Consider the following 57671-nt stretch of genomic DNA (forward strand, 5'->3'; position numbering starts at 1 on the left):
AAGGACGACGCGCTCTCCGGCTTTCGCCGCGTAGGTCATCACGAAATGGTCGTCGAACGGATCGGGCATCACCGAAAGACCGGCAGCTCCCTCCAGGCCGGCCACGGCGGTGCTGAACACGCAAGCGTCCGTCACGAAGGTCAGCGGTGAGGCGTAGTCCTCGTTCACCACGTCCACCACCTGGTCGATGCAGATGATGTTGTCCGGGTTCACGAAATGGACACGGAACAAGGGGGTGAACCCGTTGTGCCGTTCGAACAAGCTGTCCACGTACGAGAGGCCGATGACATGGGCGGTGCTGCCGTTGAACGCGGGTACGATGGGGAAGTCCATCGGGTCAGCCAGGTTGTCCACGCCGGTGATGGTGATCCCGCTGAAGCGGAGCTCGTAGCCCACGAGCTTCCGGTTCGGGTTGCGCACATGGACGTCCAGGTGGCCCGCACCGAGGTCGAACGCGCCGATGGTGAAGGTCACCGAATCATAGATGTTCACCATGTCAAGGAGCGGGAAGCTGCAGCGGGTGTCCATCAAGCTGCTGTCGCCGAGCAGGTGGGCCTGATGGCAATGGGCGATCAGGGCGGCATCGGCCACGGTGAGGGTGCCATCGTCGTTCACATCCGTGCAGGGAGCGGCGGCCAGCGAGGCGTCCAGGATGCCGGCCACATAACCGGACGCATCGATGCTGTCGTTGTCGGCATCCACGTCCAGGTCGCCGATGAGCCGGGTCCCGGCGCACACGCCCTCACAATCGATCTGCGCGTTCCCGTAGATCTGCCCGAGACAGTCCACGTAGGACGGGCAGTTCTGCTGCACCGATACGAGGAGGTTGGGGTTGCGCGTGATCTCGATGCAGGCCTGCCCCCAGTTGTTGTTGATGTCCATCTCGAAGCGGCCAAGGGCGTCGGGGCTGTTGTCCCAGTTGGTCCGCACCACGAGCGTGTATCGTCCGTCCGCCACGTCGGTGATGTCGATCCACTGGCAGGAAAGACCGCTGCTGTAGATGTCACCGCAGCCCATGCTGATGCCCATGTTGCTGCAGCCGTACTGGGCCGATCCGCCACCGCTGCATTCAAGGTCCATCACGCAGAAACCGTTCTTGAATCCCTGGGCCATCTGCTGGCCGGCGCTGTCGTACAGCAGGTATTCGGCGTACCCCTCGTAGTGCCAGTGGTTGTGGCAGGCGCCGTAGACGAACTGATCGGGGTTGGCGCCGGGGTTGCCGATGTAGTAGTCCGTGAAGCCGATGTTCTGGATATGGGTGGTGAAGCGCACCAATTCGCGCGTGCCGAACCCGGCCAGGCAGCCCTCCTGGATGTAGCAGTCGTTCGCGTTCACCACCATCGTCTGGGCGTAGATGGAGTTCTGTAACACGTCGCTGCGCACGATCAGGTCCGGACCCAGCGGGCAGTTCGGGTCGCCCCATGGGATGCAGCTCCCGTCGTCCACCGCGGCGAGCGGGTTGAAATTGCATGAGGCGGGATCCGTGCAGCCGGCGATGGGGCCCGCGTATTCCAGGATCCAATCGATGCCGGTGCCCGCACAGCTGGTGTCCGTATCACCGATCCGGACGTAGTAGGTCACCCCCGCCTGCAACAGGGCGTTCACCTGGGCCTGAGTACCGCAACCGCCCTGGTCGTTGTCGTAGTAGATGGTGCCGATGTTGGTGTCGTCCCAGATCAGGCCGATGCAGTGGTCGTAAACCCAGACGCGGGTGTCGCAGGTGTTCGTCCCGCAGGTGGTGATGGTGTAGACCCCGTTGCTGTCCGGAACGAAGATGTACCAAGTGTCATTCCCGGGGGTGCTGTGCTGACCCTGGACCACCGTGTCGGGCGACAGGCAGCCGAAGCCCGGCGGGCAGTTCCATTCCACGCGGTCGATGAAGTCGAAGTTGCCACCCTGGGCGATCAATGCGCCATCCACATAGAGCCAGTAACCGCCCGGCGCGAAGATCCCGTCGCCATAGGTGTCATGCATTGTGAACACCAGGCAGTCCGTGGTATCCACGCACAAGGCCGCACCAGTGGATGTGCCTGAGGCCAGCACCACGCCGTTGCCGTTGCGCAGGTCCCAGCTCATCTCGTTGGGATAGGCGTCGGGCACGATGTTCACCTGTACGGCCACCTCACCGGCCGCGCAGCTCGGCGGCGGCGGCGGGATGTTCGCGCTCAGGCTCCACACCACCGTGTCCGTCGCACAGGCGTTCTGATAGTCGCCCACACGGATGAAGATCTCCTGGCCTCCGGTGAGGTTGAGCACCAGGCTGCTCTGAAGGCTGCAGGCATCATCGTTGTAACCAAGGGCGTTCAAGCCCTGCTCGTTGGTCACCAGGCCGGTGCAGTACGTGTACGCCCAAAGCTTGGTATCACAGCTGCTCAGCCCGCAGGTGCTCAGCGTGAACTGCCCGGTGGCCGGCGCCGTGTACACGTACCAGGCATTGTCGAACGGAGCGATGTGGGTGCCGGGCGCGACGGGGATGGCAGTGGCACAGCTGCCGCCAGGCTGGGCCTGGAGCGTCCATGTGGCGAGGGTGAGCAGAAGGATCAGCGGGATGCGCATCGGAGCCTGGTGTAAGGCCCGAAGGTACGAGGATCCCTCAGGCGTTCATCGTGCGCTTGTAATGACGCGGGAAGCGCACGCGTCGCCGCACCAGATCGTAATATTTCCGCCACAACGGCGTGTTCAACAGCTCAAGAAGGCTTCGGTCCACCGGCGCTGTTCGAACGGTTTTTGTCTTCATGCCCCAAGGCTTCCTGTGCAGGACAGGACAGCGCCCGGCGTTCGTTGCCTGCGAGGCCTCTGGTCTTGGATATTGATATACAGGTCCGACCGGTGCTAGCGCATCAAGGTGATGTGGCCAAAGCCCTCCTTGACATCACCCGCGATGGCCTTCACCCGGTAGCGGTACACGTACACGCCGGTGGGCAGCACCGATCCGTTGACGGTCCCATCCCAGGCCAGGCCCACCTCGTTCGCCTCGAACAGGGTGGCGCCCCAGCGGTCGTGCACACGGATCCAGAACTCCTTGACCCCTGTGCCCATCGCCTGAAAGGTCTCGTTGTACCCATCACCGTTCGGGGTGAAACTGTTGGGGATGTACAGGTGGAACTCCGGGTCAACCAGGAGCGTTCGCGACGTGCTGTCCCTGCAGCCCAGGGTGTCGGCGATCACCAGCTGCACCTCATACAGCCCCGGCTCAGGGTAGATGACCTCGGGGTTCTTGTCCTGGCTTTCCAGTCCGGCGGCGCCGAAGTCCCACCACCACTGCGTGGCCCCCAGCGATAGGTCCATGAAAAAGATGGGGGCGTTGTTCACCCAATAGGTGCCGTCCACGGCGAACGAGGCCATGGGCGCATTGACCCCCAGCCCGCTCTGGTCGGTGGCCGTGATGCCGCACGCATCGGTGACCGTGAGGGTGTAGATGGTGTTGCTGTTGGGGTGGGCCGCCAGCGTGTCGGCCGTGCCCCCCGGCTCCCACAGGTAGCTGTACGGTTCGAGGCCCAGGACCGGCAGTGCGCGAAGGACCGCCGTGTCGCCGATGCAGATCACCGTATCGGGCGCGATGCTCACCCGCACCGTGTCGTAGGCCACGGTGACGGTGACCAGATCGGTGGTGTCCTCCCCGCACAGATCGGTGACGGTCACCGACCAACTGGCCGTGGTGGCCGGTGCCACCTGCACCGTCGGAAGCGTGCCCAGGCCGCCGCTCCAGGCGTAGGTGTATCCCGGGGTACCACCCTGCACCGCCGCGGTCAACTGCACCGGTGTTTCCGGACAGAGCACCACGACATCGTTCTGGATGGTCACCACGAGCGGCTGTGGAACAGGTACGGTGACGGTCACCTGATCGCTCTGCGTCACGACGCCACAATCGTCGGTCACCGTCAGGGTGTACGTGGTGGTCTGGGTCGGAGCGACCCACCCTCCGAGCTGGCCGTCCGGCACACCCTGGTCCCAGTCCAGGGTGTAGTTCCCGAACCCTCCGGAGACCGTGGCGGACAGGAAGGTGCTGTCCACGCATTGGATGGTGATATCGTTGCTCAACACCACATCGATCGGTGGCGCCTCTTCGATCAGGATCACCAGGGACACCGTATCACCCCCACAGGCGGTCTCGTTGATCACCATCAGCACGATCGATTCCTGCCCCTCGGTGACGGCATCGAGGATGGCGCTGAACTGCACGTTGATGGAGTCCTGTCCGGGTTGGAAGATCACCTGATCGGGCACGGCGGTGAAGTCCGCGCCTTCCGTGGCTGTACCGCCGATCAGGATGTCCACCGTATCGGGGTCCACGAGCGGACCGCCGCGCACCAGAAAGAGCGATGCGGTTCCGCAGCCCTCGTAGAACAGGCTGTCGATGCCACCGGAGACCACCTCGCCCACGATGGCCAACTGGTTGCTTTGAAAGCTGCCGGCCTCCAGGAAGACCGCGCTGTCCCAAACCTGGTCATTGGCATCGCCCACGACGAGCTTGATGTGGTAAGTCTCCCCGCAGATCACCTGCGCCAGGGCCTGCATCACCACGGTGAGCCCATCGTACTGCACATAGAACGGGTTGCTGTTATAGGGGGCGTTCGTACCGGTCCCATTGACCACATAATACTGCGGGTTCACCACATCGTTCACGGTGTTGATCGTCACCGGATCGGTAGTGCCCGGGATGAGGGCGATGTTGATGGCGTTGTTGCTGAAGGGTCCGTTGATGCCGGGCCCGCTCAGGAAGAAACCGAACGCATCGTTGATGCTGTTGACGAACTCGAGGTATTCCTCCGAGGCGAAGACGAAATTGAACTTCAGCGAATCCCCGGTGGGCACGAAGTCGAACTCAAGCACCGCACAATCGTTCACGTCCTGGATGGAGGGCTGGCTCTGTTGCGCGAGCAGGAGCAGGTCGGGATCCTGAACGCTGAAGCCGGTGACGGGCACCGATGAGCTCCCCGAATCGTTCGGGCCGAGGGCATTGGTGATGCCGCCCGTGGCCAGGATCACACCGGCCGGAATACCGACGTTGGCGTTCGCACTGTTGAACTCACCGGCCTGGGTGGATACCGTGTTGCCGGGGAGGCCGTTGAAGGTGATGTTGCTGGCCGTGACCCCACCGCCCAGGAGGACGTTCTGCACCAGCTGTGCCGGGGTCTGGGTGTTGGTCAGCACCAACTGTGCGCGTACCGGGCCGAGCGCCACAACGACCAGGACGAGCAGAAAGCCACGCATGAAGCCGCAAGGTACGGCCGTCCGACGCATCCCTGCGAACACCTCAGTGCCCGTGCTTCGTGGGTAAACTTGTGCGCCCATGCCGCGCTTTGCTGATGTCATCCTGCCTGCGGCCGTTCCGGGCGTGTTCACGTACGCCTTGACGGAGGATCTCGGCCCGGTGTTGCCCGGCATGCGCATCGTGGTACCCTTTGGCGCAGGGCGGAAGCTCTACGGCGGCTTGGTGACGCGGGTGCATGACGTCCGGCCCGAGGGACGGAACGTTCGCCCTGCGCTCAGTGTGCTCGACACCGCGCCGGTGCTGGCCCCGGTACACCTGCAGCTCTGGCAGCGCGTGGCCGATCACTACCTGTGCTCGATGGGTGAGGTGATGCTCGCCGCCCTGCCCGGCCCGATGGTGCTGACGAGCGAAACGCGGGTGACGGCCACGGCCCTCACGGCCGAGCATTCGGCCCGGACACCGAGGGCGGCCCTGTTGCTGGATGCGCTCGAGCAGCGGCCCGCGATCACCTTGGGCGAAGCAGGCGAACTGCTTCAGGTGAAGGATCCGATCCGCGCCATGAAGCAGTTGCTCGACGAAGGGGCCGTGGCGCTGGAGGAGGAGCTGCGGTCGCGCCCTGTGGAACGTCTGGTACGTCATGTGGAACTGGCGCCGGAGGCCGGTGACGAGGCCGCGCTGCACGGCTGGTTCGACCGGCTTGCACGAGCCCCCAGGCAGTTGGCGCTGCTGATGAAGGGCATCGAGCTGGGTCGCTGGCTGGACAACGGGGGCGGGCCTGTGGCCGAAGCGCGCCTGCTGAAGGCCGCCGGCGCCGAACGGAAACACGTGGAGGAATTGGTGCGCAAGGGTCTGTTCACCGTGACCGAACGGCCGGCGGACCGCCCACCGGCACGACCGGGGAGCGGCTCCCCCACCCTCTCGCCGGCCCAGGCCACCTGCCTGGCGGAGATCGACGCCGCCTTGCGCGACCATCGCTGCTGCCTGCTCCAGGGGGTCACCGGCTCGGGCAAGACCGAGGTGTACGCGCATCTCATCGAACGTGCCGTCGACCAGGGCGGCCAGGTGCTGTACCTGCTGCCGGAGATCGCGCTCACCACCCAGCTCATCGCCCGGCTCCGCGCGCGCTTCGGCGATCGCGTCAGCGTGTTCCACAGCCGCCTCAGCGCCCGCCAGCGTGCCGATCTGTGGAGCGGCATCCACCGCGATCCGTCGGCGCATCTCATCGTGGTGGGCGCGCGTTCGGCGCTCTTCCTTCCCTTCCATCACCTGCGGCTGATCATCGTGGACGAGGAGCACGACCCGTCCTACAAGCAGCAGGACCCCTCGCCGCGCTACAATGCCCGGGACATGGCCCTGGTGCTCGGCGAGCTCATGAACGCGCCCGTGGTGCTGGGCTCCGCCACCCCGTCCATGGAGACGATGTACAACGCACGACAGGGGAAGTACGGCCACACCCGATTGCTCGAACGCTTCGGCGACAGCGTGCTGCCCAGCGTGGAGCTGATCGACCTGCGTGAGGCCCACAAGCGCAAACGCATGCAGGGGCACTTCACGCCCGAACTGCTGGAGGCCGTGCAGCGCACCGTGGAGCGGCGCGATCAGGTGATCCTGTTCCAGAACAGGCGCGGCTACGCCCCGGTGTGGCAGTGCGAGCAATGTGCGCACGTGCCGAACTGCGCGCATTGTGACGTGAGCCTCACCTACCACAAGCGGAGCCACGAACTCCGTTGCCACTATTGCGGCCGGGGCTACCCACCCCCCACGGCCTGCCCGTCGTGTGGCAGCCGCAGGCTGAAGATGATCGGCCTCGGCACCGAGCGCATCGAGGAGGAGCTGGCCGTGGCCCTGCCCGAGGTGCGTGTGGCCCGGCTCGACCAGGACACCGCACGCGGCAAGAACGCCGTCGAGCGGCTCATGCACGACTTCGCGGAAGGGCGGATCGACGTGCTCGTCGGCACCCAGATGGTGACCAAGGGGCTCGACATGGAGCGGGTGAACACCGTGGGCATCCTCAGCGCCGACCGATTGCTCCGCTTTCCTGACTTCCGCGCGCATGAACGGGCCTTCCAGCTCATGGGCCAGGTGGCGGGCCGCAGCGGCCGACGCGGTGTGCAGGGGAGGGTGCTCATCCAGGCGTTCGATGTGGCCCATCCCGTGCTCGGGCACGTGCTCACCCACGATGTCGACGGCTTCTACGCCCGCGAACTGGGCCATCGCCAGGCCCATGGCTACCCGCCCTTCTCCCGACTGGTGCGCTTCACCCTGAAGCACCGTTCCGAGGAGCGGGTGGAACAGGCCGCGCGTACGCTGGTGGACCTGCTTCGTCCCGACCTGGGTGATCGGGTCCTGGGGCCGGAGACGCCGGCGGTGGCCTGGGTGCGGGACCAGCACATCCGGAACGTGCTGGTGAAACTGGCCCGCGGGGCCTATGCCCGCGAAAAGGAACGCGTACGCACCGCCTTGGAGCGCCTGTCGGACGCACTGCCGCAAGGACGGGTGCGGCTGATCGTGGATGTGGACCCGGCCTGATCCGATCAGGGCGTCCGCAGGAACCGGTGCACCGAACGGCGGCGCCCATCGGCGATGGTGAGCACATAGAGCCCCGCCGGCAGGGCGGAAACATCCACCGCACCCGGACCGTCCAACCGCCCCCTGGAGACCACCGCGCCCCGCTGATCATGGGCCGACCAGCTCAAGGGCCCACCGAACGGGTGCACCAGATGGAGCGTCCCCGAGGTCGCCGTGGGCATCACTTCCCAGCCACGTTCTGCCAGCTCCGGCACGTCTGTCCAGGCGCACTCGGCCTGCAGGTCCATCAACCAGGCGCGCACGGCGAGCAGTGCGGGGAAGGCGCACGCCCCATGATCCAGGGCACCCATGTCCACCGCGCTCACCTCCTGCGCACCGGCGAGCTGGAAGGACTGAAGGGCCACCTGCGTGTTGCCGGCGAACACATGATCGTCCGCGTTGCAGTAGTGCATGCGCACCGGCGCCTGGGGCACCCAGCCGTAGAGGTCGTTGTCCGCCAGGGCCAGCCGGAACGGATGCTGCGGATCGGTGGCGAACGCCTGAAGCACGCTGTCCTGCAGGACCGTGCTGGGCACGGACGGCATCACCGCGTCCACATCACCGCTGCCGTGCGTGCCGTCGAACAGGGGCGGGAGCAGCGTGTCCCACGGTGCCTTGAACACTTCCGAAGGGCTGTTGAAGAGCCCGGGGTACACGGATCCGTAGGCAAGCACCACATAGGGCAGATAGTAGGGTGCCGGATAGGGCACGGTGTCCACCATCACCTGGGCCTGGACCCCGCTCACATCATAGGGCCCGGAACAGGGCGCGCTGGCCGTGACGGTGAACTCCGTGGCGAACTGCTGTTCGATGGCGCGGTGGGTGGCCATGCACGCATGCCCGCCCTGGCTGTAGCCGGTGAGGAAGAGCTGGCCGTTGAGCAGAACGCCCTGCGCATCGCACCACTCACGCACCGCACGCAACAGGTCGATGGAGGCGCTGGCCTCGGTGGCGGCGTGCACATACGGATGCAGCCCCGGCGAATCGCCCAACCCCAGATAGTCGGGCAGCGCGCTCACGAAGCCGATGCCGCTCAGGTAATACCCCACCAGGGCCTCCTGACTGAGGCGCGAGGGCACCGCCTCTTTTTCCAGGATGGTGCCGTGCATGTAGCACGCGATCGAGTGGTAGCAGGTGTCATCGGTGGGCACCATCATGGCCCCCGAGGCCACGATGGGCTGGCCATCCGCGTCGGTTGACCAGTACTTCAACCGGTACACATCGACCCCGTTGATCGCGTTGCCCACGCCGGTGTCGATCAGCTCCTGTTGGGTGAAGGTGAGCAGCAGCGAATCGCTGATCAGCACCTGGGCATGATGCGCCAGGGGCATGCCGCACAGGGCGATGCCGGCGGCAAGGTGGATGTGGAAGCGCATGGGCTGAAGATAGCCCGATGCTCCGGACTCAGTGCTGCACCGTGAAACGCCCCGCGTGCACGCGTCCGCCGTAGGTGGCCCGGTAGTGATGGATGCCGGCTGACCACGCACGCACGTCGAGCTCCGCGCGATCGCCGCGCACGCCCAGGGAGGCGATCAAGGGCCGGCCCGCCTGATCGTACACGTCGAGCACCCCATCGGCGGTGCCGGCCTCGCGGAACAACAGCACCACGCGTTCATGTGCCGGTGAGGGGAACGCGAGATGCGCGCGCGCCGTCAGCCGCTCGAAGCGGACCTCCAGCGTGGACGAGTACCCCTGTGCGCCCAACTTCAGGCGATAGGCGAGCGTGGACAGTTCCGGTGGCGCGGCATCGGTCCAGTCATAGGCCACCGCCGCGTTCACATCGCCGCACAACCCGGAGATCCCACCGACCTGCTGCCAGGCACCGCCGTTCACCGCACGTTCCACCTGGGTCCCATCACAGGTGGTGCCCGCCACCATCGTCCACTCCAGCAGCACTTGCTCCTCACGCACGGTGGCGGTGAACGCCGAGAGGAAGGGATGCTCCTGGCCCACGGCGAAGGTGAAGGGCAGCAGGACGGGGAGGAACGCGAACATGAGGCGCATCGCCGACTGAACGTTCAGGCCGTTGGAATAGTGCGCCACGGGTCCCAGGTGGGCGTACCGGGCACGGGGGCCTCCACGTGCAGCGCCTCCCCAGTGAAGGGGTGCCGCAGGGCGATCGACCGCGCGTGCAGGGCGATGGAGCGGTCGCGCTCCCCGCGCCGCGCACCATACTTCACATCGCCCTTGATGGGATGCCCGGCGGCGGCGAGCTGTGCGCGGATCTGATGGAAGGCTCCTCCCAGGGGCCGCACCTCCACCAGGGTGTAGCGATCACCCCGCATCAGGGGCCGCAGCTCGAGCGATACCGGCACGCCGCGGTCCGAGACGCGGGCCCGGCGCGCCTTCGTGTCGTGGAGCAGGGTGTGCTCAAGCGTCAGGTCGCCGTCCACGGCACCGGTCACCACGGCCAGGTAGGTCTTCTGAACGGCCCGCTCCTGGAAGAGCCGGTTCAGCGCCTGAAGCGCTTCGGTCGTCCGGCTGAACAGCACCACCCCGCTCACGGGGCGGTCAAGCCGGTGCGGCAGGCCGATGGCCTCGCCGGGATGGATCGCCCGCAACGCGCACAGCAGATCGGGTGTGCCGGTGGGGTCGGGTTGCACGGGCATGCCTGCAGGCTTGTGCACGGCCAGCAGCCGGGCATCGGACCAGAGCACGCGGGGCCCGGGCTCAGTACTGCTCGTCGGCGCTGGGGAAGTCACGCGAGCGCACATCGATGAGGTAGCGCCCCACCGCATCGGTGATGACGCTGTGCAGGTCGGCGTAGCGCCGGAGGAACCGGGGGTTGAAGGCCTTGTTGATCCCCAGCATGTCGTGGAGCACCAGCACCTGTCCATCCACGCCGCCGCCGGCACCGATGCCGATCACCGGAATGGACACACTGCGGGCCACCTCGGCCGCCAGGGCCGCGGGGATCTTCTCCAGCACGATGGCGAAGCAGCCCGCCTGCTCCAGCATGCGGGCATCCTCGCGCAGGCGCTGGGCCTCGGCCTCCTCCTTGGCGCGCACCACGTAGGTGCCGAACTTGTAGATGCTCTGCGGCGTGAGCCCCAGATGACCCATCACCGGGATGCCGGCGGTGAGGATGCGCTCGATGCTGGCGATGACCTCGCGGCCACCTTCCAGCTTCACGGCGTGGGCACCGCTCTCCTTCATGATGCGGATGGCGCTGTTGAGCGCACCCTTGCTGTTGCCCTGATAGGTGCCGAAAGGCAGGTCCACCACGATGAGGGCGCGCTGGCAGCCCCGCACCACACTGCTGGCGTGGTAGATCATCTGGTCCAGCGTGATGGGCAGGGTGGTCTCATGACCCGCCATCACGTTGCTGGCGCTGTCGCCCACGAGGATCACATCGATGCCGGCGGCGTCCACCAGGCTCGCCAGGCTGAAGTCGTAGGCCGTCAGCATGGCGATGGGCTGGCCCTTGGCCTTCATCTCCTGCAGCACATGGGTGGTCACGCGCCGGGCATCCTTCGGTTCGCTCATGGCCTGGGCCCCGCCTGTTGGCGGAGGGCGCCAAAGCTAGGGCCGCCCTGCCGAAGGATGGGCCGCAGCGTCCGCTCCCCGTTCATCACGCCACCGCTGCGGGCGGCCAGCTATCTTTGGCGCCCTTCCACGCCCATGGCCCGCCGCACCATCGCCCTTCTGCTCTTCCCCGCCGTGTTCGCCGCCTGCAGCACCGACCTGGAGGTGAGCGCTCCGTACAAGGACATCACCGTGGTGTACGGTGTGCTGTCGACCCGGGCCGCCGACGGCACAAGCGACGAGACACGCCACTACGTGAAGATCAACAAGGCCTTCCTGGGCGAGGGCGATGCCCTGGTATACGCGCAGATCGCCGACAGCACCGAGTACGACGACCCCGACTTCCAGGTGGCCCCGCGCGTGGTGGACCTGGACAACAACGCGGAGTTCCTGCTGAACGATACGATGATGCCGCGGGAGCCGGGGGTGTTCAACTCGCCCCTGCACAAGGTGTACTACTTCGACGCCACGCTCGATCCCGAGCACACGTACGCCGTGCGCATGAAGGTGCGCGGCAACGAGGTCAGCGCAGAGACGCCGATCGTGAACCCGCCGGCCTACCAGTCCGGTTTCCTGCAGACCAACAGCAACAGCAAGCTGAACTTGATGCTGGGCAACCAGTACAACACGGTGGACATGGATTTCCGCAGCGGGCGGGACGCGCGGCGCTATGACGTGAGCTACCGCGTGCGGTACGCCGAGGACCGGTCGGGCGTGCTCACCGAGGAGTCGTACACGGTGTTCCTGGGCTCGGTGCGCACCAACGGGCTCAATGGTGGGGAGGAGCTTCAGGTGGCCATCAGCGGCGAGGCGTTCTACCAGAACATGGCGACCGTGATGGAGAACGACCCCTCCATCACCCGGCGGATCTACCGGGGCCTGGACATCCTGTTCGCCGCCGCCAGCGACGAGTTCGCCACCTACCTCACCCTGGCCCAGCCGGTGAGCGGCATCGTGGAGGAGCGCCCCGAGTACACCAACATCACCAACGGCTACGGGCTGTTCGCCGGTCGTCACTTCCAAACGGCCGTGGGCGTGAAGCTCGGTGATGCCTCCCTGGTGCAACTGGTGGACGGCCCCTACACGGCCCCGTTCAACTTCTGCATCGAGGGGAACGGTCCACCCCTGGGCTGCGACTGACGATCTGTCCTTCTGTCAGGTCCTTTTCGGTCGGCCCTGCGGCCGGGTGCACCACCTTGTCAGCTTTCCGGGGCCTCGGCGCCATGGCATGCGCATTGACGAGCGGGTTCGAACGAACCAACGACCATGAGCAAGATCATCGGCATCGACCTGGGCACCACCAACAGCTGTGTGGCGGTGATGGAAGGCAACGAACCCGTGGTGATCGCCAACAGCGAAGGCAAGCGCACCACCCCCAGTGTGGTGGCCTTCGTGGAGGGCGGTGAACGCAAGGTGGGCGACCCGGCCAAGCGCCAGGCGATCACCAACCCGCGGAACACCATCTTCTCCATCAAGCGCTTCATGGGCAACTCGTACGACGAGAGCTCCAAGGAGGCCTCGCGTGTGCCCTACACCGTGGAACGCGGACCGAACAACACGCCGCGCGTGCAGATCGGCGACCGCCAGTACACCCCGCAGGAGATCAGTGCCATGATCCTGCAGAAGATGAAGAAGACCGCCGAGGATTACCTCGGCACCACGGTGAGCGAGGCGGTGATCACCGTGCCGGCCTACTTCAACGACGCCCAGCGCCAGGCCACCAAGGAGGCGGGCGAGATCGCGGGCCTCAAGGTGCGCCGCATCATCAACGAACCGACGGCCGCGGCGCTCGCCTACGGCCTCGACAAGAAGCACAAGGACCAGAAGATCGTGGTCTTCGACTGCGGTGGCGGCACCCACGATGTGAGCGTGCTGGAGCTGGGCGACGGTGTGTTCGAGGTGAAGAGCACCGACGGTGACACCCACCTGGGCGGCGACGATTTCGACCAGGTGATCATCGACTGGCTGGCCGAGGAGTTCAAGGGCCAGTTCAACATCGACCTGCGCAAGGACCCCATGGCCCTGCAGCGCCTGAAGGAGGCTGCCGAGAAGGCCAAGATCGAGCTCAGCTCCACGACGAGCAGCGAGATCAACCTGCCCTACATCATGCCGGTGGACGGCATCCCGCAGCACCTGGTGCGCAGCCTCACCCGCGCCAAGTTCGAGCAGCTCGCCGACAGCCTCATCAAGCGCACCATCGCCCCCTGCGAGAGCGCGTTGAAGAACGCCGGCCTCAAGACCACCGACATCGACGAGGTGATCCTGGTGGGCGGCAGCACCCGCATCCCGGCCATCCAGGAGGCGGTGAAGAAGTTCTTCGGCAAGGAGCCCAGCAAGGGGGTGAACCCGGACGAAGTGGTGGCCGTTGGCGCCGCGATCCAGGGCGGCGTGCTCGCCGGTGATGTGAAGGATGTGCTGCTGCTCGACGTGACCCCGCTGAGCCTCGGCATCGAGACCATGGGCGGTGTGATGACGCGCCTGATCGAGTCCAACACGACGATCCCCACCAAGAAGAGCGAGACCTTCAGCACCGCGAGCGACAGCCAGCCCAGTGTGGAGATCCATGTGCTGCAGGGCGAGCGTCCCATGGCCAGCGGCAACCGCACCATCGGCCGCTTCCACCTCGACGGCATCCCGCCCGCACCGCGCGGCGTGCCCCAGGTCGAGGTCACCTTCGACATCGATGCCAACGGGATCCTGCACGTGAGCGCCAAGGACAAGGCCACGGGCAAGGAGCAGAGCATCCGCATCGAGGCCAGCAGCGGCCTCAGCAAGGACGAGATCGAGAAGATGAAGAAGGAGGCCGAGGCCAACGCCGATGCCGACAAGGCCGCACGCGAGCGCGTGGACAAGCTCAACGCCGCCGACAGCCTCATCTTCCAGACCGAGAAGAGCCTGAAGGAGTACGGCGACAAGATCCCGGCCGAGAAGAAACAGCCCATCGAGGATGCCCTCACCCGCCTGAAGGACGCGCACAAGGCCCAGGACGTGGACGCCTGCGACAAGCTGGTGGCCGAGCTGAACACCGCCTTCCAGGCCGCGAGCCAGGAGATGTACAACGCGGCCCAGCAGGCCCAGGCCAACGGCAATGCCCAGGGAGGCACCACGGCCGCTGACGGCAACGCCGAGGTCACCGATGTGGACTTCGAGGAAGTGAAGGACGGCAAGTAAGGTCAAGGGCCCGGACGCACCGGACCCTGCGCTCTCCGCCCGGCCACACACGGACCAAGCCCCGCGATGATCATCGCGGGGCTCGGTCGTTCCATCCCGCCGCATCGGGCGCGCCCTGCCTTTTCGTTATTTCGCTCCTGTCCTTCAACCCGGACCGACCATGCGACGCGCATCACGCCATCTCCACCACGCCACCGCGGGTTACCACACAACGAGTACGACGCGCATCGCGAACGGGCTCCCTGCGCTGCTCCTGGCCGGCCTGTTCGCGTTCCTTGCCGTGGGCGTGATCCAGGCCCAGGTCATCACCACCGGCAGCCTGGCACCTTACAACGGCGGGAACGGAGTGAGCGGCAACGGCGTGATCACCTTCGGGGTGACGAACAACTCCGGCGGCGACATCCTGCTCACGGACCTGGAGTCGTACTGGCAGACCGCGTCCAACGGTGCGAACACCACGCTCTGGGCCACGACCGTCACCCTGGGCGGCCCCTACTTCCCCTTTGTCGCCACCGATTGGACGGTGATCGGCACCGGCACCAACCTGTCCGTGCCCGCCAACGGCATCCACCCGACGATCACGGGCATGACCTACCTGATCCCCGACGGGGGCACGGTGCGCTTCCTGTTGGAGTCCGACCAGAACATCCGGTACAGCGGCACCGGCACCATCAGCCCCAACACCTTTACGGTGGGCGGCATCTCGCTCCATTGCGGGGACTTCACCCTGCCGGGCGCCACCGGCATCGTGGGCTACGGTGGCCTCTTCACCAACGGCGGCAACAACCCGCGCTACTTCACCGGCACGCTCACCTTCCTGCCGGCGACGCCGTGCACCGGAACACCGGTCGCGGGCACCATCGCCGGGCCCTCGTTCGTGTGCGAGAACGGTACGGCCGACCTGGTGGTGAACGGCTCCACCGTGGGTGCGGGCATCACGCGTGACTGGTACAGCAGCACCACGTCCGGCGGGCCCTACACCACCTTCGTGGGCTCGGGCACCACCGTGAACACCGGCCCCGTCACCATGGACACGTACTATGTCTGCACGGTGACCTGCACCACCTCCGGCCAGGCCGCCACCACCGCCGAGTTCCACCTGCCGGTGACACCGGGGGTCTCCGGCTCCTACACCATCAACGACGACGGCACCGGCGACCTGCTGAACTTCTCGGAGGCCGCGGCGCTGTTGAGCTGCGGTGTCAGCGGACCGGTGGTCTTCAACGTGGCGGCAGGCAGCGGGCCCTACGCGGACCGCCTGGTGCTGGGCGAGATCCTCGGTGCCAGCGCCACCAACACGATCACCTTCAACGCCAATGACGTCATCCTGGTGCATGCGCCGACTGTGAGCGCCGACCGCGCGGCGGTCCTGCTGAACGGCGCCGACCATGTGACCATCGAGGACCTGATCATCGACGTCGCCGGCGGCACCTTCGGATACGGGGTGCACCTGACGAACCAGGCCGATCACAACACCATCCGGGGCTGCCGGATCTTCAATCCCGACAACACCACCTCCTCCAACTACGGGGGCATCGTGGCCTCGGCCTCGCTGATCAATGCGACCACCGCCGGCAACAATGCGAACCACACCATCATCGAGGACAACGTGATCCTGGGCTGCAGCGGCGCCTACAAGCTGCGCCTCAATGGCGCCTCGGCCACCGCACGCGCGGTGGGCAACGTGGTGCGCAACAACCAGTTCCGCAACGGATACAACTACCAGGTGTACCTGAACTTCCAGGACAGCGCCCTGGTGCAGGGCAACGAGATCAGCCGGCCGGGGCTCACCAGCACCACCACGTTCTATGGCATCTACGTGAACAACAGCGTGCGCACCACCGTGGACGGCAACGTGGTGAACAATGTGGGCGGCACCGGTACGGCCTACCTCTACTACATCACCGCATCGGACCCCGTACCGGGCCAGGAGAACACCTTCCAGAACAACGTCGCCTTCAGGCTGAACAACACGGGCACGAACTACGGCATGTACAACAGCAGCAGCAACAACACCCGCTATTACCACAACAGCCTGCTGCTCGACGACCAGAACACCACCACGGGCGTCACCTACGGCTTCTACCAGACCACGCTGGCCACCGGACTGGAGTACCGCAACAACATCGTGAAGATCAGCCGCACGGGCACGGGCACCAAGCGCTGCATGCACTTCGCCACGGCCACCTCCGTGTTCACCAGCGACAACAACGTGCTGGTGATGGCCTCCACCGGTGGCACCACGAACCAGGTGGGCTACCTGTCCACGGGCTACGCCACCCTGGCCAACTGGCAGGCCGCGGGCTATGATCCCAACTCCTCCAGCGCCGACCCGCTCTTCGTGAGCAACACCGACCTCACCCCGATGAACGTGGCGATCAACGACATCGGCGATCCCGGCATCGGCGCGCTGGTCCCGCTCGACTACAACGGAACGCCCCGACCGCTGGGTATCGCTCCCGATCCGGGGGCCATCGAGTTCGGCATGGGCACTGACGTACCCTCTGTCGCACCCACGCCATCGGAGTGGTCGGTCAACCCCAACCCCGCGACCGATCAGGCCACCCTGCGTTCGCGGGAAGGGCACACGGGCGAGTGGACCTTGATGGACCTGGGCGGAAGGGTCGTGCTGCGCGGCGCGGTCATCGGGGAGGTGGACATCCCGGTCGGGGGCCTATCCACCGGCACCTATGTGCTCGATGTGCGCGATGGGGCCACGTTCACGCGCATGCCGCTGGTGGTGGCCCATGCGATGGGTCAGCCGGGTACGCGCTGAGCCGGGCCACCACGGCGACGCGGGATGACCGATGGGTGATCCGGTGACGTTCACCTTGTTACGGCTCCACCAGCGCGAAGCGCACGGGGCGGGCACCGGTGCTCAGGGGGACCAGGGTGTAGGTCCCCGGACGCAGATGGGCCGTGCGGAGTTCGTTGCGGCCCGCGACGAGCTGTTCACGGGCGACCGTGCGGCCGGTGGCATCGACAACGAGCGCGTGCATGGCACCGGCGACCTCGACCGCCAGGCGCGCCCCATCGGCCACGATCACCAGCGGCCGCCCATCCGTCGCCGGCTGCGTGGTGCCCACGTTCAGCACACAGAACTGCACATTGGGCTGCGTCTCGATATGGCCGATCGGGTCAAGCACCTGTCCTTGCAGTCGGGGATCGTTCGGTCCGATCCACTCGGCCTGAAAGATGATCGTGTTGGACTGCAGCACGGTGCCCTGATCCACCGGGATGCCGTCCTGCATGGGCACCACATAGGACCAGGCCTGCGTGCTGTCCGGCTGCAACTGAACCATCCACCCTTGGCGGCCCGACGCGGCGAGGACATTGCCGTTGGGCAGCTTCTGCCCGCTTCCCTGACCCGGGGAGTACAGGTCGGGTGGGTTGGCGGTCATGTACCGCGTGTCTCGGTCCAGCGGACCGAAGGCCGTGCCTGGCACATAGGTGTAGTTGCCGTTGGCGTCCACCGGCGGGGTGAAGATGTCCACCGCGCTGAAATCGGGGCCCACACGATTGTTGAACACCATGATCTTGCCGACATCCGGGTCGTTGGGGTCCAGTCCAGGCCCCACCCAGGTGGCCGCATGGTTGAAGTAGAGGTCGCGGTCGGCCGGCCCCCCCTGGTCGTAGATGCCCGGGTTCCCCCAGCGATACAGCAGATCCCCTCCACGGCCCGAATTGCCCCCTGTATGGCCGGCGGCCTCCAGGGTGGTGGTGCTGTGATCGATCACCCAGACCTCATGAAGGAACGGCACACTGAGGAGGATCTGGTCCAGCGCAGGGTTGTAGTCCACGGAATTGATGTGCAGCCAGTCCGGGTTGATGTTCTGTGTGTACACGGCATTGATGTCGACGAGCTCGGGATGCTCGGCCACCACACCGTGGTTGGCCGCGTTCGGGTTGAAGTCCTGCACCAGATGATCCCACACGTGCCACTCCCACACCACGTGGGCGGAATCGGGGCCGATCGGCTCCAGCTCCACGATCTTCTCCGGCCAAAGGGTGGAGAACCCGTAGCCCACCGTATCGCGCCCCGCATCCCACGCCTCCTGCGCGGTCTTCAGTTCCCACACGATGGCGAGCATGTTCCCGTTGGGCATCAGCTCCACATCGTGGTGCATGCACTCTGTGGCCGAGCTGATGGTGTGGTCCCACAGCACGGTGTTGTCCCAGGCCTTCAATTGCAGGTGCTCACCATTGCCCCCCGCCGTGAAGAACGGATTGCCGCCCGCCTCATCCACATAGGTCCGCAGCAAGGTGCCGTTGGCGCCCAAGCGGACGGAGTTGCCGGGCACCGACACGGTATCCGGCCAACTGTGCACCAACTGGCCACAGGCGTTCACCAGGAACACCGTCCCCTGCTGGTCGGGGAAGAACAGGAAATAGCCGTCGACCATGTCGGGATCGTAGTGGATGAGGCCCACCGTGTTCTGACCGGCGAGACGATCCGTCACGAGAAGACAAGACAACGCGATGAGGCAGTGGTGCGGAAAGGATCCGATGGTACACATGATGCTGGAGCTTCGGCGGTCCAAAGTACCGCAGGTGCTCCGAACACCCGAAGCCCGAACGCGTTCAGGAGCGGGAACTCGGACCGGCTTTCGGCCTCGATCCCCGTGGCGCTCACATCACATCGTTCGGCATCGCACCGTACGATGCACCGGAAGGGGCGACCGGGTGATCGCGGTGCTCGTGGATCTCCCGTTCGTCGCGCGTTCAGCGCACGGCGTGCACCTTGCCATCCACGTACTCCTCGGTGCGCACCGTGCTGCCATCCGGTCCGTGATAGGTCCAGGTGCCGATGCGCTGCGTGTCCATGCGCTGGGGGTTGTAGCGGGCGCGCCCCTCGCACCGCACGAGGCCTCCGGGGTGATACTCGCGCTGCAGGAATTCCACCTTCCGTTTGTCCACCAGTTCGAGCGTGCTGATGGGCGAGCCGTCCGAGGCGAACAGGTCCATGCGCTCGTAGTAGGCCCCGCTCTTGTGCTTCTCCTCGGCGTACCGGAGCTGGCCGTTGCGGTAGTGCTCCTCATACTGCAGCGCCACGCCGTCCACGAAGCGGGTCTCCGTGGCGGGCTGCCCGTTGGCGTGGAAGGTGCGCAGCACGGCGCGAAGGGCGTCCACGCTGCGGAACTCGCGCTCCAGCGTACCGTCCGGATGGTGGTTCTTGTACAGGGTGAGCCTGCCGTCCACATAGTACCCTTTATGCTTCAGGGCCCCGCCCGGATGCTGATCCTCCACCCAGCCGATGCAGGGGTGTCCGTTGCACAGGCGCACCGAGTCACCACCGGTGATGGGATTGAAGACCTCGTACGCGTCGATCACGGCGGCAGGGTCCTCGAGGAGGGCGGGATCCATGGGGAACGCATCGGCGGCCATCAGGGCCAGGTCGTCCTGCGCCTTGATGGACATGGAAAGAAGGGGAAGGATGATGAAGAGGAAGGTGGTCCGGAGCTGCATGGCCCTGCTACGCACAGGGTGCGGCCGCGGTTGCGGATCGCCGATCCTCCTAACTTGGGCTCCCTACCCAACCCCCACCGACCATGATGATCCGTACCCTGTCACTCGTCTGCCTGTTCATCGGCCTGCAGGGCCCGCTGTTCGCCCAGGACCCCGTGCTCCCATCACGCACGCCTGCGGACTATGCCGAGGCGGACCTCGCCCGCCTGGCGACCATGTTCCAGATGCGACCCGAACAGATCGAGGACTGCCGGCGCATTCTGGTGGCGCACGAGACGGCGCTGTTCGAGCAGCGCGAGGCCCTGCGCCGGGAGATCGCCCAGCTGGACCAGCAGTATGCCCGGACCCTCCAAGATGCCGCCCGGGCCATGGATGAGGACCAGGCGAGCCGGTTCAAGCGGGCCGTGAAGGCCGGTGAGCTCCCCATCACCTGGGAGGTGGCCACGCCCGGAAGCACCCGGATGGCCACCAAGGAGCCGAGCAAGCCGGCAGGCAAGGAGAAGCCCACCAAGCCGGCCTCCTCCACCACCTTGTCGCGTTGACCCCGCCGTTGCCGGTCCCGCAGGAGGCAGCTCCCGGGAGCACATCGGCGCGGCCGTTGTCCCGCGTGGCGCGGGCTACGCAGACCACGTAATGGGTTGCCTCCTGTTGAAAACTATTTTTCCCTTGCGTTGCATTGACGATCGGAATAGTATTGACGACCCACAACCCCAACCGTTCAACCCTCAACCACCCAAACCGCGCTTGACGAAGGGTTCGCCGGGCGGAACGATCAGCCCTCACGGACCTCACTGAACGACATCACCACCCACCCGACCGGCATCGGGGCCCACCGGCCCCGCCGCCTGACGACCCAAGGATCTTCATTAACCAAAACCCCCGACATGAATTGTAGCACTTCTCCTCGACCCCCACGGCGAACGCCGTGGTGGCACCCGGCCTCATTGGCCGTGGGGCTCATCGCGCTGTTCGGCGCACAAGAGGCCCGCGCCACCACGTGCGCAGGTGCCACTGTGCTGGCCTACCAGAACTACCCCGCCTTCTCCATCGCGTGCGGTGCCACGAACGACATCACCGGCGCCAACACGGTGGCCTGCGGCAGTGCGAGCTACCGCGGCGGCAACGAAGCTGTGTACACCTTCACGTCCCTGGGCTCCGGCTCGGCTTCCTTCGCCTATACCGGCGTGACGTGGGTGGGCATGTTCCTGTACAACGGCTGCCCCACCTCCGGTGGCACCTGCGTGGCGAGCATCACCAGTTCAGCGGCCTCCAAGACCCTGAACGCCACGATCGCCAACGGCGTCACCTACTTCCTGGTGATCGACACGTGGCCTTCGCCCGCCAGCCCTTGCCCGGGCACGGTGGCCATCACCCTGCCGCCGGCGGCATCGCCCTGCACGGGCACCCCGACGCCCGGCAACACCACGGGCCCGGCCGCGGCCTGCAGCGGAGCGAACTTCACGCTCGGCCTGCAGAACGCCACGATCGGCACCGGCGTGTCCTACCAGTGGCAGTTCGACAACGGTGGCGGCTGGACGAACTTCGGCACGGACGCGCCCACCCAGAGCACGAGCCTGACGGTGTCCACGAGCTACCGTTGCGAAGTGACCTGCGCGGGCAACGGCACGGGCACCAGCACCCCGATCACGGTGAACCTGAACACGAGCCCGTGCGCGTGCGGGGCCTACACGATCACTGGCATCCCCAGCGACGCAGCGGACACGGAGATCGCCAGCGTGACGGTGGGGTCGATGACCAACAGCCTGAGCACCTGCGCCGCCGCGGCCCCCGGCCCCGGATCGATCGCCGGCCGGTACAGCAACTTCACCACCACGGTCACCGGTCATACCGCGGACCAGGGGGCGAGCGTCCCGTTCACCTTGGTGCAGACCGCCTGCGGGGTGAGCAACTACAATAACATCTTCCAAATCTACGTGGACTGGAACCAGAACAATGCGTTCGAAGTGAGCGAGCGCATGTACGAGGGCGGTGTGGGCACCAACCAGCCACCCGGCCTCTCGGGCTCATTCATCGTGCCGCTGACCGCTGCGGCGGGCAGTACCCGGATGCGGGTGGTCTGCATCGAGGGCGGCACACTCGGCACGGACTATGCCAACCTTGGATGGACCTGGGGTGAGACCGAGGACTACTGCTTCACGGTGAACGTACCTCCGCCGTGCGTGGGCACGCCCGTTCCCGGTAATACCTTGAGCACCCTGGCCTCGGTATGCCCCTCCCAGAACTTCACCCTCAGCCTGCAGAACGCCACGCCGGGCACCGGGGTCACCTACACCTGGGAGAGCTCGCCTGACAACATCAACTGGGGACCTGCCGGCGGCCCGAACGCCCCGAACTGGACCCTGACGCAAGCCAGCGACACCTACTATCGTTGCCTGGTGGATTGCTCGGGCAACGGCAGTGCCACCAGCACGGAAGTGCTGGTCACGATGGGCAGCGCCTGCCAATGCGCGGCGTACTGCGCCACCAGCAACTTCGGCGACGGGGCCTGCATCACCTCCGTGGACCTGAACACCTTGTCCAGCACCACGGCGGCCTGCGTGCCCTCGCCGGGCTATACGCTCAAGACGGAGACCACCACGTTGACCAAGGGGATCACCTACCCCCTGACGGTGACGGCGAACTCCCTCGTGTACGGTGGCGCCATCATGTCGGTGTGGTTCGATTGGAACAACGACGCCACCTTCGCCACGGACGAATGGGCACAGGTGTTCACCACCGGCACCACCGGCACGGTGAACATCGATGTGCCGCTGACGGCCTTCGAGGGCACCATCCGCATGCGGGTGCGCAGCCGCGGTCAGGGCAACGTGAACGGTGCGGGCGACGCCTGCACCACCATGGGCAGTGGCACCACGGAGGACTTCTGCATCACCGTGGTCCCCGCACCCTTGTGCTCGGGCACTCCTGCCCCGGGCAACACCACCGGTCCGGCCTCGGTGTGCCCCAACGCGAACTTCGTGGTGGGCGTGCAGAACCCCCCTGCCTTTGCCGGCATCACCTACCAGTGGTACGCCAGCACCGACGGTGTGAACTACTCGCCGGTGGGTGGCAACGCGCCCACGTACAACACCTCGCAGACCACGGCTACGTGGTACTACTGCGATGTGACCTGCACGGAGCCCGGTGGTGGCACGGCCGCCACGGTTCCCCTCCAGGTGGGCATGTCCTCCTTCCTGAGCTGCTACTGCACGGCCGGCGTGGGCCCCACCAACACGGCGGACAGCCAGGTGCAGAGCGTGGCCCTCACGGGTGCACCGGGCAGCATCAACTACACCTATCCCAGCTGCCCGACGGGCGGGCTGGGCGTGCAGGACCTCACGGGCCTCACGGCCGACCTGCTGCTGGGTGATTCCTACACCGTGACGGTGGACTTCGGCACCTGCGGTGGCTCCTATGCGGGCGCCGGCGAGGTGTGGATCGACTACGACCAGAGCGGCACCTTCGACCCCACCGAATCCCTCGGCACGCAGAGCGGTACGCCGCCCGGCGTGGCCGCCATCAACTTCACGGTGCCGGGCACCGCGTTGCTGGGCGTGACGCGCATGCGCGTGATGCAACAGGAGGGTGGCGCCAACCCGCTCAGCCCGTGCGCCGGTTACCTCTGGGGATCGGTGATGGACTTCAGCGTGAACATCAACACGCCGGTGCCGTGCAACGGACAACCGAGCCCGGGCAACACCCTGGCGAGCGAGTCCTTGGTCTGCGCGCCCGACGTCATCACACTGAGCCTGCAGAACGCCACGATCGGCACGGGTGTCAGCTACCAGTGGGAGACCTCGCCGGACAACCTGAACTGGACGCCGGCCGTCGGCGCCCCGAACAGCTCGGTGTGGAACACCACCCAGAGCACGGACACGTGGTACCGCTGCGTGGTGACCTGCTCGGGCTTCGGCAACGATGCCAGCGTGCCGGTGCAGGTGCTGATGGATACGCCCAGCGCGTGCATCTGCACCCCGACCTACTCCATCGGCAAGACCGACGGTGACCTGATCAGCGAAGTGGAGATCATCGGCACCACGCTGCTGAACAACAGCGGCACGACCCCGGTGAACCCGGCGTACACATACTTCACCGGCCAGCCGAACTACACGGCCGACCTGGTGGCGGGCACGACCTACCAGATCGAGGTCACGATCGGCAGCTTCACCAACCAGAACGTGGCGGTGTGGATCGACTTCAACGAGAACGGGACCTTCGAGACCCCGAGCGAGCGTGTGGGCTTCTTCGGCCCGATCAACACGGCGTTCGGCTCGGCGACCTTCCCGCTGACCCTGCCCTGCAACCCGGCCCCCGGCGTAAAGCGCATGCGGGTGCGTGACGTCTACGGCACCACGCCGAACACGATCGACCCCTGCATCGACTACTTCTATGGCGAAACGGAGGACTACGATGTGAACATCCTGCCTCCGCCGCCCTGTCCTGCTCCGGGCAACCTGCAGGCGGGCAACGCCACCGGCAGCACGGTGGACCTGAGCTGGAACGTGGCCTGCGTGGAGACCGACTGGACCATCGAATGGGGTGTGGCCGGCTTCTCGCTCGGCACGGGCACTCAGGTCGCGGTGAACACCACGCCCTTCCTGCAGCTCGGCGGTCTGTCGGCCGGCGTGGCCTATGAGGCCTACGTGCGTGCGGAATGCGGCCTGAACGGATCCAGCTCCTGGGTGGGTCCGGTCGGCTTCAGCACCTGCAACGGGGTGTGCGCTGACGCGATCACCGCCGTGCTGGGTGTGAACACCACGGGCACGATCGACTGCGGCGCCGGTGCGACCAACGCACAGGCCGGCGGTGCGGTGAACGCGCGCTGGTTCACCTACACGGCGACGGGCACCGGTGTGCTCACGGCCTCCGCCTGCGGAGCGGTGAACACCGGCAACAACGACACGCGCCTCACGATCCACGGTGGCACCTGCGGCGGCCTCACGGTGCTGGCCGCCAGCGACGATGCCTGCACCTGGAGCGGTGGCGGATCGGCCTTCGCCAGCACGGCCTCGGTGTTCGTGAACAACGGCCAGCAGGTCTTCATCGAATGGGATGACCGCTGGAACCCGGCGGGCTTCAACTGGGAGCTGACCTTCGACCCCTGCACGCCCGACCCGGCAGACCTGTGCGTGAACAAGGACCCGACGCTGAACCCGATCTCCATCGGCAACCCGGCGGTGGTGTTCACCGGCAACCTGGATTGCCAGACGCAGGACGGCATCTCGCCGAACCCCTTCCCCGAAGCAACGGGTTGGGAGTGGGTGGCCTTCGAGCTGACCCAGTGCGCCAACGTGCAGATCAGCTACTGCGGCACGGCGAACTTCCAGTATGGAGCGCTGAACATGTACGGGGACTGCGGTACGCTGTTCATCAACTCGCAGAACTATGACTTCGTCACCTGCGTGGACGGCAACCCGACCATCTTCTTCGAGGACCTGGCCCCGGGCTTCTACTACTACCCGGTGCTGTGGTCGCTGCCGCTGAACATGGTGGGACCGTACCAGATCAACGTGACGGCGACCGCGCCCACGAACCCGTGCGCGCCGAACATCAACTGCGGCGGTGCGCTGCCGTTGACCTGCCCGGGCTCTGTGGTGGGCAACACGAACAACCAGTTCCCGACCCTGCCGGCCAACGCCTGCCCCTTCACGGGCGGCCCCACCAGCGGTGGTTCGCTCTGGTACACCTACACGGCCGCTGCGGATGAGAACATCATCCTCAGCACCTGCGGCATCACCACGGTGTTCAACACGCGCATCAGCGTGTTCACCGGTCCGGACTGCAACACGCTCACCTGCCTCACCATGAGCGACGACTTCGGCGGTGCCTGCACCGACCGCAGCCAGCTGGAGTTCTTCGCACAGACCGGCCAGACCTACTACATCGCCGTTCACAGCCCGTCACCGTTCTTCGATGGCGCGTTCGAACTGCAGGTGGGTTGCGGCCCGGTGTGTCCGCGTCCGTCCAACGACGACTGCTCGGGTGCCACGGTGCTGACCAGCTTCCTGGCCGACGGTTCGGGGACCCCGACCGGCGGTGATAACAGCTGCGCGCAGAACGATGCCTACACCACCTGCAGCCCGGTGCTGAACAACCAGGGCATGTGGTACAGCTTCAACAGCGGTGTGAACACGATCCACGTGCTCGACCTGCTGGGCACTCCGCAGAACGGTTCCCTCACCGCCAGCCAGTTGAACTACGCGCTCTTCAGCGGTGGTTGCAACGGCAACCTGGGCGCCGCCGGCCAAGTGGCCTGCGACGACGACGGCGACGGTGCTGACATCGTGCTCACCGGCCTGACGACCAACACGGACTACCTGCTGTACGTGTACAACCCGGGTAGCACGGGCTTCGAGGGCACCTTCGAGGTGATGGTGGAACACCCCGGTCTGTACGATGCGGGCATCAGCGACGTGCTGTACCCCACGGGTCTGGTGTGCACCTCCTTCCTGGAGCCCCAGGTGGAGCTGACCAACTTCGGTGAGGCCACCTTGACCAGCGTGGACATCGTGTACGACCTGAACGGTGGCGGACCGAACCAGGGCCCCTTCGTGTACACTTGGACGGGCAACCTGCCCTACCAGGGAACGGAGATCGTGAACCTTCCCGGCTGGACGGCCCCCTATGGCATCCACACGTTCAACGTGACGGTGCAGAACCCGAACGGCCAGCCTGATGAGATCGCCGGCAACAGCGCCATCGCCGAAGGCGGCGTGGACGTGTCGGGCGAGACCGTGATCGTGCGCATCACCACGGACAACGACCCGACCGGCATCTTCTGGGAGATCCAGGACCAGGCCTTCCAGAGCGTGGCCGTCTCCCCGGCATACGGCGCGGGCAACACCACGGTCGATGTGACGTCCTGCCTGAGCACGCTGAACGGCAACTGCTTCAGCTTCTACCTGTTCGACTTCCTGGGCGACGGCCTCAGCGGAACGGGCAACGGCAACGGCAGCTGGAGCCTGCACACGGGCAATGGCGGTATGCTGCTGGGTGACTCCTTCGACGGCACCATCAACGGTGTGCTCACCCCCAACAGCCCGCCGGCGACCCCCGGTTACGTGAACGGTCACGAGTTCTGCCTGCCGGCCGGCCCCAGCACCCTCCAAGCGGGTGAGTGCGGCATCTTCACCAACCTCTTGCAGAACAAGGTGTACGCCACCACGGTACCGGGCGTCACCACCTACCAGTTCGAGTTCAGCGACCCCGACGCCGGCTTCCGCCGTCGCATCGCCGTGCCGCGCAACTGGGTGAAGTTCTCCGAGATGGTGACCAGCCCGCTCCAACCCGGTGTGCGCTACTTCACCCGCGTCCGTGTGGACCAGGGTGCGGCCGGCCTCACCGACGACCGCTTCGGCACGGGTTGCGAGATGGGTCTTGACCCGACCGCCGTGCCCGGCTGCACCGGCCTGGTGGACGACATCGGCTTCCCGGCCCACAGCTGCGGCGTGATCAAGACCTTCGGTGGTTCCGACAAGGTCTTCGCACAGCCTGTGGTGGGTGCCACGCAGTACCGCTTCCGCTTCGAGAACATCAACGAAGGCTACCTGCGTACGATCATCCGTCCCAACTACATCTGCCCGCTGAACTGGGTGACCCTGCCCCTGCAGAACGGTGTCACCTACGACGTGAGCGTGGAGGTGCTGTACAACGGCCAGTGGAGCGGCTACTGCGGCCCGGTGTGCCAGGTGACCATCCTGAACCCGCCGGCCATGGCCCAGCAGCGTGATGCTGAGGTCGTGACCAACAGCGGCCTGCAGGTATGGCCGAACCCGGTGCGCGACGGTGTGGTGAACCTCCGCCTGGACGGCCTCACCGCCGGCACCCAGCGCGTGAGCCTCGAGGTCTTCGACCTCACCGGCAAGCGCGTGGTGAGCCAGGAGATGGAGAACAGCGGCCCCGTGTTCAACACGGTGCTTGAGCTCGACGGCTTCGCCGGTGGCGTGTACATGGTCCACCTCAACGTGGACGGTGCCATCCACCAGCAGCGCATCAGCGTGGTGAAGTAGGCCCGCTGAACGAACGAAATGCGAAAGCCCCCCGCTCCGGCGGGGGGCTTTTTGCGTTCGGACCGGTCGACCCGCACCGATCCCCCGGGGCTTGCGGGGCCCGTCATGGTGCTGCGGCGATCAGAACGGATGACCAGTGGCCGGACCGCGCCGCTCGTCACCGTTCCAACCACGTTGCCCACACAAAAAAGAGTTTTCAACAATTCGACCAACAGGTCCGCGCGACCATCTAACTTGAGCGGCGAAACAGCGGCCTCGGCACGGCCGTCGCAGTGTTCTTGCATCCCCCGAAACCCACGTCCATGAAGCCCAACATTCCTCGTTCCCCCCGGACCTTCCGGAACACCCTGCGCGCGATGGCGCTCGGTACGCTCACGGCCATCGGCCTCCTGCCGATGCATGCACAGACCGTCACCACCAACGGCAACCCCAACTACGTCACCTCGAACAACGGGGTGTCCGGTAACGGTGTGATCACCTTCGCGGTGGCCAACAACTCCGGTGGTGACATTCTGGTGACCGATCTGGAGGCCTTCTGGCAGGTGGAGTCGAACGGCGCGAACACCACGCTGTGGGCCTCCACGGTGAGCCTGTCCGGTCCGTACTTCCCCTTCAACCTTCCGGATTGGACGGTGGTGGGCACCGGGACCAATCTGGCCGTTCCTGCGGATGGGTATTACCCGACGATCACGGGCATGAACTACCTGATCCCGAACGCGACGACGGTCCGCTTCCTCTTGGAATCGGACGATGCGATCGAGTACCGGGGAACAGGGACCGCGCCGGGCGCGGTGACCCCGAACACCTTCACCACGGCGGGCGTGAGCCTGCACAACGGGGACTTCCAGATCGCCGGGCAATACGTGGGCTACGGCGGTGTGTTCACGAACGCCGGGAACAACCCGCGTTACTTCATGGGCGGCATCACCTTCCAGCCTGCGGCGGCCTGCGCCGGTCTCCCCACGGCCGGGACCATCAGCGGTCCCTCGTTCGTGTGCAGCGGCGGCTCGGCCACGCTTAACGTCAACGGCAGCACACTGGGGACCGGGATCACCCGCGAGTGGTACAGCAGCAGCGTCTCCGGTGGCCCGTACACCACCTTCGTGGGCAGCGGCACCTCGGTGAACACCGGCGCGGTGACCGCGAACACCTACTACGTCTGCGTGGTGACCTGCACCAACATCCCGGTGCCCAACTCGGACCAGACCCCGGAATTCCTCCTCCCGGTGACGAACGCCGGTCCCGGTGGCAGCTTTACCATCGACAACACGCTGCCCACCGCGGGGGCCAACTTCGCCAGCTTCACCGATGCGATCAATTACCTGAACAACCTGGCCATCTGCGGGCCGTTCACGGGGGCGTACACCTTTGATGTCACCGCAGGACAGACCTTCACGGAGGATCCGCCCATCCTGACGGCCTCGGGCAGCCCGGGCAACCCGATCACCTTCCAGCGCGCGGGCGTGGGGGCCAACCCGGTGATCGCCGCCACGGGCGGTGCGGGCACCACGGACCATGCCTTCGGCATCCGGGGCGCCAACTACATCACGGTGGACGGGATCGACATCAGCGGGGGTGCCGATGTGGAGTACGGCTATTACATCGCGAACGCCAGTGCCACGGTGTCGTCCAACTTCAACACCATCAAGAACTGCACGATCAACCTGGACCGCACGAACACGAACAGCCGGGGGATCATGTGCACGAGCAGCACCACCGGCGGCGGCTTCACGCCCACGGCGGCCAGCGGCAGCAACAGCAACAACAGCTTCCTGAACTTCACCATCGAGGATGTCTACTCGGGCATCTTCGTGTCCTCCGGTTCCACCAGCTGGCCGGGCACGGGCAACATCGTGGGCACCGAGGCGGGCGGTACGTCCACCATCGGTGCTGACTTCGTGGGTCTGCCCACCCCGGACATCGGCGGCAGCACCACGCTCGCCTTCGGGGTGCAGTTCAACAGCCAGGTCGACGGCCAGATCTTCGACATCACCGTGCGGAACATCGCCAGCTCCGGCGGCATCAACCGCGGCATCTACTGGGTGGGCTGCGGGGGCAACTCGGTCGTGCACGGCAACCGGGTGTACGGGGTGCGCAACCTGAGCACCACCAGCACCAGCGGCCAGCGCGGCATCGACGTGGCCACGCTGACCACCGGCACGCACAACCTGCGGGTGTACAACAACTTCGTAAGCAACATCACGGCCGCGTACACCTCCACGACCTCCACGCGCATCGTCTCCGGGATCTATGTGGCGAACGGTGCCGCGGGCATGACCTACGAGGTGGACCACAACAACGTGTCGATCGACAACGTCGGTGCGGCGACCTATTCCACCGTCTGCCTGGACTTCATCAGCGCCACCAGCGTGAACCGGGCCCGTGGGAACACCCTGGCGAACTTCACCGGCGACCAGACCGGCACCTCGGTGCACCTGGCCATCCGCACGGCGGGCACCACCACCTTCGGCGCCGCCGGCTCGGAGAGCAACTACAACAACCTGTACATCGCGAACGCCGGCAACGGCCACATCGGCCAGACCAGCACCACCAACCGCACGCTGCTCGCCGATTGGACCGGGGCGTTGACCGGCACGCCGGGCACGGACGCCAACTCGATCTCGGCGAACCCGCTCTACGTGGACAACAACAGCGACCTGCATGTGACCGGCCCCGATAACAACGGTGCCGGTCCGGCCGTCCCGCTGGCCTGGGTCACCACGGACATCGACGGCGATGCGCGCGGCACACCGGCGGACATCGGTGCGGACGAATACGTGCCGGCCACCTGCTTCCCACCGACGGATGTGGCCGTGAACGTGCTGGGCCCGACCAGTGCCGATGTGACCTGGACCTCCACCGGCGCCTTGAGCTACGACTATGAGGTGCGCACCTCGGGTGGGCCGGGCTCCGGTCCGGCCGGGCTTGAGTTCAGCGGCACCATCGGCGGCAGCCCGATCAACCTGACCTTGCTGACCGAGCAGACCACCTATGCGGTGTATGTGCTCAGCAATTGCCCGGGACCGATCGCCAGCGCCTGGTCCACCGCGGTGACCTTCACCACGCCATGCCTGCCGATCACCACACTGCCCTGGACGGACAGCTTCGAGGATGCCACGGTGAACAACGGCGAACCGCTGATCTGCTACACCAAGGAGATCATCAGCGCCGGTACGGCGACCTCCCCGTGGAGGACGTGGACGGCACCGATCCGCAATGGGCTCGGTGCGCGCACCGGCACCGATTACATGGTGCACAGCTGGAACGCCAACAGCTGGCTGTTCAGCCCGGGCATGCAACTGACCGGCGGCCAGACCTATGAGTTCTCGTTCTGGTATGCGCACACCGATAACGTGCTGGGCCATACGCTTACGGCCGCGGTCGGCACAGCGGCCAACGCCGCATCCATGACCCCGCTGGGCAGCATCGTGGACGTGGTGAACTTCAACTATGAGAAGGCCGCCTACCTCTTCACCCCGGTGAGTTCAGGTGTGTACTACTTCGGCCTGCAAGATGTGTCGACCTCCACGGCGCCATGGCACATCTGTGTCGATGATTGGCGCGTGGGCGATCCGCCGGCCTGTCCGGAGCCGACGGCCTTCGCCAACACGGGCGTGTCGGCCACGGAGGCGAACTTCTCCTGGGATTGCCTGGGCTGCACCGGTCCGTACTGGATCGAGTACGGTGCCCCCGGCTGGACCCCGGGCACGAACGGCACACCGGGTGTCGGCGGCACCATGGCCGGACCCTTCGCCGGCACCACAGGTACGGTGAGTGGCCTATCGCCCGGCACGGCGTACCAAGCGGTGGTGCGCCAGGACTGCGCCGGCACCTGGAGCCTCAACAGCGGTACGGTGGACTTCAACACCATCCCGCAGATCAGCACCTTCCCCAGCTGCGAGGACTTCGAACTGGCGGTGAACTGCCTGCCTTCGACCTGCACCTCGGTGCTGGCGTGCACGAGCACCTCATTGACCCCGGTGGGTTGGGAGAACTCCACCACCGACGGCTCCGGCAACTGGAGCGTGGATGAAGGCGGGACGAGCTCCGTGAACACAGGTCCTGGAACGGGTGCCACCACAGGCCAATCGGACTACGTGCCCGGCACCACCACGGGCAACTACGTGTACATGGAGTCGGGCTCCTGCACGGGCAACACCATCATCGCCAACTCGCCGGTGTACGACATCAGCAGCTTCGTGAACCCGAACGTGCGGGTGCAGATGGCCTACAACATGTTCGGTGCCACCATGGGCACCATGGCCATCGACATCGAGGACCCTGCCGGATCGAACTCCTGGACCGAGCTCTGGAGCCTGAGCGGCGACCAGGGTCAGGGCTGGTTCCTGACCCCGAACCTGGATCATGCGTACACGGGCACACAGGTGCGCTACCGTGTGCGCGGGATCTCCGGGACGAGCTTCACCAGCGACATGGCCTTTGACTATTTCTGCGTGAGCGAGGGCCCGGCTTGCACTGCGCCGACGGCCACCGCGGCCGTGGTGGAGAACTGCCTGGCGGGCACCTTCACCGTGGAGGTGACGGTGACCAGCACCGGCAGCGGCGTTAGTGTGAACCTGTTGAGCGACCTGAACGGTGTGGAATACGTCAACATGCCTGCGAGCGTCACCCCGTACGTGATGGGGCCCTACACGGTGGGCCAGACGGTGGTGATCACCATGGAGCATGACAGCAACATGGATTGCAACGTGGGCCTGGGCAGCTTTGCCAGCCTCTGCCCGCCGGTGGTGAACACCTACCCCTATTGCGAGGACTTCGAAGGCGCTACCCTGTGCCAGCCGTCGACCTGCACCTCCGTGCTGGCCTGCACGGGCACCGCTCTTGAGGCCGTGGGCTGGGACAACAGCGAGGCGGACGGCACCGGCAACTGGAGCGTGGACGAGGGCGGAACGACCTCCACCGCCACCGGTCCTGGCAATGGCTCGGGCAGCGGCCAGGCGGACTATGTCCCCGGCACCACCACCGGCAACTACGTGTACATGGAGTCCGGCTCCTGCGCGGGCAACACCATCGACGCCCTCTCGCCGGTGTTCGACGTGACGGGCATGGTGAACGGCAGCATCCGCGCCCGCATGGCCTACAGCATGTACGGCGCCACCATGGGCACCATGAGCGTGGAGATCGAGGACCCCGCCCTGAGCAACAACTGGACGACGCTGTGGACCTTGAGCGGCGACCAGGGCCAGGGCTGGTTCCTGACGCCCAACATGGACCACACCTTCACGGGTCCTGCGGTGCGCTACCGCGTGCGTGGCGTGTCCGGTTCGAGCTTCACCAGCGACATGGCCTTTGACTACTTCTGTGTGCGTCCCACCCCGCTGTGCACCGATCCGGTGGCCACGGTGACGAGCGCCACGCCGAGCTGCACGACCGGCAACCTGGTCGTGGAGGTGGATGTGACCGACATCGGCACGGCCGCCAGCGTGGCGGTGGAAGCCTCGGTGAACAACGGACCGTATGCCCCGGTGTGCTCCTTGAACGCACCAGGCCAATGCACCATCACCGTGAGCGTGGCCGACGTAGTGGCCGTGCGGGTGAGGAACGAACAGGACGGCGATTGCGTGATCAACCTGGGCGAGTACGATGCCGGTGCCTTGAACTGCATCACCTGCGGTGCCCTGCCGACCGTGAGCAATTACTGCTACGTGGCGAACGACAACCAGAGCTGGTTATACTCCGCCAGCGGTTCCGGCACGCTGCGTCTGTTCTTCACGCGTGGCACGGTGGAGACCAACTCCTTCGATGATCTGATCATCTACGACGGTCCGGACGCCACCTTCCCGGTGCTCTTCGCCAACCCGGCCAACACCGGCAACCTGGGCCAGCCGGGCAGCGCCATCCTGAGCACCGACCCGGATTACTTCGCCGTGGACGTGACGGCCTCGGGCAACTTCCTCTACATGACCTTCACCAGCGACGGCAGCGTGCAGTGCGCCACCAGCACCACCTACGACCCCTGGGAGTGGTCGGTGGTGTGCTTCGACTGCACCTTCCCGGTGGCCACCGCCACGGTGAACGACAACTGCGGCGCGGGCACCTTCACCATCACGGTGGATGTGACCGATGCGACGAACGCCGGAGCGGTGGACATCACCACGGACTTCGTGGGTGATGCCGAACCCAACAACGTGGGCGTGGGCCAGTACGTGCTCGGTCCCTACCCGAGCGGCACCCTGGTGGATGTGACGGTATCGCACCCGAACGAAGCGTTCTGCTCCCTGACCTTCCCGGACCAGAACAGCTGCTGCAACGGGGATTGCTCCGGCGCGGTGGCGGCGGTGGTGGGCATCAACACCCACGGACCGATCAACTGCGGAACGGCGACCGAGGCCCTCGTGAACGGCACGGTGCCCACGGGCGCACGCTGGTGGAGCTACACCCTGCCGGCCGACGGCAAGGTGCGCGTGAGTTCCTGCAACCCGCCGAACACCACCAACGACGACACCTTCGTCACGATCCACGAAGGCGTGTGCGGTTCGCTGGTGCCCTACAGCGGTGACGACGACGGGTGCACCACCTTCAACTTCGCCTCGGACGTGACCTTCACGGGTGCGGCGGGCCAGACCTTCTACATCGAGTGGGACAACCGCTGGAACGGCAACGGCCACGACTGGAACCTGGAGTTCACGCCGTGCACGCCGCCGGTGAACGACCTGTGCGCCAACCTGAACCCGGCCGCCAATCCGCTGAGCATCGGCGCCCCGCTGGTGTTCAATGGCACGCGCGACTGCGCCACCAAGGACGGCACCCTGGAGAACATCCGCTTCTGGGACGGGGTGGACGAGGACGTGAGCGGCTGGGTGTGGGAGAGCTTCCTGCTCACCGAGTGCGCCAACGTGCAGATCAACTACTGCGGTTCGCCCCTTTCCGGGATCGTGTCGCTGAACATGTACGGCGACTGCGGCAGCCTGTTCGTGAACTCGCAGAGCTACGACTTCACCACCTGCGCGCCGAACGCCACCATCAACTTCGCCAACCTGGCGCCCGGCACCTACTATTACCCGGTGCTGTGGGATGCGCGTCGTGCGAGCGGACCGTACACGCTGAACGTGATCGCGACCGCGCCGACCATCCCCTGCGTGGCCAACATCGTGTGCTCCGGCGCCATCCCCCTGAGCTGCCCGGGATCGGTGATCGGCAACACGGACAACAAGCTGCCCACCCTGCCGGCCAACGCCTGCCCCTTCACCAACAGCGCGGTGAGCGGTGGTTCGCTCTGGTACAGCTACACGGCCGCCTCGGATGAGAACATCATCCTCAGCACCTGCGGTGCGGGCACCGCGTTCGATACGCGCATCAGCGTGTTCACCGGACCGGACTGCAACACCCTGAGCTGCTACACGATGAGCGACGACTTCGGCGGCGCCTGCACCAACCGCAGCCAGCTGGAGTTCTTCGCCCAGAGCGGACAGACCTACTACATCGCCGTGCACAGCCCCTCGCCCTTCGCGGACGGCCAGTTCGAGCTGCAGATCGGTTGCGGTGCGGTGTGCCCGCGCCCGAGCAACGACGACTGCGTGAACGCCACGCCGATCATCAGCTATCCGGAGGACGGCAGCGGCATCTCCACCACGGGCGACAACAGCTGCGCGCAGAACGATGCGTACACCACCTGCACCCCGGTGCTGAACAACCAGGGCGTGTGGTACACCTTCAACAGCGGCGTGAACACCCTGCACCGGCTGACCCTGCTGGGCAATGAGCAGAGCGGCGGCCTCACCTCCAGCCAGCTCAACTACGCCCTGTTCAGCGGCAGCTGCGGCAACCTGGGCGCCGCCGGCGAGGAGATCTGCGTGCAGGACGGTGATGGGTACGACATCCTGCTCACCGGCCTCAGCACGGGCACGGACTACCTGTTGTACATCTACAACCCCGGTAGCACGGGCTTCGAGGGCACCTTCGAACTGCTGCTGGAGCACCCGGGCGTGAACGATGCCGGCATCACCGACATCCTCGAGCCGACCGGCCTGGTCTGCACCTCCTTCCTGACGCCGAAGGTGGCCCTCACCAACTTCGGCGAGGCCACCCTCACCAGCGTGGACATCGTGTACGACCTGAACGGTGGCGGACCGGGCCAGGGCCCCTTCGTGTACACCTGGACGGGCAGCCTGCCCTTCGAGGACACCCTGGTGGTGGACCTGCCCGGCTTCACAGCGCCCTACGGCACGCACACCCTGAACGTGACGGTGCAGAACCCGAACGGCCAGCCGGACGACATCGCCACCAACAGCAGCCTGAGCGAGCCCAACATCGACGTGACGGGTGAAACGGTGGTGGTGGAGATCACCACGGACAACGACCCGAGCGGCATCTTCTGGGAGATCCAGGACCAGGCCTTCCAGAGCGTGGCCATTTCACCGTTCTACAACACGGCGAACACCACCGAGACGCTGCCGATCTGCCTGAGCACGTTGAACGGCAACTGCTTCAGCTTCTACCTGTTCGACTTCCTGGGCGACGGCCTCAGCGGAACGGGCAACGGCAACGGCAGCTGGCGCCTGCGCACCACCGATGGCCGCACCCTGCTGGGTGACTCCTTCGACGGCACCATCAACGGTGTGCTGACCCCCAACAGCCCGCCGGCGACCTCCGGCTATGTGAGCGGCCACGAGTTCTGCCTGCCGGCCGGCCCGAGCCAGCCCCTCGCGGCCGAGTGCGGCGTGTTCACCAACCTGCTGCAGAGCAAGGTGTTCACCAGCATCGTGCCCGGCGTCACCACCTACCAGTTCGAGTTCAGCGACCCCGACGCCGGCTTCCGCCGCCGCATCGCCGTGCCCCGCAACTGGGTGAAGTTCTCCGAGATGGTGACCAGCCCGCTGTTGCCCGGTGTGCGCTACTTCACCCGCGTCCGCGTGGACCAGGGTGCGGCCGGCTTCACCGACGACCGCTTCGGCACGGGTTGCGAGATGGGTCTTGACCCGACCGCCGTGCCGGGCTGCACCGGCCTGGTGGACGACATCGGCTTCCCGGCCCACAGCTGCGGCGTGATCAAGACCTTCGGTGGTTCCGACAAAGTCTTCGCGCAGCCTGTGGTGGGTGCCACGCAGTACCGCTTCCGCTTCCAGAACATCAACGAAGGCTACCTGCGTACGATCCTCCGCCCCAACTACATCTGCCCGCTGAGCTGGGTGACCCTGCCCCTGCAGAACGGTGTCACCTACGACGTGAGCGTGGAGGTGCTGTACGCCGGCATCTGGAGCGGCTACTGCGGCCCGGTGTGCCAGGTGACCATCCTGAACCCGCCGGCCATGGCCCAGCAGCGTGATGCCGTGGTCGTGACCAACAGCGGCCTGCAGGTATGGCCCAACCCGGTGCGCGACGGCGTGGTGAACCTCCGCCTGGACGGCCTCACCGCCGGCACCCAGCGCGTGAGCCTCGAGGTCTTCGACCTCACCGGCAAGCGCGTGGTGAGCCAGGAGATGGAGAACAGCGGCCCCGTGTTCAACACGGTGCTTGAGCTCGACGGCTTCGCCGGTGGCGTGTACATGGTCCACCTCAATGTGGACGGTGCCATCCATCAGCAGCGCATCAGCGTGGTGAAGTAGACCCGCTGAACCACCGAAATGCGAAAGCCCCCCGCTCCGGCGGGGGGCTTTTTCGTGGCCGGCACGGCAGCACATGTTGATAACTCATTCCGACGAACGGACGACTTTTCCCGACCAAGTGACAAAACCCCTTGTCGATCGGGAAGGGTTCCCTACATTTCACGTCCACTTAACCAACACCGCGCAACCCCGCGCGACGGGCAAACGGCCCGGAGCGCACCCGTGAAGAGGAACCCGAGCGCTATACCCCTGATACCCAGTCTGTGGACTGCACCCACCGGACAATGGCCCGGCACCGCCATCCCCACGAACCGAACCCTTACCAAAACCCTACACTCATGAATTGTCGACCCTACTCGACACCGCCCCGGCGCCAACGCTGGTGGCAGCGTGGTGCCCTTGCCCTGGGCACCGCCGCATTGCTCGGCCTCCCCGCCGCACAGGCCCAGTTCGTCATCATCGGCACGGACGCGGTATCCACGGCCGGGAGCGGAAGTGACCCCGTGGATGACTACTTCAACTTCATGCGCTATCAGACGGTGTACACCGCCGCTGAGCTGTCCGGTGCGGGCATGCCTGCGGGTGCGCAGATCACCGGCTTGGGCTTTTCCGTGATCGAGGACAACGGTCCCGCCTTCCCGACCTACACGATCCGGATGGCCCACACCACGGCGACCAACAGCGCGACGCACAACGCGGCCGCGCTGACGACGGTCTTCGGTCCGGCGAGCTACGATGCGGTCACCACGTTGGCCGGTTCGCACGACATGATCACCTTCAGCAGCAACTTCACGTGGAACGGCGTGGACAACATCCTGGTGGACATCTGTACGGGATCGAGCTCCATGCCTTACGCGTCCCCCTACGGGGGTGTGCGCGGGGCCACGCTGACCAACGGTTCGCGCCGGGTGCGTTGCGATGGTTGCGGCACCCAGTGCAGCATCAATACGAACACAGTCAATAACAACCGCCCGCAGGTCCGTTTCAACTACCTGGCCTTGAGCTGCACACAGCCGGCGGCCACGGGCACGGTGAGCGCGTTCTCGTGCGCCAGCCCGAACTACACGGTGGACGTGAACCTGACGAGCCTGGGCGATGCGCCCACGGTGGACATCGTGAGCAGCGTGCACGGCATCATCGCCGATGATGTGAGCGCCCTCACCGTGTACACCACGCCGTCGACGCCCTGGGGCACGCCCCAGACCATCACCGTGCTGCACAACGGCGACAACACATGCGACATCGTGGTGGGCACCTTCAACCAGACCGACAATGACGATGTGTGCCACGCGACCGGCAGCTTCCCGATCCCGGACAACGGCTGCGGGGTGTCCAACTTCCTGGACCTGCCCTTCTGCGTGAGCGACCCCGGCACCGCCCTGGGCACGGACGTGTACGTGAGCAGCGTGGAACTGGTGCTCGCGCACAGCTACGTCTCCGACCTGGACATCCAGTTGATCAACCCCAATGGTACGCCGGTGGACCTGGTGATCGGCCGCTTCGGCAATGGAGACAACCTGGGTACGCTGGCCGGCTGCACGCCCCGCTTCATCCTGCAGGACGGCGGCACGGCGTTGACCAACACGAACACCAGCAACGTGGTGGGCACCTTCAACCCGGAGCAGCCGCTGACCACCCTGCACGACGGCAGCGACCCGAACGGGGTGTGGACCTTGCGCATCTGTGACGCGTTCAGCGCCGATGTGGGCGACGTGCGCTTCGTGAAGGTGAACCTGATCCCCTGCCTGGCCCCCACGGCCACCAGCAGCAGCACCAACGATTGCAACACGAACACCTACACCGCGAGCGTGAACGTGACGAACCTGGGCACCAGCGCCAGCGTGGACATCACCAGCAGCGTGCACGGCACCCTGTTCACGGGCGTGGGCATCGGCAGCTACAGCAGCAACCCCACGGCCTTGGGCACGCCCGAGACCATCACGGTGGTGGCCAGCAACCCGGCCTGCAACCTCACCTTCAACTTCACCAACAGCGACAACGACAACATCTGCCTCACGGCGGGCACCTTCCCGATCCCGGATGGCGGCTGCTCCACGCTGAACTTCCTGAACCTGCCCTTCTGCGTGACCGACCCGGGCACGGCCCTGGGCACGGACGTGTATGTGCAGAGCGTGGACCTGATCATCGCCCACACGTGGAACGATGACATGGACATCCAGCTGATCAACCCGAACGGCACGGCGGTGAACCTGGTGAACGACCGCTTCGGCAGCGGCGACAACCTGGGGAACCCGACCCTTTGCCCCGGCGGGCTCTTCACCCTGCAGGCCGGTGGCCTGGCGCTGACCGCCACCGCCACCAGCAACGTGGTGGGCACCTACACGCCGGAGCAGCCGCTGAGCACGCTGCACGACGCCAGCGACCCCAACGGCACCTGGACCCTGCGCGTGTGCGACGACACCGGCATCGATGCGGGTGATGTGCGCTTTGTGCGTGTGAACCTGGTGCCCTGCGAGGCGCCGGTGGCCGGTGGCCAGACGATCGTGCCCGCCTGCGGCTCGAACGAGTACTTCATCGACGTGAACCTGTCCAGCCTGGGCAGCAGCGCCAGCGTGGACCTGAGCAACGACTTCGACGCGAACGTGGTGACGGCGAACGCACCGGGCGTGTGGCAGGTGGGCCCCTTCCCCAGCGGCACCACGGTGACGGTGACCCTGGAGGCGAGCAACGCCCTGTGCGACGTGAGCCTGGCGCCGCAGACCTACAACTGCCCGCCGCCGAACGACGATTGCAGCGGTGCCATCGCGGTGAACTGCAACAGCATCACCAACGGCAACACGCAGTTCGCCACGCTGGATGCGGTGGGCACCTGCACCACGACGCTGAACTCGGCCCCGGGTGTGTGGTACACCGTGACCGGCACGGGCGGCGAGATCCAGGTGGCCCTGTGCGGCTCGGCCTACGATACCAAGCTGGGCATCTTCACCGGCACCTGCGGCACGCTCACCTGCCTGGAGGGCAATGACGACGACGATTTCACCAACGGCCTCGACGTGTGCAGCAACGACCTGCACAGCAGCCTGAGCTTCCCGAGCACCTTCGGCACCACCTACTACATCCTGGTGACGGGCTTCAGCACGAACGCGGGCGCCTTCAGCATGGAGGTGACCTGCGCGGGCAACAACCTGCCGCCCTGCCAGGACAATGAGGTGACGCTGAACCTGCGTACGGACGACTTCGGTTCCGAAACGAGCTGGAGCATCGTGCCCTTCGGCAACACGCTGCCGGTGTGCAGCGGCTCGGGCTACCCGAACAACGCCGATGTGACGGTGTCCTGCTGCCTGATCGATGGCTGCTACGACCTGAACGTGTTCGACAGCTTCGGCGACGGCCTGAGCCTGAGCACCCCGGCCGGCCTCGGCGGATACAGCCTGGTGGATGCCAATGGCAACCGCATCATCGACAACACGGCCGATGGGGATGACTTCACCTTCACGAGCAGCGCGGCCTCGCCGTTCTGCCTGCCGCTGGGCACGGACAAGCTGCTGTTCAGCAGCTGCGACCGCGAGGACTGGACCCCGAACGAGTTCGTGGTGGCGGCCGAGAACGCGGCCGTGAGCGCCCAGTGGACCGTGGGCGACCAGACCGACGACGGCTACCAGTTCTGGTTCTTCAACCCCGATGGTGGTTACAACCGCCGCATCTTCCGCAACCACGCCACCAGCGGCGGCTTCGGTCCCCCGAGCGCCACGCGTGCGTGCCACGTGAAGATCAGCAGCATGGTGACCGCCCCGGTGCCCTACGATGTGCTGCTGAACGTGCGCGTGCGCAGCCGTGTGAACGGCCTGTACAGCGAGTTCGGTCCGGCCTGCCGCTTCCTGATGCCCACCACGCCGCCGGCCTGCCCGCCGACCAGCCTGGTGAACAACCCGAACAACCCGAACTTCAGCTGCGGGGTCATCAAGTCCTTCGGCGGTTCGGACAAGGTGTACGCCAACCCGGTGACGGGGGCCAACAAGTACCGCTGGCGCTTCGAGCGTGACGGCGGCGGCTTCACCCGCGTGATCTCCAGCAACACCGCCACCCTGGTGCTGAACTGGCTGACGCAACCGCTGGTGGACGGCGACACCTACAACGTGACGGTGGCGGCCAGCTTCGACAACGGCGCCAACTACTGCCCCTACGGCCTGAGCTGCCAGGTGACGATCGACAACTCGCCCGCCGCCCAGGCGCGCGCGATGGAGACCGCCAGCGGCTTCAGCCTGTACCCCAACCCGAACCGCGGCGACCAGGTGGTGCTGAACATCACCGACCTGCCCGAGAGCGAGGTGTTGGTGACCGTGGACATCGTGGACGTGTTCGGCAAGCGCGTGATGAGCATGACCGAGGGCGCCCAGAACGGCAGCCTCAACCTGGTGCTTGCGCTTGACAACAGCCTGGCCAGCGGCATGTACACCGTGCAGGTGACCGCCGGCGAACAGACCTTCACCGAGCGCTTGGTGATCAACAAGTAAGGAGCCCGCTCCTTCCGATGGGGAAGCCCCGGCCGATGGCCGGGGCTTCTTCGTTGGGGGACCATCGAGGCGCTCTCCCGACCGGCTTGGACCTTAAACCTGAGCAAGTAGCTGACGGTCAAGTACTTGATATGCCGACCCGGCGACCAGGCCTCCCGTTCGGTCGTTATGAACGATCGATCTGTCGGAAATAAATACGCGTTCGTCGACGAAGCCTCTTGACAAAGGGGCGTGAACGGGGCCAGTTTTGTCGGCCGGTTACGACATCCGTTCGGACCGGACCAAACGAACTCCCATGGCACACTCTGCACTCCTTCCCCGACCGGTGCTCCGGTCCTTGCGGTCGCTGCTGGCGATCGCCGCGTGGCTGCTGCCCACCTGGTGGGCGGCGGCGCAGGTCGCACAGACCTTCAACACCTCCGGCAGTTTCATCCCACCCGCCGGGGTCACCCAGGTGGTGGTGGAATGCTGGGGCGGTGGCGGCCGCGGTGGCACGCGCACCTCGAACGGCCAGGGCGGCGGCGGCGGCGGCGGGGCTTACTCCCGCGCCCTGGTGCCGGTGAACCCCGGCACCCCGTACACGGTGAACGTCGGCGAGGGCAGCACCTCGACCGCAGCGGGTGGCGACTCATGGTTCGGCACAGCCGGCACGGTGATGGCCCAGGGCGGCAACAGCGCCGGCAACAACAGCACCACCGGCGCGACGGGTGGCACGGCCGCGGGCTCCGTGGGCACGGTCAAGTTCAGCGGTGGCACCGGGGCGAACGGTGGCTCGATCTTTATCACTCGCTGGGGCGGGGGTGGCGGATCCAGCGCCGGCTACGCCGGGGACGGTACGAACGGCCTGTTCAGCACGGCCGGCACGGCGCCCACGGGCGGCGGTAACGGTGGCAACGGTGCCACGAGCCAGGGCAACGGAACGGCCGGCACGGCCCCCGGTGGCGGCGGCGGCGGTGCGATCCGCACCAGCAGCGGCACCCGGACCGGTGGGGCGGGCGGCGACGGCCAGGTGATCGTGACCTACTACGAGGGCGGCACCTGCATCAGCGGCGCCGATGCCTTCAACAACATCCCGGACAACGCCTGCGGAAGCGGCACGTACATGCATGCCCCGGTGCGCGTGACCGGCCTGCCCACGACCTTGGGCACGGCCCCGGGCAACGCCCGCCTGGCCAGCGTGGAGCTCATCGTGGCCCACACGTACAACAGCGACCTCCGCATCACCCTCACCTCGCCGGCCGGCACCACGCGCAACCTGGTGCTGAACCGCTTCGGCAGTGGCGACAACCTTGGGAACCCGGGCGCCTGCCCCGGCACGGTGCTCACCCTCACCGACGGCGCCACGGCCCTGGTGAACACCACCACCAGCAACGTGGCGGGCACCTTCGCTCCGGAGCAGACCCTGGCCGGCTTCACCGGCGATCCCAACGGGGCCTGGGTGCTGAACATCTGCGACAACGCCAACCTCGATGTGGGGCGCCTGGTGATGGCCCGGTTGAACTTCTGCACCGTGCCGCTGATCACCAGCTTCGGTTCCAACGGCCCGATCTGCGCCGGGGAGACCCTGGACCTGACCTCGGCCGCCACGGGTGATGCGCCGCTGGCCTACACCTGGTCCGGCACCGGCACCTTCGCCCCCAACAACACCAGCGCCAACGTATCCGTGACCGGTGCGGCCACGGGCAACTACACGGTGACGGTGAGCAACGCCTGCGGCTCGGCGCAGCAGGTGATCCCGGTGACGGTGAACCCGCTGCCCGCGATGAGCTGCCCGGCCAACATCACCGGTGTATGCAGCGCGGACGCACCCTTCGCCCTCAGCGGAGCGACCCCGCTCGGTGGTACCTACACCGGCCCAGGCGTGAGCGGTGGCAGCTTTGATCCTACGGCCGCCGGAGCGGGCACGCACACCATCACCTACAGCTACACGGATGGCAACTCCTGCACGAACAGCTGCACCTTCACGATCGATGTGACCCTGGCCACCACCTGGTACAGCGACCTGGCGGACGGCGACGGCCTGGGCGATCCCAACAGCCCGCTGCTGGCCTGCAGCCAGCCCGTGGGCTACGTGGCGGACAACACCGACGGGTGCCCGGCGGTGAGCGGTACGGTGGGCGACGCGTGCAACGACGGCAACCCCTTCACCACGGGCGACGTGCTCAACGGCAGCTGCGTGTGCGCCGGCACCCCGGCCCCCTGCACCACCTGGAACCTGGCCATCACCACGGACGCCAACGGTGCGGATGTGAGCTGGCAGCTGAAGGACGCCAACAGCCCCTTCATCCTGGCCAGCGGCAGCGGCCTGCCGGACAACCTCACGGTGAACAGCTCCTTCTGCGTGCCGGTGGGCGCGTGCTTCGAGCTGACGGTGAACGACGCCGGAGGCAACGGCATCGCCGGTGGCGGCTGGGTGCTCACCGACGACCAGGGTGAACGCGTGATCGACAACACGGGCAATGGCGGTTGCTTCGGCAGCAGCAGCACCTCGGTGAGCGAGAGCATCTGCAACGCCGTGGGCACGGACATGCTGATGTTCAGCGATTGTGACAAAGAGGACCACCAGCCCAATGGCAACGTGTTCGCCAGCGAGAACCCGGCGGTGAGCGCCGAATGGGGCATCGGAAACCCGTCGGACGACGGCTACCAGTTCTGGTTCTACGACCCCTGTGGCGGATACAGCCGCCGGATCTTCCGCAGCCACGCCACCAGCGGCGGTTTCGGTCCGGCCAACGCCATCCGCGCCACCAAGCTGGCCCTGGCCTCCATCGTCACCAACCCGCTGCCCCAGAACACGCTGCTGAACGTGCGGGTGCGCAGCCGGGTGAACGGGGTGGACAGCGACTGGGGACCGGCCTGCCGCTTCCGGATCGCCACGGCGGCCTGTCCGCAGACCAAGCTGATCGACACGCCGAACCACATCAACTACAGCTGCGACGTGACGCGCACCTTCGGCGGCAGCGACAAGGTGAGCTGCTTCCCGGTGGCGGGTGCCAACAAGTACCGCTTCCGCTTCGAGAACATCGGCGAAGGCTACCTGCGCAACGTGACCAGCAACAGCGCCACGCTGGTGCTCAACTGGCTGACCCTTCCGCTGCAGAACGGCGTGAGCTACGACGTGCAGGCGCAGGCCAGTTTCGACGGCGGCCTCACCTACTGCCCGCTAGGCGCCACGTGTGTGGTGACGATCCTGAACGTGCCGGCCCAGGGCGGCCAGCGTGCGCTGGAGGTCACCGCCGGGGTGGACGAGCTCGCGTTGTGGCCGAACCCCACGGCGGACGGCGCCTTCGACCTGCGCTGGAGCGGCCTGCCCGAGGAAGTGAGCACGGTGGAACTCGCGGTGATCGACCTGAGCGGTCGCGTGATGCTGCAGCAGCAGCTGCCTGCGGCCGACGGTCTGCTCGCCGCCCGGATCACTCCTGACGCGGCGCTCACCAGCGGGTTGTACTTCGTCCGCCTCACCGCCGGTGAACTTCAACGCACCGAACGCCTCGTGGTGCGCTGAGCAGCGGACCACCGATCAGCGGGAGCCCCGGCCGATGGCCGGGGCTCTTCGCGTTTCCACGGCGCATGAGGGGTCGAAACCCATGCAGGGTCGTCGGCGTAGAAGGCCTGCCCGGAGGACCCATGCCTGTTCGGCAACAACGGCCACCGGACCACGCAAACCCGCCTGCCATGGCACACATTCTCCCCGTCCGAACTCGGTCGCATCGTCGCTTGCGCCCTGCCCTGCTGCCGGCCATCCTATGGGTGGCCTGCATCCCGTTGAACCTGGCGGCCCAGGTGTCCACGAGCTACACCTTCAGCCAATCGGCCGGAAGCTACACGGAGATCACCGGAGGCACCCAGTTGTTCGGCGGGTTTTTCGGGTCGTACGACAACCAGGTCTCCAGCGCGCAGACCATCCCCGGCTTCAACTACGCCGGCACGGTGTACACCGAGATGTATGTGTCGGCGAACGGCTTCATCACCTTCGGATCGGCGCCCTCCGGAACGAACTTCACACCGTTGAGCAGCGGTGAGGGCTACTCGGGTGCGATCAGCGCGTTCGGCGCCGATATCGAGCACAGCACGGCGAGCTTCACGCGCACGGTCCGTTGGGAACAGATCGGCAATGAGGTCATCGTGCAGTGGAAGAGCGCGCGCAGGCAGAACGAGAACGAGAACTTCGACTTCCAGATCCGGTTGAACACCAGCACCAACGCGATCGTGATGGTGTACGGTCCGCGCAGCACGCCGGACAACGCGACGACGAACCAGCCGCAGGTGGGTCTGCGCGGGGCGAACAACCTGCTCCTGAGCAACTTGAACAACCGGCGCGTGGGGACAGGAACGGAGAACTGGGACACCAGCCTTCCCGGCAACGCGTTCAACAACACCATGCGCTACACCAGTTCGGGAAGTCCGGACAAGGTGTGGACCAGCGGGCTCACCTATACCTGGTCGCCCTGCGCGGGACCGACGGTGAGCGTCACCCCTTCCGCCCCCTCCTACTGCCCGGGCGGCAGTGTGGCCCTTACGGCCTCCGGTGCGACCGACTACACGTGGTCACCCGCCACGGGCCTGAGCGCTACCACGGGAGCCAACGTCACGGCCAACCCGTCCTCCACCACGGCTTACACCATCAGCGGCCTGAACAGCGGGTGCCCATTCCCGGGCACGGCGAACGTGACGGTGACCGTGCTGGACGGCCCGACCGGGGTGAGTGCCAACAGCTCAGCGGGCAGCGCCTGTGTGAACGGCACGGTGGACCTGACGGCGACCGGCAGCTTCCCCGGCAGCATCCTGAGCCAGGACTTCAACAGCGGAGCCGGCGGTTGGACCACGACGAACAGCTCCACCGGTGGCAATCCGTCCGATGCGGCCTGGACGCTGCGGCCGGACAACTACTTCTACAATGCCAGCGGCGGTACGGACCCCACGTTCAGCAGCAACGACGACAGCCAGTTCTTCCTGAGCAACAGCGATGACCAGGGGAGCGGCAGCACCACGGCCACCACCCTGGTCTCCCCCGCCTTCAGCTTGGTGGGCTATACCACGGCGAGCCTGAGCTATTTCCACCACTACCGCTACAACTCCGGCACCTCGGACCGGGCCTATGTGGAGGCCTCCACCGATGGCATCAATTTCACACCATTGGTGACCTACAGCTCGACCCAGGGCGCCGTGGACGGGTTCGTGCAGGACACCCAGAGCCTGGACGCCTATGCCGGTCAACCGGTCGTGTACATCCGTTTCCGCTACGCGGCCACCTACGACTGGTGGTGGGCGGTGGACAACGTGAGCATCACGGGGGTGGGCAGTGCGCCCCTGACCTGGTCGTGGACCTCCACGCCCAGCGGCTACACCTCCGGCACGCAGAACCCGACCGGTGTGGTGGTGGACCAGAGCCGCACCTACACGGTGACGGCCACGGCCCCGAACGGGTGCTTCGCACAGGCGACCACCGGCACGGTGACGGCCGTGACGCCGCCCAATGCGGGCACCAACGGCACGGTGACCGTGTGCAGCAACGACGCTCCCGTCAGCCTCCTGGCCCAACTCGGCGGCACGCCTGACGGAGGCGGCACCTGGAGCGGTCCGAGCGCGGTGGCGGGTGGCAACTACGACCCGGCCACGATGGACCCCGGGGTGTACACCTACACGGTGAGCGCCCTGCCCTGCACGGACGCACAGGCCACGGTGACGGTGACGGAGAACACGGCCACCACCTGGTACGCGGATGCGGACGGCGACGGCCTCGGCGATCCGGGCATGTCGCAGCTGGCCTGCTCGCAACCAGTGGGCTACGTGGCCGACAACACGGACAACTGCCCGGCCACGCCCGGTGTGATCGGCAGCGCCTGCAACGACGGCAACGACTGCACCATCAACGATGTGATCGATGGATCCTGCACCTGCGCGGGCACCTTCCAGGACACTGACGGTGACTCGGTCTGCGATGCGAACGACAACTGCCCGTCGGTACCGGGCCAGATCGGCAGCCCGTGCGATGACAACAACGATTGCACGCTCAACGACGTGCTCGACGGCTCGTGCAACTGCGCAGGCACCTACACGGACACCGATGGCGATGGCACGTGCGATGGCGAGGACGGTTGCCCCACGGATCCGAACAAGACCTGGGAGGGCATTTGCGGCTGCGGCAATCCCGATGTGGACAGCGATGGCGACACGGTGATGGACTGCCTGGACGGCTGTCCGAACGACCCCAACAAGTTCGCGCCCGGCATCTGCGGCTGCGGCACGCCGGACAGCGACACCGATGGGGACGGTACGGCCGACTGCAACGACCTGTGCCCGATGGACCCGAACAAGACCGCCCCGGGCAGCTGCGGCTGCGGTCAGGCGGAGCCGGGCTCGGCCTGCGATGACGGCAACCCCAACACCGGCAACGATGTGGTGAACGCCAGCTGCCAGTGCGTGGGCCAGCCGCTGGACTGCGCGGGCACGCCGGGTGGTGCGGCCCTGCCGGGCACCGCCTGCGACGACAGCGATGCGAACACGGTGAACGACGTGTACGATGCGAACTGCACCTGTGCGGGAACGCCAACGGGCCAGACCGTCGGCCTCACCCTGAACACCGATGCCCACGGCAACCAGACCAGCTGGGAGATCATCCCGCAGGGCGGCGGAGCACCCCTGTGCAGCGGTTCGGGCTATGCGAACAACGCCACGGTGCCCTTGAGCTGCCCGCTGCCCGACGGGTGCTATGAGCTCCGCGTGATGGACAGCTTCGGCGACGGCATGACCACGGGTGGTTATGTCCTGCGCGACGGCCACGCCCAGCGCATCATCGACAACCACAATGATGGGGCCTTCGGATCGGAGAGCCGGATCGCGAACAACGGTGGGTTCTGCCTGCCGCTGGGCAACGATCGCATCCGCCCGAGCCGCTGCGACCTGGAGACCCTGCTGCCCACGGATTGGATCGCCGCCGAGGAGAACCCCGCCGTGAGCGCCCAGTTCGGCGTGGGCAACCAGGCCGACGACGGCTACCAGTTCTGGTTCTTCAACCCCGACGGTGGATACAGCCGCCGGGTGCTGATGACGCACGCCACCAACAACTACCTCTTCCCCTGGGGCCCCGGCCGCTGCAGCTACCTGCGCCTGAGCAACCTCACCACCTCGCCGCTGCCGCACAACCAGCTCCTGAACGTGCGGGTGCGCAGCATGGTGAACGGGGTGTACACCGCCTTCGGTCCGGCCTGCCGCCTGAAGATCGATCTGGTGAACCAGTGCCCGGCCACCCAGCTGGTGGACGACATCAACAGCAGCCTGCACTCCTGCGGCATCACCAACGTGGTGCTCGACGGATCGCAGTACATCCACACGGCGTACGTGGCCAATGTGGTGACCTACCAGTGGGAGTTCGATGACATCAACAGCGCCTACCTGCGCCGGACCACCAGCAGCGGCAGCGCCCTGCGCCTGAGCGCGTGGGCCACCCTGCCCCTGCAGTACAACACCACCTACAGCGTGCGGGTGCGGGTGAGCTACGACGGCGGGGCGAACTACTGCCCCTGGGGCACGGCATGCACCATCACCACGGCCCCGGTGCCTCCGGGCCAGGGTCAAGGCCGCGGCGTCACCGCCGTGATCGAAAGCCCGGTGACCGAATTCCGCCTGTGGCCGAACCCGAACCGGGGTGATGTGGTGAACGTGCTGGCCGATGGGCTTCCGATGGGAACCACCACGGCCGACCTCTCGATCATCGACCTCTTCGGCAAGCAGGTGCACAACGGGCAGGTGCCCGTGGCCGATGGGACGGTACGACAGGTGATCGACCTCAGCGGCCGCGCCGCATCGGGTGTCTACCTGGTGGTGCTGCGCACCGGCGAGCACGAACGCATTCAGCGGTTGGTGATCGAATAGCGCGAAAGCGGACCTTGCACCGGAGCCCCGGCCGACCTGCATCAGCAGGGGCCGGGGCTTCGTGCGTTCCGGGACGGACGGGCGGCCCATCGCGCGCATGGAATCATTGGAACCAATGAGCCCGCGGAACGGAGCGCCGGATAACCTTGCGACACACGGTCAGGCATCGACAGGGCCTCGAAGTGGGCGCTCGCCGATCTTGACCATGCACCAACGCGGACATGTGTTCATCCATCCCCCGGACCGGCCACGCGGCGCAGCCCATGAACGAACCACCCAAGGCCGTCCGGCACCGCCTTTCGCTCCTTCGGCTTCCTCCGCAGCTGTTCGCGGTCTTCCCTTTGCTGACCGTGATGCACGCGCTCCTTGTTCCGCTGCCGGTCGCTGGCCAGAGCCGTTCGGGCACGAACGCGGTCTGCCTATCGGAGGTCGGCATGGCCAACACCGCCAATGGACCCCGGCCGATCGCCGTCCACGGGAACGTGCTCTGCGTGGTGGCTTACGGAGGGAACATGCTCCAGGTGTTCGACATCAGCACTCCCGGTACGCCGGTGCTTTCGGGTCAAGCCTCGACCGCATCGGGAGCCTCCTCCGTGTTCATCGATGGCGCGGGGATGAAGGCGTATGTCCTTGCGCAGACCAGCGCCAAGCTCCAGGTGTTCGACATCAGTGATCCGGCCACCCCGGACCTTCTGGGCCAGTTCACCACGGACGCCCAACCCACCGGGCTTGCGGTGAGCAATGACAGGGCCTATGTGATCTGCCAGGGCGCGCAGTCCCTGCAGGTGGTCGACGTGGCCGATCCCGGTGCGATGTCCCAGCTCGGTTCGGTGGCCACATCGGCCGGCCCCAAAGGGGTGGCCCTCCTGGGCGACCATGCCGTTGTGGTGAACGCGCTCGGGAACATGTTGGAGGTGTTCTCGGTGGTCAACCCGTCCTCGCCCGCCCTGGCCGGATCGATCAGCACCGGCCTGCAACCATCGGCGGTGGCGGTGAGCGGAAATTCCGCCTATGTGACCCTGTCCACGGGCGACAGCCTCCAGGTCTTCGACCTGAGCGTACCGGGCAACCCCGTCCCCATCGGTGCGAGCGCCACCGGGGATGCGCCGAACGCGTTGGCGATCAGCAGCGACCGGTGCTACGTGGTCGCCCGCGGCGGAAATGCCGTGGAAGTGTTCGATATCGTCGATCCGAGCGACCCGGTCGCCATCGGCTCGGCCGGCACGCAAAGCACCCCGTGGTCCGTGGCGACCGGCAACGGCCACGTCTTCATCACCAGCAACCTGGCGAACACGCTTCAGGTGTTCCAGCCCCACGGTCCCGGGGATGCGTGCGATGATGGCGATCCGGCCACGGGGAACGACGTGTTCGATGGGAGCTGCACCTGCGCCGGTGTGATGATCGACTGCCTGGGGGTTGTCGGTGGAGCGGCCGTGCCCGGCAGCCCGTGCGACGATGGCGATGCGAACACCGGCAACGATGTGTACGGTGCGAACTGCCAGTGCGGCGGCGCGCTCCTGGACTGCATGGGAATTGCCGGAGGAGCCGCCCTGCCCGGTACCGCCTGCGACGATGGTGACCCCGGCACCGGAAGTGACCTCTACGACGCCAACTGCATCTGTGTAGGCACCGTGAACGACTGCCTCGGGGTTCCTGGCGGCGTATCGGGTCCCGGAACGCCCTGTGACGATGGGAACCCGAACACCCAGTTGGACGTCTACGATGCGAACTGCGTGTGCGCCGGACAGCTCGTGGATTGCCTGGGTGTGCCGGGCGGTGGGGCCGTGTCAGGGGCGCCCTGCAACGATGGGGACCCGACGACCGGCGATGACGTCTGGCTGGCGGATTGCATCTGCGCCGGCGAGTTGATCGACTGCCTGGGCGATCCGGGTGGGGCCGTGCTGCCGGGAACGCCCTGCGACGACCTCAACGCATGCACCACGAACGATGCCTGGAGCCCGTTCTGCGAATGCACCGGGGATCCGATCCTGATGGCAGGGATCACCGGGCCCACCACGGTTCAGGGCTGGGAGCCTGTGACCTATTCGATCCCTCCGGTGCCGGGCGCACAGGCCTACCTGTGGGACCTCCCCGATGACTGGTCCAGCAGCGACATGACCCCGGATGAGGTGATCCAGGCCACGACCTACAACGAGGCCGGAACCGTGCAGGTGTGCGTTGGTGTGGACATGGGCTCCTGTCTGGCGACGACCTGTTTGAGCGTGGACGTGGCGCTCTCGATCGGCATGGCGGAGGACGATGCGGATATCGGCCTCATCGTCCGTCCCAATCCGTGCCCTGGCGCGTTCGACCTTGTCCACACCGGGACCGGGTCCATCGAAGTATCGGTGCTGGACGTGTCGGGCAGGCTGGTGATCGCCCCGTTCCTCACCGGTGCGGGGATCACACGGATCGCGATCAGCGACGCGGGACCCGGGACCTATCTCGTGCGGGTGGTCGGTGCCGGGGTGATGCGCACCCTTCCCTTGCTCGTCGGGTTCTGATCCCGTTCATCGAACCTCCACGCCCATGCCCCTCAGACCTCGATCCCGACCCACCTCCGGCAGCTGCCCGGCAGGCCGGCCCTGCGTTGGACGGAGCGGCCGGTGGGTGTTTCCCGCAGTGGTCCTGGTGATCCTGTTCCTTCTGCCCCGCACCCTGAGCGCCCAATCCGTAATGGTCCGTTCGACGGTCGGCGCGGGTGGAGGATCATCCGTCTCCGATGCCCGGTCGGGCACGAACTACATGCAGGTGGCGGTCGGCCAGGCCAGTGTCGCGGGTTCGTACCCCGCGGATGGCCGGTACTACAATCAGGGATTCGTGCAACCCCTCCACGCGGCACGGGTCTCCGTGTCGAACGTGCTTGAGGCAAGGGTCTTCCCGAACCCGTTCCTCGACCGGTTCGACATCACGCTCACCGACCCCTCCACGGAACCGGTGCGAGTAAGGCTCTTCAGCATCACCGGCCGGTTGATCATGGACCGGGAACACGCTCCCGCGCAGCGGATCACCGTGACCACCGGGCTCCTGGCATCAGGGGCGTACATCATCCGGGTCGATTCCGACGACCGTCACTACATCGGCCATCTCCAATGCATCCATTGATCATGCGCACCCTCCTGTTCCTGCTGCTCGCCTCACTGTTCGGCGTCCCGGCCCAAGGGCAGCAGATCCATGTGCAGGCCGGCATGCTGCGCAGCGAATTCCTCTACAAGGACAGCAAAGGCCAGCGGCTGGAAGGCCTGGTGCCGCTGAAGAACTTCGCGATGTCGGCCGGCATCCGGAGACCGTTCAAGCGGTTCGACTCCAAATGGTTCTACCTGTTGGGCGCCACCTACGAGGTGTATGCGACGAGGGGGACCAGCCAAGATGCCTATCAGAACTACTACGAGTGGAAAGCGACCTACGCCGGCATCTCCGCAGGCATTGAGCGCGACCTGCTGACCATCCGGAGCCGGCGCAAGAACAACAAGGGCACCACCCTGTTCGCCCGTGCGGCGGTGAACCCCGCCTTCCTGATCAAGGGGTCGCAGACGCTGAACAACGAGGTGTTCGACCTGCGGGGGACCGAGCAGTTCAATGCACCGTATCTGTTCGGCCGGGCCACCGTCGGTGCGAACTATTGTGTGTCGAACCGCGTGGCCGTCATCGCCGAGTACACGTTCGCACAGGGCCTGCGCATGCCGATCAATGTGGGGGATGATGAGGAGAAGCTGGGATACCGCGCCCACGTCTTCACCACCGGGATCCTGATCGCCCTGAACAATTGCCGCTATTGCCTCACCCAATTCGCCAAGTGACCATGTGCCGCGACCTCCTCCGCCATCTGCTTCTGTTCGTGACGTTGGGCATCACGGGCATCGCCATGGGCCAATCCCACGGGCTCACCTTCCAGGCCTTGATCCTGAACAGGCCCGACAACAACACGGAGATCCCCGGCGTGGACGTGCCCGGCGGCAGCTACCTGTCCGACCAGCAACTGGATATCCGGTTCACCATCCACAATGAGGATGGCGACATCGACTACCAGGAGGAGCACACCACGACGACGGACCGGTATGGCCTGATCTCCGTGATCATCGGGGACGGGACCATGACGGCCGAGAGCCCCGACGTCTTCAAGGAGATCAGCTGGGACGGTACGCCCAAGGAGCTTGTGGTGGAGGTGAACATCCCCGAACCGTTCGGATTCGGCATGTTCGTGGAGTTCAGCCGCCAGAAGCTCGTCTTCGCACCCTACGCCTACCACCGGAACATCACGGCCACGGGCACCATGGACATCGACGGAGCCACCAACCTCAACAGCTCGTTGAGCGTGAACAACGGCAGCCCGACGCTGCTCACCGGCACCCTGACGGTGGATGGATGCGTGTATCTCCACGACTGCCTCGTTGTGGATGGGACCACCGACCTCAACAACGGGTTGAACGTGAACTACAACACTCCCACGGACCTCAGTGGCACCCTGAACGTCGATGGTGCGACCACGATGAACAGCACGCTGGACGTGGACGGGGCCACCACGCTGAACCTTACGCTCGATGTGGACGGGGCGACGACCTTGAACAGCACCCTGGACGTGGACGGCAGCACCACGCTGAACAGCACCCTGGATGTGGACGGCGCGACCACCCTGCACAACACCTTGAACGTGGCCGGGGCCACCACCATCAACAACACGCTGACGGTGGCCGGGAACACCACCCTCCAGAGCGACCTGTTCGTGGAGGGTAGCGCGGAGATCGGCGAGAGCCTGCGTCTGGGTCGCACCGCGGACCTTGGGCAGCTTCAGGTGAACACGGACGGCTACGCGAACGAGACCACCACGTTGAAAGCGCGTCAGGGGGATATCTCGATCCTTGGTGCGGAGAGCGCCGATGGGACCGCGCGTGCCCTGGTATGGGACGATGGCCTGATCGAGATGTTCCCGGGTACGCGCCAGGTGCGGATAGATGGCCAGGCCAGTGGCGGGGCCACGAACAACACCGGCTCCTACCCGCTGTATGTCAAGGGCGCCCAGCAGGGCATCGCGGTAAAGCTGAACACGAGCGCGGTGAACTCCGGGAACAACTTCCTCTACTTCTCGGACAACAGCTATATCCGCGGCAGTGTGCAAGGCCAGACCTTGAGCGAGCTCCACAACAGCTTCGAGTACATCTGGTTCAACAGCATGGCTGTCCTGGATGAGGCGTTCATCCTGGCGGAAGGCGTGGCGTGCGGAGCCCAGTTGGATCTCGGCGAGGCCGGTGTCATGGCGGCCAATGCGATCCTCATCCTTGCCCAATGGGCTGAAGAGTTCTACCACATGGAGACCGAGGTCGGGGTCGTCTATCAGTCGAACTCGGCCGACTACGCGGAGTGGCTGCAACGCGATGCGGGTGTGGAGGACCTCGCACCCGGGACCATCGTGGGGGTGAACGGCGGCCGTATCTCCACCATGACCGAAGGAGCGCGTCAGCTCATGGTGGTGTCCACCGCACCCCTGGTGCTCGGCAACACCCCGCCTGCGGGCGAAGAGGCGAACTACGAGAAGGTGGCCTTCCTCGGTCAGGTGCCCTTGCAGGTCCGTGGTGTGGTGAACGTCGGCGACTACGTGCTGGCCTCGGGCCTGAACGATGGAACGGGCATCGGCAAGGCCCCGGCGGACATGACGCTGGAGGACTACGACCGGATCGTGGGCGTGGCCTGGTCCCGGGCCCTGTTCCCCAACGGCACCTCCCAGGTGAACACGGCGGTGGGCATGAACCAAGGCGCGATCAACGACCAGCTGAAGCGGCAGAAGCAGGAGCTGGACGCGCTGAAGGGCACCATGCAGGAGCTGCTGAGCTACCTCAGGGCGAAGGACCCTTCGTTCCCGGTGGACCTTCCCGGTACGGCCGCTCAACCCGCTGCCGCTCCCCCAGCGGTCGCTGCAGCCCCGGCACGCACCCCGGTGGTCCGCGATCGGAAGGAGGTGGAGGCCCTGCTCCGCAGCCATCCGGAGATCCTCGAACGGACGCTCGCCGGGGCCAGGTCCCTGTTGGCCGCCAAGGGGTATCCGGTGGACGAGGAACCGCTCGCGCAGTGCTTCAATACGGAGGCCTTCTTCGCCCGGCTCAACAGGTCGGCTCCGGTACCGGATCGGACCCCTCGACCGGTGGTTCCGGACGTGCCCCGGTCCGACCAGAGGATCCGCTGACAACGACCGGGCCCACCGGGAAGCAAGGGCTCAAGGACCTTCCGGATAGAGCAGGTACCTCACCCGCACCGCCCGGAACGCTTCCAACGCCGGCTTCCAGGAAGCCCGGATGAGCTCCTCCGACTCGCCACGTCGGATGCGTTCCCGCATATCCGGCCCGCCGGCCAGCTTGTCGAAGAAGGGGGTGAAGAAGCCGTCCTTGTCCGCTGCGGCCTCGTACATGCCGATGAGCCAACCCAGGTGGAGCCGCGGATCGAGCCGGCTGTAGAACGTTCCGTACTCGCTGAGATCGAGGCCTGTGCATTCCCTGCCGTGGTAGGGAGGGTCCTTGGCGCCCGGCATGGGCCGGGGGATGAACCGGTACGCCCCCAGGGTGCAGCCCGGGAAGCCGATGCACTGGAACGGGGCATCCGTCCCGCGCCCCACACTGACCACAGTGCCCTCGAACAGTCCGAGCGCCGGGTATAGCATCACGGCGGAGAGGTTGGGCAGGTTGGGGCTGGGACGCACCGGAGGCGCATAGGCCATGCGATGGTCGTAGCCGGAACAGGGCACCACGGTCAGGTCCAACGCACGGCCCGCCCCGAGCCAGCCTTCCCCGACGATCATCCGGGCGAACTCCCCCACCGTCATGCCATGCACGAGCGGTACGGGATGCATGCCCACGAACGAACGATGTGCGGTATCCAGCACCGGACCGTCCACATAGAAACCGTTCGGGTTGGGCCGGTCCAGCACCACGACCGGCAGCTTCGCATCGGCCGCGGCTTCCATCACGTAATGCAGGGTGCCGATGTAGGTGTAGAACCGGGCGCCCACATCCTGGATGTCGAACAGCAGCACGTCCACGTCCTGCAGCTGTTCAGGCTTCGGTCTCTTGTTCTCCCCGTAGAGGGAGACCAGCGGCAGGCCCGTGCGCGCGTCGCGGCCGTCCTTCACGTGCTCACCGGCGTCAGCGTCGCCGCGGAAGCCGTGCTCGGGGGCGAAGACCTTGGTGATGCGGGTGCCCAGGCTCACGAGCGTATCCACCAGATGCGCGCGCCCCACGCGCCCGGTCTGGTTGGTGATCACGGCCACCCGCTTGTCCTTCAGCAGCGGCAGGTACTCCGCCATGCGTTCGGCCCCCACGCGAAGGGCTTCGGGCTTGGACGCCGGCATGGGGTCCACCTGCGCCGGCATCTTCGCCGTGCAGGCGGCGAGCAGAACGAGGCCGAGCAGAAAGGGAAAGAGCGCGGGCATGGGGTGGTGATGGGGTCCGGTGCTGAAATGATGCGGGTGCCTGGGCGAAAGTAGCCCGGTGCGGGCCGCGCTACCTTGCGCCGACATGGGCCTCGCCTCCTTCGTCGCGCGTCGCATCCTGGCCGACCCCGACCGGCAGGACCGGCTCTCACGGCCGATCGTGCTCATCGCGATGATCGGCATCGTGCTGGGCATGGCGGTGATGGTGCTCACGGTAGGCATCACGCGGGGCTTCCAACGCGAGATCCGGGCCAAGGTGGTGGGCATCGGCGGACATCTGCAGCTCACCGCCATCGCGCAGAACGACCCCAAGGAGACCCCGCGCATGGTGTACGATCCCGCCCAGGCCGAGGCCTTGCGCGCCGTGCCTGGCGTGGCCCATGT

The 57671-nt window shown here is 66.2% G+C and carries 25 protein-coding genes (2 of these 25 only partly in view); 15 read left to right on the top strand and 10 right to left on the bottom strand.

From position 1 onward, the window contains the following. The 3 genes from IPM49_05815 to IPM49_05825 all read right to left on the bottom strand — a co-directional run. Nucleotides 1–2556: the 5' portion of a hypothetical protein gene (locus tag IPM49_05815; protein MBK9274045.1), read on the bottom strand. The gene continues 153 nt to the left of window position 1, outside the view; only the first 2556 of its 2709 coding nucleotides appear in the window; the start codon lies at nucleotides 2554–2556; its stop codon lies off the left edge, out of view. A 37-nt stretch (nucleotides 2557–2593) separates the two neighbouring features. After that, nucleotides 2594–2737, bottom strand: a complete 144-nt coding sequence (locus IPM49_05820; protein MBK9274046.1) for a hypothetical protein — start codon at nucleotides 2735–2737, stop codon at nucleotides 2594–2596. Between the two features lie 95 nt (nucleotides 2738–2832). After that, a complete protein-coding gene (locus IPM49_05825; GenBank protein ID MBK9274047.1) occupies nucleotides 2833–5214 on the bottom strand; it encodes a choice-of-anchor L domain-containing protein in 2382 nt (793 codons plus the stop codon). Nucleotides 5215–5293: 79 nt separating this feature from the next. On the opposite strand from IPM49_05825, the gene priA reads away from it, so the two are divergent. Then, nucleotides 5294–7744: a primosomal protein N' gene (gene priA, locus IPM49_05830; GenBank protein ID MBK9274048.1), complete on the top strand. Its 2451-nt coding sequence runs from the start codon at nucleotides 5294–5296 to the stop codon at nucleotides 7742–7744. 5 nt (nucleotides 7745–7749) lie between these two features. Here priA and IPM49_05835 read toward each other — a convergent pair whose 3' ends face one another. The 4 genes from IPM49_05835 to panB are packed head-to-tail and all read right to left on the bottom strand — an operon-like array spanning nucleotide 7750 to nucleotide 11269. Further along, the gene (locus IPM49_05835; protein MBK9274049.1) at nucleotides 7750–9159 is read right to left on the bottom strand and encodes a hypothetical protein; all 1410 of its coding nucleotides are present in this window, start codon (nucleotides 9157–9159) and stop codon (nucleotides 7750–7752) included. A gap of 28 nt (nucleotides 9160–9187) precedes the next feature. Beyond that, nucleotides 9188–9787, bottom strand: a complete 600-nt coding sequence (locus IPM49_05840; protein MBK9274050.1) for a hypothetical protein — start codon at nucleotides 9785–9787, stop codon at nucleotides 9188–9190. 14 nt (nucleotides 9788–9801) lie between these two features. Then, nucleotides 9802–10440 (bottom strand): RluA family pseudouridine synthase, encoded by a 639-nt coding sequence (locus IPM49_05845; protein MBK9274051.1) that lies wholly within the window; start codon nucleotides 10438–10440, stop codon nucleotides 9802–9804. Nucleotides 10441–10453: 13 nt separating this feature from the next. Beyond that, entirely contained in the window at nucleotides 10454–11269 is an 816-nt protein-coding gene (panB, locus tag IPM49_05850) for a 3-methyl-2-oxobutanoate hydroxymethyltransferase (protein ID MBK9274052.1), read from the bottom strand. Nucleotides 11270–11404: 135 nt separating this feature from the next. Between panB and IPM49_05855 the strand changes: the two genes are divergently transcribed. The 3 genes from IPM49_05855 (at nucleotide 11405) to IPM49_05865 (ending at nucleotide 17255) form a co-directional block, all read left to right on the top strand. Beyond that, nucleotides 11405–12448, top strand: coding sequence for a DUF4249 family protein (locus tag IPM49_05855; GenBank protein MBK9274053.1), 1044 nt, complete (start codon nucleotides 11405–11407; stop codon nucleotides 12446–12448). A gap of 126 nt (nucleotides 12449–12574) precedes the next feature. Continuing rightward, entirely contained in the window at nucleotides 12575–14479 is a 1905-nt protein-coding gene (gene dnaK / locus IPM49_05860) for a molecular chaperone DnaK (protein MBK9274054.1), read from the top strand. Nucleotides 14480–14639: 160 nt separating this feature from the next. Then, entirely contained in the window at nucleotides 14640–17255 is a 2616-nt protein-coding gene (locus tag IPM49_05865; GenBank protein ID MBK9274055.1) for a right-handed parallel beta-helix repeat-containing protein, read from the top strand. Nucleotides 17256–17313: 58 nt separating this feature from the next. On the opposite strand, the gene IPM49_05870 is transcribed toward IPM49_05865, so the two are convergent. Both IPM49_05870 and IPM49_05875 read right to left on the bottom strand, forming a co-directional pair. Continuing rightward, the gene (locus IPM49_05870; protein MBK9274056.1) at nucleotides 17314–18939 is read right to left on the bottom strand and encodes an aryl-sulfate sulfotransferase; all 1626 of its coding nucleotides are present in this window, start codon (nucleotides 18937–18939) and stop codon (nucleotides 17314–17316) included. A 262-nt stretch (nucleotides 18940–19201) separates the two neighbouring features. After that, nucleotides 19202–19945, bottom strand: a complete 744-nt coding sequence (locus tag IPM49_05875) for a hypothetical protein (protein MBK9274057.1) — start codon at nucleotides 19943–19945, stop codon at nucleotides 19202–19204. An 83-nt stretch (nucleotides 19946–20028) separates the two neighbouring features. Here IPM49_05875 and IPM49_05880 point away from each other — a divergent pair, with 83 nt between their 5' ends. The 10 genes from IPM49_05880 to IPM49_05925 all read left to right on the top strand — a co-directional run bounded on the left by IPM49_05880 (nucleotide 20029) and on the right by IPM49_05925 (nucleotide 56048). Beyond that, the gene (locus IPM49_05880; protein ID MBK9274058.1) at nucleotides 20029–20487 is read left to right on the top strand and encodes a hypothetical protein; all 459 of its coding nucleotides are present in this window, start codon (nucleotides 20029–20031) and stop codon (nucleotides 20485–20487) included. A 408-nt stretch (nucleotides 20488–20895) separates the two neighbouring features. Beyond that, nucleotides 20896–27954 (top strand): T9SS type A sorting domain-containing protein, encoded by a 7059-nt coding sequence (locus IPM49_05885; GenBank protein ID MBK9274059.1) that lies wholly within the window; start codon nucleotides 20896–20898, stop codon nucleotides 27952–27954. Between the two features lie 302 nt (nucleotides 27955–28256). Further along, complete coding sequence (locus IPM49_05890; GenBank protein ID MBK9274060.1) at nucleotides 28257–37520, top strand: T9SS type A sorting domain-containing protein; 9264 nt, start codon at nucleotides 28257–28259, stop codon at nucleotides 37518–37520. Between the two features lie 338 nt (nucleotides 37521–37858). After that, a complete protein-coding gene (locus tag IPM49_05895; protein ID MBK9274061.1) occupies nucleotides 37859–41995 on the top strand; it encodes a proprotein convertase P-domain-containing protein in 4137 nt (1378 codons plus the stop codon). 295 nt (nucleotides 41996–42290) lie between these two features. Continuing rightward, on the top strand, nucleotides 42291–45500 hold the full coding sequence (locus IPM49_05900) for a T9SS type A sorting domain-containing protein (GenBank protein MBK9274062.1): 3210 nt from the start codon (nucleotides 42291–42293) through the stop codon (nucleotides 45498–45500). A gap of 212 nt (nucleotides 45501–45712) precedes the next feature. Further along, nucleotides 45713–49870 (top strand): T9SS type A sorting domain-containing protein, encoded by a 4158-nt coding sequence (locus IPM49_05905; protein ID MBK9274063.1) that lies wholly within the window; start codon nucleotides 45713–45715, stop codon nucleotides 49868–49870. Between the two features lie 353 nt (nucleotides 49871–50223). After that, nucleotides 50224–52374, top strand: a complete 2151-nt coding sequence (locus tag IPM49_05910; GenBank protein MBK9274064.1) for a hypothetical protein — start codon at nucleotides 50224–50226, stop codon at nucleotides 52372–52374. A gap of 172 nt (nucleotides 52375–52546) precedes the next feature. Beyond that, complete coding sequence (locus IPM49_05915; GenBank protein MBK9274065.1) at nucleotides 52547–52975, top strand: T9SS type A sorting domain-containing protein; 429 nt, start codon at nucleotides 52547–52549, stop codon at nucleotides 52973–52975. Nucleotides 52976–52977: 2 nt separating this feature from the next. Beyond that, complete coding sequence (locus tag IPM49_05920; protein MBK9274066.1) at nucleotides 52978–53670, top strand: hypothetical protein; 693 nt, start codon at nucleotides 52978–52980, stop codon at nucleotides 53668–53670. A 2-nt stretch (nucleotides 53671–53672) separates the two neighbouring features. Continuing rightward, the gene (locus tag IPM49_05925; protein MBK9274067.1) at nucleotides 53673–56048 is read left to right on the top strand and encodes a hypothetical protein; all 2376 of its coding nucleotides are present in this window, start codon (nucleotides 53673–53675) and stop codon (nucleotides 56046–56048) included. A gap of 30 nt (nucleotides 56049–56078) precedes the next feature. On the opposite strand, the gene IPM49_05930 is transcribed toward IPM49_05925, so the two are convergent. Further along, nucleotides 56079–57287, bottom strand: a complete 1209-nt coding sequence (locus IPM49_05930; protein ID MBK9274068.1) for a DUF1343 domain-containing protein — start codon at nucleotides 57285–57287, stop codon at nucleotides 56079–56081. A gap of 85 nt (nucleotides 57288–57372) precedes the next feature. On the opposite strand from IPM49_05930, the gene IPM49_05935 reads away from it, so the two are divergent. Further along, a protein-coding gene (locus IPM49_05935; protein MBK9274069.1) for an ABC transporter permease crosses the window boundary here: on the top strand, nucleotides 57373–57671 show its 5' portion. 1210 nt of this gene lie beyond the right edge of the window; 299 of the gene's 1509 nt are visible here — the first part of the coding sequence; its start codon is at nucleotides 57373–57375; its stop codon lies off the right edge, out of view.

The sequence above is a fragment of the Flavobacteriales bacterium genome (assembly GCA_016715895.1).
In the GTDB taxonomy this organism is placed as follows: domain Bacteria; phylum Bacteroidota; class Bacteroidia; order Flavobacteriales_F; family PHOS-HE28; genus PHOS-HE28.

What these genes read in the sequence shown, in the direction of transcription:
- IPM49_05820 (MBK9274046.1), bottom strand. Translation starts at nt 2,737, where the DNA reads ATGAAGACAAAAACCGTTCGAACAGCGCCGGTGGACCGAAGCCTTCTT.
- IPM49_05825 (MBK9274047.1), bottom strand. Translation starts at nt 5,214, where the DNA reads ATGCGTGGCTTTCTGCTCGTCCTGGTCGTTGTGGCGCTCGGCCCGGTA.
- priA (MBK9274048.1), top strand. Translation starts at nt 5,294, where the DNA reads ATGCCGCGCTTTGCTGATGTCATCCTGCCTGCGGCCGTTCCGGGCGTG.
- IPM49_05835 (MBK9274049.1), bottom strand. Translation starts at nt 9,159, where the DNA reads ATGCGCTTCCACATCCACCTTGCCGCCGGCATCGCCCTGTGCGGCATG.
- IPM49_05840 (MBK9274050.1), bottom strand. Translation starts at nt 9,787, where the DNA reads ATGCGCCTCATGTTCGCGTTCCTCCCCGTCCTGCTGCCCTTCACCTTC.
- panB (MBK9274052.1), bottom strand. Translation starts at nt 11,269, where the DNA reads ATGAGCGAACCGAAGGATGCCCGGCGCGTGACCACCCATGTGCTGCAG.
- IPM49_05855 (MBK9274053.1), top strand. Translation starts at nt 11,405, where the DNA reads ATGGCCCGCCGCACCATCGCCCTTCTGCTCTTCCCCGCCGTGTTCGCC.
- dnaK (MBK9274054.1), top strand. Translation starts at nt 12,575, where the DNA reads ATGAGCAAGATCATCGGCATCGACCTGGGCACCACCAACAGCTGTGTG.
- IPM49_05865 (MBK9274055.1), top strand. Translation starts at nt 14,640, where the DNA reads ATGCGACGCGCATCACGCCATCTCCACCACGCCACCGCGGGTTACCAC.
- IPM49_05875 (MBK9274057.1), bottom strand. Translation starts at nt 19,945, where the DNA reads ATGCAGCTCCGGACCACCTTCCTCTTCATCATCCTTCCCCTTCTTTCC.
- IPM49_05880 (MBK9274058.1), top strand. Translation starts at nt 20,029, where the DNA reads ATGATGATCCGTACCCTGTCACTCGTCTGCCTGTTCATCGGCCTGCAG.
- IPM49_05890 (MBK9274060.1), top strand. Translation starts at nt 28,257, where the DNA reads ATGAAGCCCAACATTCCTCGTTCCCCCCGGACCTTCCGGAACACCCTG.
- IPM49_05895 (MBK9274061.1), top strand. Translation starts at nt 37,859, where the DNA reads ATGAATTGTCGACCCTACTCGACACCGCCCCGGCGCCAACGCTGGTGG.
- IPM49_05900 (MBK9274062.1), top strand. Translation starts at nt 42,291, where the DNA reads ATGGCACACTCTGCACTCCTTCCCCGACCGGTGCTCCGGTCCTTGCGG.
- IPM49_05910 (MBK9274064.1), top strand. Translation starts at nt 50,224, where the DNA reads ATGCACGCGCTCCTTGTTCCGCTGCCGGTCGCTGGCCAGAGCCGTTCG.
- IPM49_05915 (MBK9274065.1), top strand. Translation starts at nt 52,547, where the DNA reads ATGGTCCGTTCGACGGTCGGCGCGGGTGGAGGATCATCCGTCTCCGAT.
- IPM49_05920 (MBK9274066.1), top strand. Translation starts at nt 52,978, where the DNA reads ATGCGCACCCTCCTGTTCCTGCTGCTCGCCTCACTGTTCGGCGTCCCG.
- IPM49_05925 (MBK9274067.1), top strand. Translation starts at nt 53,673, where the DNA reads ATGTGCCGCGACCTCCTCCGCCATCTGCTTCTGTTCGTGACGTTGGGC.
- IPM49_05930 (MBK9274068.1), bottom strand. Translation starts at nt 57,287, where the DNA reads ATGCCCGCGCTCTTTCCCTTTCTGCTCGGCCTCGTTCTGCTCGCCGCC.